The following is a 56,877-nucleotide window of genomic DNA, read 5'->3' as shown; positions in this document are numbered from 1 at the left end:
TGGCAAGCGCGCCTGCCGCTGACCGACACCACGCTGCTGACCCAGCGCAACGTCTATATCCTGCCCACCGGCCCGGGCTGGATGCTGGCGCTGACGCTGCTGGTGCTGCTGATTGCGTCCATCAACTTCCAGCTCAACCTGGGCTACCTGCTCACGTTTTTGCTGGCTGGCAGCGCCGTGGTGGGCATGCACATCTGCCATGCCACGCTACGCGGCCTGACGCTGCACCTGGCGCCGCCCGAGCCCCAGTTTCTGGGCCACAGCACGCTGCTGCAAGTGCAACTGGCCAGCGAGCGGCGCAGCCCGCGCTTTGGCATTGCGCTGGCCGTGCATGGCAGCGGCCACTGGGCCTGGACGGACGTGCCCGCCCAGGGCAACGCGCAGGTGGAAGTGGCTTTCACGCCCACGCGCCGGGGGTTGCACCGCGTGCCCACGCTCACGGCGGAGACGCGCTTTCCGCTGGGCACCTTCCGCGTCTGGACGGTGTGGCGCCCGGCCGCGCAGGTGCTGGTGTACCCCGCCCCCGAGGCTGGTGCCCCGCCGCTGCCGCCGGGCACACCGCACCCCGGTGGCGCAGGCAGCGCCTCCAGCCAGGGCGCGGGCGAGTTTGAAGGCGTGCGCGCCTACCGCCGGGGCGACCCGCTGCAACTGGTGGTCTGGAAAAAAGCCGCGCAGGCCCTGGCCAGCGGCAGCGACGCGCTGGTCAGCCGCGACGCCCAGCACACCCAGCGCCACGCCCTGTGGCTCTCGCCCGAGCGCACCGGCCTGTCCGACCCCGAAGCGCGCATCTCGCGCCTGACCGCCTGGGTGCTGCAAGCCGACCGGCTGGGCCTGGACTACGGCCTGCGCCTGCCCGGCACCGAGATCGCCCAGGGCAGTGGCGCCGCCCAGCGCCAGCGCTGCCTCGAAGCGCTGGCACTGTGCTGAACAGCCCCATCCCCAGATGAAGCATGAAAATGGCCTCTAGCCCCCGTCAGATAAGCGCAAGAAGATATTTATTTAATAGCAAATCGCAGGGCGCATGCTGCCAGCAACGCCCTCGCCTGCCCCGCCCCGCCGCCAGCGCTGGCGGCCCCCGCCTGCACCGCCTGCCATGAGCCTGCGCCAGACCCTTGCCAGCCTGCCGCGTGATGCGCGCGACACGCTGTTCCTGCTCGCCGTGATTGCCTGGGTGATTGCGCCGCAGGCGGGCCACCTGCCACTGTGGACCAGCGCGCTGGCCGCTGGCCTGCTGCTGTGGCGCGGCTGGCTGGCCTGGACGGCCCGGCCCCTGCCCCACCGCTGGGTGCTGCTGGCCCTGCTGGCCCTGGCCGTGGGCGCCACGCTGGTCACCCACCGCACCATCCTGGGCCGCGAAGCGGGGGTGGCGCTGGTCGTGGTGCTGCTGGCCCTGAAAACGCTGGAGGCCCGCGCCCGGCGCGATGCCCTGGTGATTTTCTTTCTGGGCTTTTTCACCATGCTCAGCAACTTCTTCTTCTCGCAATCGCTGCCCACTGCCGTGGCCATGCTGATCGCGCTGCTGGGGCTGCTGACGGCGCTGGTCAACGCGCACATGCCGGTGGGGCGCCCGCCGCTGGCGCAATCGCTGCGCACGGCGGGCACCATGGCGCTGCTGGGCGCACCCATCATGCTGGCGCTGTTTGTGCTGTTTCCGCGCATGGCGCCGCTGTGGGGCATGCCGGGCGACACCCTGAGCGCTCGCAGCGGCCTCTCGGGCAGCATGCAGGTGGGCAGCATTGCGCAACTGGCGCTGGACGACAGCGTGGCCCTGCGCGTGCGGTTCGAAGGCCCGGGCAATGCCGCGCCGCCGCAGTCGCAGCTGTACTTTCGCGGGCCGGTGCTGTCGCAATTTGACGGGCGCGAGTGGCAGGCCACCACGCTGCCCGGCGCCCTCAACTGGTCAGGCCGCATGGCACCACCCGCTGATTTGCAGGTGCAGGGCGAACCCGTGCGCTACGCCGTCACCCTGGAGCCGCAAAAACGCCCCTGGCTGATGGTGCTGGACGCCACGCCCGACAAGCCCACCCTCACCGGCATGGGCGCCTTCATGACACCCGAGCTGCAATGGCTCAGCACCCGCCCGCTCACCGACGTGGTGCGCTACAGCGCCGTGAGCTACCCGCAGTTTCGCCACGGCCCACAGCGCTCCACGGCGCAGCTGCGCGCCCTGACCGATTTGCCGCCTGGCTTCAACCCCCGTACCCTGGCGCTGGCACAAGAGCTGCGCGCCAGCCCCGCCGTGGCCAGCGGCGGCACGCTGGCGCTGATTGACGCAGCATTGCAGCGCCTGCGCACCGGCGGCTACCAGTACACGCTGGAGCCCGGCGTGTACGGCGAACACACCGCCGACGAGTTCTGGTTCGACCGCAAAGCAGGCTTTTGCGAGCACATCGCCTCGGCCTTTGTGGTGCTGATGCGTGCGGCGGGTGCGCCGGCGCGCATCGTCACCGGCTACCAGGGCGGCGAGCGCAACCCGGTCGATGGCTACTGGACGGTGCGCCAAAGCGATGCCCACGCCTGGGCCGAGGTCTGGGCTCCTGAGCGCGGCTGGGTGCGGGTAGACCCCACGGGCGCCGTGTCGCCGGGCCGCATCGGGCAGTTTCAGCGCTTGCAGGCGCCGCGCGGCGTGCTGGGCGAGGCCATGGGCGCCATGATCAGCCCCGGCATGGCCCAGCGCCTGCGCGCCACCTGGGAAGCCCTGAACAACCACTGGAACCAGTGGGTGCTGAACTACACGCAAAGCCGCCAGCTCGATTTGCTTAAAGCATTGGGGTTTGAATCGCCCAGCTGGCAAGACCTGGTGCGCGCCCTGGCGGGCCTGGTGGGCGCAGCCGCCCTCATCGGTGCGCTCTGGACGCTGTGGGAGCGCCGCCAGCACGACCCCTGGCTGCGCCTGCTGGCCCAGGTGCGCCAGCGCCTGGCCCGCGCCGGGCTCACGCTGCCCGACAGCACCCCGCCGCGCACCCTGGCCGCCCAGGCCCGCGCCCACTTTGGCCCCAGCGCCGACGCCCTGTGCGCCTGGCTGCTGCAATGGGAACAATCGCGCTATGCCCCCGGCAGCGCCAGCACCACCCACCTTGCCGCACTGCGGCGCCAGCTGCGCACCCTGCGCTGGCCCTAGTGCCGTGTCAATGCCCAACTGTCGGTTTGCACTCGTCCTCGCCACGCAGCGCGGCGTTGCAGTCCTTGTCCATGCCCCAGCATGGGCTGCGGCCTGCGCCTTGCGCTGCGCGCCGATGACTTTGTGCAATCCCGCCAGTTGGGCATTGACACGACACTAGCTCCGCCCCCCCCTGATGATGAAAGCCATGCTCAAACCCCTCTCTCTCGCTCTTTTTTTGATAGCTGGTAGCGCCCTGTCCACGGGCGCTATGGCCCAAAAGGCTTCTAAAAACCCACCCCCCAGCGCCGCCAGCCGCACCGTGCAAGGCAGCACGCCCTACGCCCAGCGCCCCGACGCCATGCAGTTTGCCGACGACCTGGCCGTGCGGCGCGACCTCGACCCCGAATGGGTGCGCGCCACGCTGGGCCAGGCGCGCTTTCTGGCGCAAGTGCCCAAGCTGGTGCTGCCGCCCACGCAGGGCACGGCCAAGAACTGGGCCGCTTACAAAAGCCGCTTTGTCGAGCCGATCCGCATCCGCGCGGGCGTGCGCTTCTGGCAAAAAAACAGCGCCGCCCTGGCCCGGGCCGAGCGCGAGTACGGCGTGCCCGCCGACATCATCGTCGGCATCATTGGCGTGGAAACCATCTACGGCCAGCAGATGGGCAACTTCCGCGTGATCGATGCGCTGGCCACGCTGGCCTTTGACTTTCCTGATGCGCACCCGCGCGCGCAGGCCCGCAGCGAATTCTTCCGGCGCGAGCTGGAGCAGTTCTTGAGCCTGGTCCAGCGCAACGGCACCGACCCCTTTGCGCCGCGCGGCAGCTACGCCGGGGCCATGGGCCTGGGCCAATTCATGCCGTCGAGCTGGGCGCGCTACGCCGTCGATGGCAATGGCGATGGCCAGATCGACCTGTTTGGCAGCGCTGAAGACGCCATCGCCTCGGTGGCCAACTACTTCATCGCCCACGGCTGGACGTCGGGCATGCCCACGCACTACGCCGTCAGTTTTGACCCGGCAGGCGCCGACATGGACACCCTGCTGGCGCCCGACATCCTGCCCACCTTCAGCGCCGCCAGCATGGCCGCCAAAGGCGCCATCGTGCAAGGCACAGGCGCCCAGCACAGCGGCCCGCTGGCCCTGGTAGAGCTGCAAAACGGCGATGGCGCCCCCAGCTACGTGGCCGGCACCGAGAACTTCTACGCCATCACGCGCTACAACTGGTCAAGCTACTACGCCCTGGCGGTGATCGAGCTGGGCCAGGCCGTGGCGCAGGCCAGGGCGGGCGCCCGTTAGCGGGTGGCGGGCGCATTCATCGCAACGACACAGGGGCTGCGGATAATGGACGCCATCTGACCGCAAGATCGTCTTGCCCGCCAGCACCTACACACCGCTTTTCATGCACACAACGTCCCCGCTACAGGTTTCTGCCACCCCCACCGGCCCCACGCGGATCCAGACCGAGATCAACGACGCCATAGGCACCATCACCCTCGACCACCCCAGCAAGCGCAACGCTTTGTCCGAGCAGATGGTGCAAGAGATCATCCAGGCGCTGCACCAGTTCAAGGCCCAGGGCGTGCGCGTCACCGTGATCCGCGCGGCGCCCGGCGCCAGGGTGTGGTCGGCGGGCCACGATGTGAGCGAGCTGCCTGAAGGCGGCCAAGACCCGCTGAGCTGGCAAGACTCGCTGCGCACCGTGATCCGCGAGGTGGAGCTGTTTCCGGGCCCCGTGGTGGCGCTGATTGAAGGCGGCGTCTGGGGCGGCGCCTGCGAGCTGGTGTTTGCCTGCGACATGGTGATTGCCACACCCGAAGCCACCTTTGCCGCCACACCGGCCAAACTGGGCGTGCCCTACAACGTCACCGGCCTGCTCACTTTTCTGAACGTGGCGCCGCCGCACATCGCCAAAGAAATGCTCTTCACCGGCAGCCCCATGAGCGCCGCCCGGCTGGAGCGCCAGGGCGTGATCAACGCGGTGGTGCCGTCAGAACACATCACGGCCCATGTGTTTGACATGGCCCGCACCATCGCCCACAACGCCCCGCTGGCCGTGGGCGTGATGAAAGAGCAGCTGCGCATTCTGTCCAGCGCCAACGCCGTCTCGGCCAACGACTTTGAGCGCATCCAGAGCCTGCGCCGCGTGGTCTACAACAGCCACGACTACGCCGAGGGCATTCAGGCGTTCAAACAAAAGCGCCCGCCGCATTACCAGGGCGACTGAGCGCCCGGCTGCGGCACGGCGCACCTCCGGCCCTCTGGCCTTGATGCAAGCCAAATAAGCCGCCAACCCTTGCACAGCAAGCGCCAACAGCTATCAAACCAGGAGCAAAATCAGCGACCCAGCCTCAAAATCGCTGCATGTTGCAGCTGTGCGGCTGCTGGGTTTTGGCCGCTGGAATATCGCGCACCACCCGGAAACCGTAGCCCGAGCCTTCGACGTCAAACCTCACGCCCGGCTGGCCCTGCTTGTCCATCACGCCCACCACCAGCGGCTGCTGGAACTGGTGGTCGGCGGCGCGCATGGCACCGCTGCGCCCGGCCAGCTGCACGCTGGCTTGCTCCATCTGGCGGGCCACGGCCACGGTGTCCAGGCTGCCCGCGCGGGTGATGGACTGCGCCAGCGTCTCTACCATCAGCTGCATGCGCATGTGGACGTAATCGTCCTGCGGCTTGGGAAAGCGCTCACGGAACGACTGGTAGAACGCCTCGCTTTGCGCGCCCGGCACGTTGGGCAGCCAGTCGGCCACGGCCACCACCTTGCCCACGCCCGCATCGCCAATGGCCGCCGGGGCCCCCAGGGCGTTGCCGTAGAAGGTGTAGAAGCTGCCATCAAAACCCACCTCGCGCGCGGCCTTGACCAGCAGCGTCAAATCATTGCCCCAGTTGCCCGTGACCACGGCCTGCGCGCCACTGGCCTTGATCTTGACGGCGTAGGGCGCAAAGTCTTTGACGCGGCCCACGGGGTGCAGCTCGTCGCCCACCACGGCCACATCGGGGCGCTGGGCGGCCAGCTGTTTTTTGGCCTCGCGCAGCACGGCCTGGCCAAAGCTGTAGTCCTGGCCAATCAGGTACACGCTTTTCAGGGCCTTGTCCTCGCGCACCACTTCCATCAGGGCGGCCATGCGCATGTCGGCGTGGGCGTCAAAGCGAAAGTGCCAGAAGCTGCACTTTTCGTTGGTCAGGATGGGATCGACGGCGGAGTAGTTCAAAAACAGCACGCGCTTGCCCGGCTCGCGCTCGTTGTGTTTGTTGATGGCGTCCAGCAGCGCCGCCGCCGTGGCCGATGAGTTGCCCTGCATGACCACGCGGGCGCCGTCATCAATGGCCGCGCGCAGGGCCGACAGGGCCTCTTCGTTCTGGCCCTTGCTGTCGTAGCGCTGCACGGCCAGTGGCCGCGCGCCGCCCGCAGCGGCAGGCAAGGCCACGCCGCCGCGTGCATTCACCCGCTCGGTGGCCCAGAAGATGTTGCGAAACACCGCCTCGCCCGTGTTGGCAAACGGCCCCGAAAGGCTCTCGATCAGCGCCAGCTTGATGGGTGCGCCAGCGCTGGCCGCAGCGCCGGGGCGGGCCGCAGGCGCTTGCGCACTGGCCAGCGTGGGCACAGCGGCCAGGCTCAGGGCTGACAGCACAGCGGCCACGCTGGCGCGCAGCGGCGTGGCAAAGGGCCACAAGGAGACACGAAGGGAGTAGTTCATAAAAAAGACTTTCTTGGCCATCGCAGCCAAACAACCCCAGGGCGCGGGGCGATACAACACAACACGGCCCACCTGCCGCCAATGCAGCAGGCGGGCACCCGGCGATGGTAGCCACGCACGCAGTGTCGTTTCGGGCCAATCGGGTGACGATTTGTGGCGCCGTGCGCAGCGCCAGGGCCTCAGGCCTGCGCTAACATGGCTTTTCCGACCGCTCACCACTGGGGCAGACCGTGCCAACGCCCCGGGCCTTGGCACGGCTCTGGCCCCACCTTGCCATGGATTCAATGGACACCCTCTCTGCCGCACACGCCACCTTGCTGGTCAGCGCTCTGCTGGAGTGCTTTGTGGCCTCGGGCTGGCTACTGGCTGCGGCCATGCTGCCGCGCTTTCGCGTTGCCACCCTGCACTGGGCGGCCTTCTCGTTGCTGGTGGGCCTGGCCTTCTTCGGCTACCTGAGCAGCAGCCACTGGCCTGGGGTGCCGGTGTATGCCATCGGCAACATGCTGATGGTAGGGGCGCTTGCGCTGCAAGCGCGGGGGCTGCAACTGGAGGCAGGACAAACGCCCGCTGACCGGGTGTTCATCACCGTGCTGGCCCTGGCCGCGCTGGTGCAGGGTGCCTGGCTGGGGCCAGAGCAATCGGTCTGGCGCATTGTCGCCACCTCTTTGTTGCTCAGCGGCCTGTGCGCCTGGAACTGCGTGACCGTGCTGCGCTGCATCCACCAGAAAAACGCCCAGGCGCCCCAGGCACCCCGGGCGCTGGGGGTGGTGTTGAGTGCGCCCTTTGCCCTGGCCAGCATGGTGTTTGCCCTGCGCGCCAGCACCGTGCTGCTGGCGCCTGAGCGCTTGATGGGCAACGCGCGACCCGACCAGTCCATCAGCATGCCGGGCGCGCTGGTGTGGTTGTTCATTTCGCTGTGCATGGCCCTGGCGCTGCTGGGCCTGGTGGTCTACCAGCTCCAGCGCCAGCTCAGCCAGGCGGCCACGCACGACACCCTGACCGGCCTGCCCAACCGCCGCGCCGCCGACGAGTTTCTGACCCAGGCAGCGCTGCACGCCCAGCGCCACCGCACGCCCCTGTCGGTGCTGATGATCGACATCGACTTCTTCAAGAAAGTGAACGACCAGCACGGCCACGCGGGCGGCGACCAGGTGCTGCGCACCCTGGCCCGGTTGCTGAAAAACCGCGCCCGTGCTTCTGACCTGGTCACTCGCTGGGGCGGTGAAGAATTTCTGATGCTGCTGCCCGACACCCCACTGGACGGTGCCCGCGACATGGCCGAGCAACTGCGCCTGGCCGTGCAAAACAGCCCGTTTCACTGGCAGCAGCACAACGTGCCCATCACCATCAGCGTGGGCGCCGCCACCTGGAACAGCGGCCCCTTTCTGGCCAACGTGCTGATTGCCGATGCCGACAGCGCCCTCTACCGCGCCAAAAACACGGGCCGCAACCGGGTCTGCGTGGCCAGCGAGGTGGCGGCGGCGCCGGGCAAATAGGTTGCACCAGAAAAAAGCTATTTTTTTGATAGCTGCTTGCGCCCACTCCTATTGGGCTAGAGCCACTTTTGACTCAAAAATCACTCATGGCGCAGGGCATCGATGGGATCCATGCGCGCAGCGCGCCGGGCGGGAAAGTAGCCAAACACCACGCCGATGCCCGCCGAGAATACAAACGACAGCACATTCACGCCGGGGCTGAACAAATAGGGCACGTCCATCACCCCGGCCAGCACCACCGAAGCGCCGGTGGCCAGCACGATGCCGATCAGCCCACCCAGCGCCGCCAGCACCACGGCCTCTATCAAAAATTGCAGCAGCACCTCGCGCTCCAGGGCACCGATGGCCAGGCGCAGGCCAATCTCGCGGGTGCGCTCGGTCACGCTGACCAGCATGATGTTCATGATGCCGATGCCGCCCACCAGCAGGCTGACGGCGGCCACGGCGCCCAGCAGCATGGTCATGACCTTGGTGGTGCCCGAGAGGGTGTCGGCCAGCTGCTTGGTATCGAGCACGCTGAAGTTGTTCTCATCGGCCTGCGCCAGCTTGCGCCGCTCACGCAGCAGCTCGGTCAGGCTGGCCTTGACGCGCTCGGGATCGCTGCCGTCCTGCATGGACACCAGCAGCGTGTTGACGCGGGTGTTGCCGGTCACGCGCCGGTGCAGCGTGTTCAGCGGGATCAGCACGGTGTCATCCTGGTCGTTGCCAAACGCACCCTGGCCTTTGGCGCCCAGCACGCCCACCACTTCGCACGAAAAAGCCCGCACGCGCATCTGGGCGCCCACCGGGTCTTGCGTGCCGAACAGCTCGCGCCGCACCGTCTCGCCAATCAGGCACACGGCGGCGCCTGCGCGCAGTTCGTCGGTGGTGAACTCGCGCCCAGTGCGCACCGTCCAGTTGCCCGTTTGCAGCCAGGTGTTGGTGCTGCCGATGATGCTGGTGCTCCAGTTGCGGCCACCGGCCACCACGGTGCCGCTGGAGCGGGCCTCGGGGGCCACGGCCAGCACGCCGCCAATTTGCTGGGCAATGGCCTGCGCATCCGATTCTTTGAAGGCCGGTGCGCCGCCACCGCCGCCCGGCCCCATGCGCTGGCCCGGGCGCACTTGCAGCAAGTTGGTGCCCAAACCAGAAATCTGGTTCTGCACCGCCATGGTGGCGCCGTTGCCCAACGTGACCATGGTGATGACGGCGCTGACGCCAATGACGATGCCCAAAATGGTCAAAAACGAGCGCATCAGGTTGCGCCGGATAGAGCGCAGCGCCAGCAGCAAGGTGTTAAGCCACATCAGGAGACCTCCACGGGGTGGGGGTTGGGCGCGTCGCTATCGACCACGCCATCGACAAAGCGCACGATGCGCCGGGCATACGCGGCCATGTCGGCCTCGTGCGTGACCATGAGCACGGTGATGCCCTGGTCGCGGTTGAGCCGCCAGAGCAGCTCCATGATTTCATGGCTGCGCTGGGTGTCGAGGTTGCCGGTGGGCTCATCGGCCAGTAGCACGGCGGGCTGGGTGACGATGGCGCGCGCAATGGCCACGCGCTGCTGCTGGCCCCCCGACAGCTCGGCGGGCGTGTGGTGCTCCCAGCCCTTGAGGCCGACAGCGTCGAGCGCGCGCGCGGCGGCGCCGTGGCGCTTGCTGGCGCTCTCGCCCCGGTACAGCAGCGGCAGCTCGACGTTTTCTTGCGCCGACGTGCGCGCCAGCAGGTTGAAGCCCTGAAACACAAAGCCGAAGTAGCGCCGTCGCAAGAGCGCGCGCTGGTCGCGCGTGAGCGACTCGACATGCTCGCCCAGGAACAAATACTCGCCTGTGGTGGGGCGATCGAGGCAACCGAGCATGTTCATGGCCGTGGACTTGCCCGAGCCGCTGGGGCCCATGATGGCCACGAAGTCGCTGCGCGCAATGTCCAGGTTCACGCCTTTGAGCGCCTGAAAGGCCAGCGCGCCCTCGCCATAGACCTTGGTCACACCGCGCAGGCGGATCAGCGGCTGCTCGGGGGTGGCGCTGGTGGGGCTGCGGGCGGCGTTGGTTGCAGCACTGAGGGCAGCGCTGGCGGCGGTGCTGTGGCTGGTGCTCATGGTGCAGCGCCAGCGGCGCGCTGGTCGGTGATGACGGCCATGCCGGGCTGCAACTGCTCGCCGCTGACCTCGGTCATGCGGCCATCGCTGATGCCCACCGTGACGGTGATGGGCTGCGCCGCCCCATCCTGGAGCACCCAGAGCTGGCGGGTTTTGCCCTGGGCGGCGCCCTTGTCGGCGTTGCCGGCGCCACGGCGCGCGCCCGTGCGGGGCATGCGCGGCATGAGCTGCGACATGATGCCGCCGCCCGATGCCGCCGCAGCCGGGCCCGCACCCGCTGGCGTGGCAGGCGTAAAGCGCAGCGCCGTGTTGGGCACCAGCAGCACGTCGTTTCTCTCGGTGGAGGTGATGGTGGCCGCCGCCGTCATGCCCGGGCGCAGGCTAAGGTCGGTGTTGTCCACCTGCAGCCAGGAGATGTAGGTGACCACGTTGTCGGTCTTGGTCGAGCCGTAGGCCACGCGGGTGATCTTGGCTGGGTACTGGCGCGAGGGGTAGGCGCTGACCGTGAAACTGGCCTTTTGCCCCACCTGCACCACGCCCACATCGGCCTCATCCACATTCACCTGCAACTGCAGTTGGGTCAGGTCTTCGGCCACGGTGAACAAGGTCACGGCTTGCAGCGATGCGGCCACGGCGTTGCCCGGGTCCACGGTGCGCGACAGCACCACACCGTCGATGGGCGAGCGGATGGATGCCTTGGACAAGTTGGTCTCGTCGGTGGACAGCGCGGCTTTGGCGTCTTCGACGCTGGCGCGGGCGCTGGCCTCATCGGCCAAGGCGCGCTCCAGGGCGGCGCGGCCCGCATCCAGTTCGGCTGCCGAGGGCACTTTGCCGCCCGACAGGCGCGCCACTTCCTCCAGCCGCCCCAGACCGGCGCGGGCTTCTTTGGTGGTGGCGTTGGCCTGCGCCAGGCGGGCGTGGGCGGCGGCCAGCGAAGCGCGCGAGCGCAGCACCTGCGCCGACAGCTTGGCCGTGTCCAGCTCCACCAGCACCTGGCCTTTTTTGACCTGGTCGTTCACGTCCACGCGCACGCTGCGCACCGTGCCCGAGAGTTCGCTGCCAATGTTGACCGAGCGCGTGGGCTGCAACGTGCCATTGGCCGACACCGTGAGCGTGAGATTGCCCCGGCGCACCTCTTCGGTCACATAGCGCGGCGCGGCGTTGGCGCGCTGCTGCGCCTGCCAGTAATAGCCCCCGCCTGCGGCCAACAACACGCCCGCCACACCCACCCAGAGCACCGGGCGCTGCCACCAGCGGCGTGTGGCCTGCGCGCCCAGCAGGGCGTCCAGGCCAGCGCCCGGCGGGCTGGAGGCCTTGCTGGGTGCAGGGTTGGCGGCAGGGGCAGCAGGGGTATTTTTGTCAGGTTCGGTCATGGCAAGCGTTCCAGGGGCACGAAAGGGGGAGGCTGCGCGGTGCAAGCCCGCACAGCGGTGGCATCACAAAGGCGACCAGCCGCCGCCCAGTGCCTTGTACAGGCGCACATGGTCGGCAGCGACACTGGCGGCGGTGCTGGCCACGCCGTCTTGGGTGGAGAGCAGCGTGCGCTGGGTTTCCAGCAGCGACTGGAAGTCGATCAGGCCGCTGCGGTAGCGGTGCTGCGCCAGCAGTGCGGCGTTGCCAGCGGCCTGCGCAGCCTCTTGCAGGCGCAGCAGCCGTTCGCGGTCGCCGCGCAGGGCGACCAGGGCATCTTCCACCTCTTGCAGCGCAGTGAGCACAGTGGCTTCGTAGTGGGTGCGCGCCTGCTCCAGGGTGGCTTCTTGCACGCGCACCTGGGCACGGGCCGCGCCGCCATCGAGCAGCGGCACCGAGACGCTGCCCAGCAGCGCCGCCGCCACCGAGGCGCCGTTGGTCAGCGCGCCCAGCGTGAGCGCACTCAGCCCCACCGAGCCACCCAGCCGAAAACTGGGGTAGCGCGCCGCATCGGCCTGCGCCAGCCGCGACAGGGCGGCAGCAATGCGCTCTTCGGCCACGCGCACATCGGGGCGCTGGCGCAGGGTTTCAGCGGGAATGGCCAGCGCCAAATCCGGCGGCGGCTGGGGCACGGGGCGCTCGCTGGCCAGCAGTGCGTCCAGCGCGCCGGGCGCCTGGCCCGTCAGCACCGCCAGGCTGTGGCGCGACTGGGCCAGCGCGGCTTGCAGCTGCGGAATTTGCGCCGCTGTTTGTTGCGTGTTGGCACGCGCCTGCTCCAGCACCAGCGAGGTGGCCAGTCCGGCTTGCACGCGCCAGTCGGTCAGTTGCAGCGTTTCTTGCTGGCTGGCCAGGTTGCGCTGGGCAATGGCCAGGCGCTCTTGCTGGCTGCGCAGGGTGATGTAGTTGAGCGCCACTTCAGCGGCCAGCGACACCTGCGCCCCAGCCAGCGATGCAGCAGCAGCGCGGGCATCGGCCACGCTGGCGTCCACACCGCTTTGCAGGCGACCGAACAGATCGGGCTCCCAGCTGGCGTCCAGCCCCGCCTGAAAACTGTTGCCCGTGCTGCCGCTGGCGCGTCGGCGCTGGGCCGAACCCGAGGCATCCAGGCTGGGCTGCAACGCGGCGCCCTGCACATCGGCCTGCGCCCGTGCCTGGCGCAGCGCGGCCTGGGCCTGGCGCACATCGGTATTGGCCTGCAAAGCCTGTGTGACCAGATCGGCCAGCACCGGGTCGCCCAGGCGCAGCCACCACTGGGCCAGCGGTGTGGGCTGGGGTGCGGTAGCCACCGAGGCGCTGTGCGCTGTGGATGGGGCCACTGCGGCGGCGCCGGGTTGCGCTGCGGGTACGGAATTGGACGCGCTGGCCAGGGCCAGATCAGCCGCCTGCGTCCAGGCTGCGGGCACATCCACACCAGGCGCTACTGCCTGCGGTGCGGGCGCCAGCGCGGCGCAGCCCGACAGCGCGGTCAACACCGCCATGGCCAATGCGCTGCGGCCTGCCAGAAAGCCCGCACGGGTTGGAGAAAAAGAAAAAGTCATGGATTGCGCTGCCCACCATTGCGATGCATTTGATTGTGCAGGCTGTGTGCAGCGCGCCCATGCCGCCTTGGTGAATGCACGGTAAAGCCACAGGGGATGTGGCCCGGCACCCGGTCAGCGCGGCGCCTGTTGCGCCTCCAGCGCATCCAGTGGCCAGCGCGGCTTGACATCAAAGGCATAGTCGCAGCGCGCCTGCTGCTGGCCCGACTGCAAGCGCATGGCGGCGGCCATGGCAATCATGGCGCCGTTGTCGGTACACAAATGCAGCTCGGGGTAATGCACACGCACGCGCTGCTTGGCACAGGCGGCATTGAGCTGCTCGCGCAGCAGGCGGTTGGCGCCCACACCCCCGGCCACCACGATGCGCTGCAAGCCTGTTTCTCTCAAAGCGGTGAGGGATTTTTTCACCAGCACATCGACGATGGCGGCCTGCGTGCTGGCGGCCAGATCGGCCTTGCGCGCCTCCAGGTCGTCGCCCAGTTTTTTGGCCTGTGTCATGACGGCGGTTTTCAGGCCGGCAAAAGAAAAATCGAGGTTGCCGCTGTGCAACAGTGGGCGCGGCAGCTTGAAGGCCAGCGGGTCGCCCTGTTCGGCCAGGCGCGACAGGGCTGGCCCGCCGGGGTAGCTCAGGCCCATGAGCTTGGCGGATTTGTCGAACGCCTCGCCGGCAGCGTCATCAATGGTTTCGCCCAGAATTTCGTAGCGGCCTACGCCATCCACACGCATGAGTTGGGTGTGCCCGCCCGACACCAGCAGCGCCACAAACGGAAACTCCGGCGGGTCAGCACTCAAAAAGGGCGAGAGCAAATGCCCTTCCAGGTGGTGTACGCCCAGCACCGGTTTGCCCAGCGCCGCACCCAGCGCACAGGCCACGCCCGCCCCCACCAGCAGCGCCCCGGCCAGGCCGGGGCCGCGCGTGTAGGCCACCACATCCACCTCGGCCAGGGTGTGGCCCGACTCGGCCATCACGGCCTGGGTCAGTGGCAGCACGCGGCGGATGTGGTCGCGGCTGGCCAGCTCGGGCACCACACCGCCATAGGCCTGGTGCATGTCGATCTGGCTGTGCAGCGCGTGCGCCAGCAGCGTGGGCACGTCAGCGCCCGTGCTGCGCACCAAAGCGACGCCGGTCTCGTCGCACGAAGATTCAATTCCGAGGATCAGCAAACTCATGGCGCGCAGTGTAGGGCTGTGCGCCCTAACCGCGCTGGCCGGTGATGTAGTGCTCCAGCTGCTCGATGATGAATTTTTGCTCCGAGATGATGTCTTTGACCAGATCGCCAATCGACACCAGGCCCAGCAACTGGCCCGCATCGTCCACCACGGGCAGGTGGCGCAGGCGGTTTTCGGTCATCAGGGCCATGCACTCCTGGCAAGAGTGCGTGGGCTGCACATACATGACGGCACGGGTCATCACATCGCGCACCCGCGTGTCGGCAGAGGTACGCCCCAGCAGGGCGATTTTTCGGGCGTAATCGCGCTCGGTGATGATGCCCACGATGGCGCCCGCCTCCATCACCAGCAAGGCACCGATGTGCTTGTCGGCCATCTGCTTGAGCGCGTCAAAAACCGACTCCGTGGGAGCAATCGAATGAACGGCTGCATCGGCCTTGGTCTTGAGAATTTCAGCAACGGTGGTCATGGACTTATCTCCCCCGAAAAACATGCACATGCACCGCCACAGTGTGTGCCAAGTTGCCCAGACCACGCAAGCCACTGCACATGCACGTTTGCCCCAAGCCGGGGACACCAGAGTGTCGATACTGAAACACTTGGCTTACCAGTGCGGGGTGTCGCCAAGCCCGCGCCAGGCCTACAGTGAAAAGCACTGGCAGCGCCTTTTGGCAGGGTGGCCGCCAGCGACCGCTTCACCACAGCGCCGGAAACACCGGCGCTGTGGTCGGGGGGCGGAAATGTCTTGTCGCACACCATCCATAAAGGAAGCTGCCATGAATACCGCACACACCCTCTGCGCCGCGCTGGCCGTCTGTGCCAGCGTAGGCGTCCAAGCCCAGACCCCCGCCGCAGGCGATGTTTACGGCCTGAACTTCGATGCCAATGCGGTCTCGACGCGCAGCCGGACCGAAGTACAGGCAGAAGCCGTTCAGGCGCTGCCGCATTTCAAAGACTTCGCCCCCGACGAGGCCCAGACAGCCGCATCGGTCTTGAGCCGTGAAGCCGTACAGGCCGAAGCCGAAACCGCCCTGCGCACACACACCCTGGACACCAGCCCGTAAACCACGGCCAGCGCCCACCAAAGGCGCTGCCTGGAACGGCTGGCCCGCATATAGCCGCGCGTTATGAAGATTGGCCGACAATCGCAGCCCGATTGCACAACCTCTTCACGCTTCACACCCATGGGCATCAGCCAGTACATCAAGGAAATCGGGCGCGGCCCGCGCGGGGCGCGCCCCCTCACCCGCGCCCAGGCGGCAGATTTGCTGGGCCAGGTGCTCGACGGCGGTGTGACCGATCTGGAAATCGGCGCCTTCTGCCTGGCCATGCGCATCAAGGGCGAGACGGCCCCCGAGATGGCGGGCTTTCTCGACGCCACCCACCAGCGCCTGGCCCGACTGCCCGCTAGCGACCGCCCGCTGGTCGTGCTGCCCAGCTACAACGGCGCGCGCAAGCTGCCGGTGCTGACGCCGCTGCTGGCGCTGTTGCTGGCGCGAGAAGGGTTGCCCGTGCTGCTGCACGGCATGCGCACCGAAGCACGGCGGGTTTTGGCATCCGATGTGCTTGTAGCCCTTGGTACACCTGCGCTAAAAGCTCCTGAAAAGATAGCAAGTGGCTGTGTCGCGCACATCACCACGGCCACGCTGCACCCCGGCCTGGCACGGCTGCTGGCCGCGCGCGAGGTGATTGGCCTGCGCAACCCCGGCCACAGCCTGGTCAAGCTGATCAATCCCTGCGCAGGCGCCGCCGTGGTGGTCAGCAGCTACACCCACCCCGAATACTTCGACATGCTGCACGCCACCTTCGGCCTGCTGGGCACCACGGCACTGCTCTCACGCGGGCTGGAGGGCGAAAGCGCTGCCGACCCGCGCCGCTCGCCGCGCTACGACGCTTTTGTGGCGGGCACGCACCAGCTGCTGGACGAACAGCAGCCCGGCACCGCCAGCGAGGTGCCCGGCCTGCCCAGCGCCATTGACGTGGACAGCACCGCCCGCTACACCCGCGATGTGCTGGAAGGCCGCCTGCCCGTGCCCGCCGCGCTGGCGCAGCAAATGCAACACATCGTGCGGCTGGCCCAGCGGGCCGCACCGGGCCAGCCAGGTGCCGCCGCCTGACCGCAAAACCGCACCAAGGCCACCTACGCACCCACACACCACTACGCCACCACGCACGCGCCCAGCCGCCCCCCCGGCGCGGCACGCACCTTGAACCACCCCGCACCACCTTGTCTGCCCCACCATGACGACGACCCAGCCCCCCTCCTCCACCGCGACCACCGCCGCCGCCAGCACACCAGGCACCTGCACCTTGGTCGGTGCCGGCCCGGGCGACCCCGAGCTGCTGACGATCAAGGCGCTCAAAGCCATCCAGAGCGCCACCGTGCTGCTGGTGGACGATCTGGTGAGCGATGCCATCGTCGCCCATGCCGCACCCAGCGCGCGCGTGGTGTACGTGGGCAAACGCGGCGGCTGCAAAAGCACGCCCCAGGCGTTCATTGAAAAACTCATGCTCACCGCCGTGCGCGAGGGCGAACAGGTGGTGCGCCTCAAGGGCGGCGACCCGTTCATTTTTGGCCGTGGCGGCGAGGAGGTGGAGCACCTGCGCGCCCAGGGCGTGCAAGTGCGCGTCATCAACGGCATCACCGCCGGGCTGGCAGGCATGACAGCGCTGGGCGTGCCGCTGACGCACCGCGCCCACGCCCACGGCGTGGTCTTCGTCACCGGCCACGCCAAACCCGGGGCAGCGGGCACCGACTGGCGCCAGCTGGCCGCCACCGCCCGCGACGCGCGGCTCACGCTGGTGATTTACATGGGCGTCAGCGGCGCCGCGCACATCCAGCAGGAATTGCTCTCGGGTCTGGACGCCAGCGTGCCCGTGGCCATCATCCAGAACGCCAGCCTGCCCACGCAGCGCCATGCCGTCACTACGCTGGGCGCGCTGCACACCACCATAGAGCGTGAACAGCTGGCCAGCCCCAGCGTGATCGTGGTGGGCGATGTGTTGCAAGGACTGGCAGCGGCGGCGCAGGAGGCACCGGCCCAGGCGCGCACGGCCTGAAACCATCGCGCCCCCCCCGCTTCGCCCGCCAGCCAAGTGCGTCAGGCGGGCTCCCATGGGGGGTTCATCGCCGCAGCGCCGGTAGCGCCACCCCTTGGCACGCCAGGCAGGCACGGCCTCGGGCAGCGCCCCCGCGCACGTCAGGCAGGCACTGCCTCGACCATCGCCGCCATGGACGCTGTGCGCACCTGCTCAAAACGCTGGGCCAGTTCCTTGCGCAATGCCTTGCGCAGCAGGGCGGCATCCCAGCGGCGCTTTTCGTCGGCGGTAGTGGGGTGCAACCGGGGCACGGCCACCGGCTTGCGGTCTTCGTCCACCGCCACCATCGTGAAAAAACAGCTGTTGACATGGCGCACCACCTGGGAGCGGATGTCCTCGGCCACCACCTTCACGCCCACTTCCATGGACGAGGTGCCGGTGTAGTTCACGCTGGCCAGAAACGTCACCAGTTCGCCCACATGGATGGGCTGCAAAAACATCACCTGGTCCACGCTCAGCGTGACCACGTAGCAGGTAGAAAAACGGCTGGCGCAGGAGTACGCCACCTGGTCCAGCAGCTTGAGGATGGCCCCGCCATGCACGTTGCCGGAGAAATTGGCCATATCGGGGGACATCAGCACGGTCATGCTGAGTTGGTGCGAAGGAATATTCATGCGCGCCATTGTAGAAATCGCCCCCGCTGCGCCAGCGCAGGCCGCCCCAGGCCCAGCGCCTACACTGGCGCGCATGTTTTCCTTCGATACCGTCATCATCGGGGCCGGCGCTGCCGGTCTTTTTTGCGCCGCCCAGGCGGGCCAGCGCGGCCTGAAAGTGCTGCTCATCGACCACGCCGACAAAGTGGCCGAAAAAATCCGCATCTCCGGCGGCGGGCGCTGCAACTTCACCAACCGCGATCTGGACGCCAGCGCGCCGCACAAGCACTTTGTCAGCCAGAACCCGCAGTTTTGTCGCTCGGCGCTGTCGCGCTACACGCCGCAGGACTTCATTGCGCTGGTGCAAAAGCACGGCATTGCCTTCCACGAAAAGCACAAAGGCCAGCTGTTTGCCGACCGCTCTGCCGAAGACATCATCGCCATGCTGCTGGCCGAATGCGCGCTGGGCCAGGTCGAGCGCTGGCAGCCTTGCAGCGTCAAAAATATAGCGTTTTTGGCCTCTGGGGCAGACGGGATGAGCGCAAGCAGCTATCAAATTGATACCGATCGGGGCCCCGTGCAGGCGCGCAGCGTGGTGGTGGCCACGGGTGGCCTGTCCATCCCCAAGATCGGCGCCAGCGATTTGGGCTATCGGCTGGCCCAGCAGTTCGGCATCCCGCTGGTCGAGCGCCGCCCCGGGCTGGTGCCGCTCACGTTTGACGGCGCGGCCTGGGCGCCCTACGCGCAGCTGGCCGGGCTGGCGCTGCCGGTGCAGATCAGCACGGGGGCCAAAAAAACCCGCATGGCGTTTGACGAAGACCTGCTGTTCACGCACCGGGGCCTGTCGGGCCCGGCGGTGCTGCAAATTTCCAGCTACTGGCAAGACGGCGCACCGCTCAGCATCCACCTGGCGCCGGGCGTGGATTGGCCCGCCGTGCTGGCACAGGCCAAGGCACGCTCGCGCAAACTGATTGCCAACGAGCTGGCCCAGTGGGTGCCCAGCCGCCTGGCCGATGCCTGGGCCGGGCAAGACGCCGACTGGCAGCGCCCCATCGCCGAAGCCTCCGACAAAGCCCTGGCGCGGCTGGCCGAACGCCTGGCCCGCTGGGAGATCACGCCCACCGGCACCGAGGGCTACAAAAAGGCCGAAGTCACGCTGGGCGGCATCGACACGCGCGCGCTGTCCTCGCAAACCATGGAGGCGCGGCAGCAGCCGGGGCTGTACTTCATTGGCGAGGTGGTCGATGTGACCGGCTGGCTGGGCGGCTACAACTTCCAGTGGGCCTGGGCCAGCGCTGCAGCCTGTGCGCAAGCGCTGGCGGCGCCTGCGGCTTGATGGCGGCGGCACAAACGCTATAATGCTCGGCTTTGCTGGCATCGCCCCGTCGGCCAAATACTAGTTACAGACGGGGACAACCGCCGCGCAAGGTCTTGAGGCCCGATCTCCCCAAGACCCTCTGCGGGCAATATTTTGGAAAACATTAGCTAATGACCACTATCCGCGTAAAAGAAAACGAACCCTTTGACGTTGCTCTGCGCCGCTTCAAGCGCACCATCGAAAAGCTGGGCCTGCTGACCGACCTGCGTGCCCGCGAGTTCTACGAAAAGCCCACCGCCGAGCGCAAGCGCAAGAAGGCTGCTGCCGTCAAGCGCCACTACAAGCGCGTGCGCAGCATGCAGCTGCCCAAGAAGATGTACTGATCACCGGATTCCAGGCCCGCTTGGAACCCCAACCCGCGCTAGGGACGCCAAGCGCGGGTTTTCTGTTTTTCGGGTTTGCAAAAAGCCTTTCTGGCGTCGTTGCATCGCCTTGCCGCAGTTGAACTACTGTCTGCGGCGCTGCGCCTGGCCAGAAAGACTTTGTGCAAACCCTTTGCCTCTCTTATCGAAAAGGAAGCCGCCATGAGCCTCAAAGATCAGATCACCGAAGACATGAAAACCGCCATGCGCGCCAAAGACAGCGAGCGCCTGGGCACCATCCGCCTGCTGCTGGCTGCCATGAAGCAAAAAGAAGTCGATGAGCGCGTGGTGCTGGACGATGCCGCCGTGGTTGCCATCGTGGACAAGCTGGTCAAGCAGCGCAAAGACAGCATTGCCGCCTTTGAACAAGCCGCGCGCCACGACCTGGCCGACAAGGAAAAGAGCGAAATGGCCGTGCTGCAAACCTACCTGCCCCAGCGCATGTCAGCCGAAGAAACCCAGGCCGCCGTGCAGGCCATCGTGGCCGAGCTGGGCGCCAAAGGCCCCGGCGACATGGGCAAAGTAATGGGTGTGGTCAAGACGCGCCTGGCGGGCAAGGCCGACATGGGCCAGGTGTCTGCCGCCGTGAAGGCTGCGCTGGCAGGCTGAGAAATAGCTATCAAAAAAATAGCTGCTCGCGCTTGCTTGGCAAGCGCTGGCAGCTATTTTTGTATGTAAAACCAATTACAGATATTGCCGGGAAATCAGGCCTTTGGAGGCATCCGGCATGGCCGTGACGTGCAGCATGCCATCGGGGCGCCAGCACATCTCACCCGGCACAGCAGGCGTGCCATTCGACAAGAAAACCGCAGCGCGCTCCTTGAACTGGCCTTGCCCGTCGTAAATCTGCACCAGGTGCTGCCCCCGATCGGACACGTACACATAGCCGCTGCGGTCAATGGCAATGCCCTCTGGGTTGAGCATCTGCCCCGGTTGGCTGCCCAGCGCACCATAGGTGCGAACGACCTCGCCCTGGCGCGTGAAAACCACCACCCGGCCATTGCCGCTGTCCACCACATGCAAAAGGCCCTCGGCATCGAAAGCCATGCTCTCGGGGTAATTGAGGCCCTCGCCCTCGGTGCCAAATTGGCCCATGCTGCGCTGCCACTGGCCATTGCCATCGAATACCTGCACCCGATGGTGAAGCGGATCGCAAAAATACAGCAACTGGTCTGGCCCCACCACAGGCTCGTGGACGAATGAGAAATCGTCACGGTCTGGCCCGGCTTCACCAAATTGGGTCAGCAAAGCGCCCTGGCGATCGAGCACGATGATGCGGCTGTTGCCAAAGTCAGCCACGTAAATGCGCTCGCCCAAAGTCACCGCACCCGAGGGCCAGTTCAGCGTGCCCACCGAGGTGCCTGCGCCGTCAAAAGTCCACTTCAGTTGGTTGGAGCTGTCGTAAAAACGCACCCAGTTGTTTTCTGGCGACCATTCGATGGCATTGCCAGCGTCGTCGTAGTGCAGATTGCGCACATCCGCGCGCAAATGGGCTGTCTGGGCACCGTCACTGCCGCCACAGCCGGTCACGACTGCACTGGCCAAAACGGAGATGGCGCCCCCCAACCTGAGTAGTGCTCTGCGTTGCATAAATAAATCCTCTTTGTGAGCCGGAGCGACGACTTGGCATGCACCCATATTTTTCAGCACACGCTGCAATCAACCCGCCACTGAATTTCATATGGCCTGCAGCCATTTATGCCAGTGATTTCTTGAATATGGGATCGGATTGAAATAGAAATGCCCAAAGCGCCGGTCAATGGTTTTATTAATCTTCGCGGCTTGGGAAAATTCCAGAAACGCAAATGTAGTAATGCCCCCCAGGTTGGGTGCCATCCACAGGGCTTTTGCCACGCAAGTCGGGAAGGGCAAAAGTGGTGCGACCATCACCACCATAGTTGGGCCCCAGCAGGGCGAACAGTGCCTGATAGCGGTTGATAGGCAGCAACCTGCCATCGCACAGCATAAAACCACGGGGTGTGAAATTAAAAGCGAAGCAACACACTTCACCCAAGTAGTATTCCATGATGTTATTCCTGTGAATTTCAATACAGCGCCACAAAACGTGGCAAAACCAAAGTCACGGGAGCCCCAATACTTCTTGCGTCGATTTTGTGTAAAAGCCGCCCGTGCTAAAGCTTTTTACTTGGGGCCAGCAAGGATCGTCAAGCAAAATTTGTCGGGCAGAAAAAAGGCCCCTGTTCTTCAGGGGCCCAGGTCTATTTGGCGTAAAGCATCAACTGCCTGCCACCTTCATCCGGTTAATGAGCAGCGAGCCCACGGTTTTGGCGCCGTGGTTGTAGGCATCGGCACCCACGGCTTCAATGCCTTTGAGCATGTCGCGCAGGTTGCCGGCGATGGTGATTTCATGCACCGGAAAGGCGATCTCGCCGTTCTCTACCCAAAAGCCGCTGGCGCCGCGCGAATAGTCGCCGGTGACGTAGTTCACGCCCTGGCCCATCAGCTCGATCACGAACAGGCCCGTGCCCAGCTTCTTCAGCATGGCCGTGAGGTCGTCCCCGGCCTTGGTGCGCCGCGAGGTCAGCACCAGGTTGTGCGAGCCGCCTGCGTTGCCCGTGGTGCGCATGCCCAGCTTGCGCGCCGAGTAGCTGCTGAGGAAATAGCCCTCGACGCGGCCCGCATCCACCACCTTGCGCGCGGCCACGCGCACGCCTTCTTCGTCAAACGGCGAGCTGCCCTTGCCGCGCAGGATGAACGGGTCTTCCAGGATGTCGATGTGCTTGGGAAAAACCTGCTTGCCCAGCGAGTCGAGCAAGAACGTGCTCTTGCGGTAGAGCGCACCGCCACTGACGGCCTGCACAAAACCGCCCAGCAGCCCGGCGGCCAGATTGGACTCAAACAGCACCGGGCATTCGGTGGTGGCGATTTTGCGTGCGCCCAGGCGGCTCAGGGCGCGCTGGGCAGCGTAGCGGCCCACGGCGGCGGGCGATGCCAGCTCCGTGGCACTGCGCTGCGAGCTGTACCAGGCATCGCGCTGCATGTCGGCGTTGCGGCCTGGCAAGGCGGCAATGGGCGCCACCGACAGGCTGTGCCGCGAGGTGGCATAGCCACCGCGAAAGCCGTGCGTGTGCGCGCTGAAAAAATGGCTTTGCTGCGCCGACACGCCCGCGCCTTCGCTGTTGGTGATGCGTTTGTGCGTGGCAAAGGCGGCGGCCTCGCACTCGATGGCGATGCGCGCGGCCTCTTCGCTGGTCAAGGCCCAGGGGTGGAACAAATCCAGATCGCGGTGGGACTCGGGCGGGGCGATGTCGGCCTCGGCGGGCAAACCGGCCACCGGGTCTTCGGCGGTGAAGCGGGCGATGTCGTAGGCCGCCTGCACGGTGCGCTCAATGGCGGCGGGCGAGAAGTCTGACGTGCTGGCATTGCCGCGCCGGTGGCCCAGGTACACGGTGATGCCCAGGGACTTGTCGCGGTTGCGCTCCACAGTTTCGAGCTCGCCCTTGCGCACGTTCACCGACAGGCCGCAGCCCTCGGAGGCTTCGGCACCGGCATCGGTGGCGCCCACTTTTTTGGCGTGGGCCAGGGCGCTATCGACGAGGTCTTCAAAGAACGCGCGGCTGTAGCTGAAACCGCTGTCAGCGGCACTCACGCGCTCGGGATGCTGGGGGGAAGGTGCGGTCGCTGGAGCGGCGCGGCGGGTGCGGAGTGCGGCAGGGCGTGTTGATTTCATGGCGCGGCTATGATACTTGCGCGCGCCCCCAGCTCTGTACGAGCGGGGGCGCTGGCGTTGGGCCCTGCCCCCGTGGCCGCCACACGCCTCCCAAACGCCCTCACCTCCCGGATTTCACCATGTCACGCAAACCCAAAAAAGGCTACTTTGTGCGCGGCCAGTTTGTTGCCGAAGGCAGCGAAATGGACATCGCGCTCAAAGCCGAACTCAAAGGCACGCCCGATGCGAGCCGCACCGACCTCAAGCGCGAAAGCGACGAACTGCAAGACCTGGGCAAAGAGCTTTTGAGCCTGCGCGCTGACCTGTTCGCCCGCATCGGCCTGCCCGACAAACTGGTCGAGGCGCTGGCCGAGGCGCGGCGCATCACCAACTTTGAAGGCAAGCGCCGCCAGATGCAGTACGTGGGCAAGCTCATGCGCAAGCTCGATGACGACACCGTGGCCGCCGTGCGCACCGCCCTGCAAGAGCAGCGCAGCGGCTCGGCCGCCGACAAGCTGGCGCTGCACCTGGCCGAGCAGTGGCGCGACCGCCTCATCGCCGAGGACAGCGCCCAGGCCGAATGGATTGCCCACCACCCCGGCACCGACATCCAGCAGCTGCGCGCGCTGATCCGCCAGGCGCGCAAAGACGCCCCCGGCGCACACGATGCCACCGTGGCCCAGTCGCAAGGGCTGGCACCGCGCAAGGGCCGCGCCTACCGTGAGCTGTTTGTGCTGGTGCGCACCCAGTTGGGTGGCCCTGACGATGCCGATGGCAACGAGGCGCCGCAGGAGGATGGCGATGTTTGAGGCCGTCAAGATCGGCATCGTCTCGGTCAGCGACCGCGCCAGCAGCGGTATTTATGCCGACCAGGGCCTGCCCGCGCTGCAAGACTGGCTCACACGCGCGCTGCACAACCCCATCACCTTCGAGGCGCGGCTGATTGCCGACGAGCAAGCCACCATCAGCGCCACGCTGCTCGAACTGGTGGCTGCCGGTTGCAGCCTGGTGCTGACCACAGGCGGCACCGGCCCGGCCCTGCGCGACGTGACGCCCGAAGCCACGCTGGCCGTGGCACACAAAGAGATGCCTGGTTTTGGCGAACAGATGCGCCAGATCAGCCTGAAGTTTGTGCCCACGGCCATCCTCTCGCGCCAGGTGGCCGTCATCCGCGACCAGTGCCTGATCGTCAACCTGCCCGGCCAGCCCAAGGCGATTGCCGAGACGCTGGAGGGCCTCAAAAGCGCCGACGGCGCGCAGCTGGTGCCGGGCATTTTTGCCGCCGTGCCCTACTGCATCGACCTGATTGGCGGGCCGTACCTGGAAACGCACGAGGCCGTGTGCAAGGCCTTCCGGCCCAAGCAGGCGCAGCGCCCGGCGCGCACCTGAGCCTTGGCGTGCAGTTCCCAGAAAAATAACAGCCAAATCAGGCCTCAGCGCCCACAGAATAAGCGCTAGCAGCTACCAAATCAGGAGTAAAAAAGAGGGCTACTGCAAAGTAGCCCTCTTTTTTTGTGGGTGCGCGCAGGCGATCAGAAACCGCGCAGTTCGGCCCATTCTTCAAAGGGCGCGCGGCTGGCCTGCAAGGTGTTGATGGGCGCTTGCGTGTCCTCAAAGCCCAGCGCCACACCCACGGCCACGCTGTAGTTGGCGGGCAGGCCCAGGTGGGCGGCCAGGGCGCCGTCGTAGCGGCGCCAGAAGCCCTGGGCGCAGGTGGCCAGGCCGTTTTCCACGGCCAGCAGCATCAGCGATTGCAGGTAAATGCCCAAATCCATCCACTGCGGCAGGCCCATGCGCTGGTCGACGCAAATGAACAAGCCCACGGGGGCGCCAAAGAACTCGGCGTTTTTGCCCAGCTGTTCCAGCCGCGCGGCTTTGTCATCGCGCGGAATGCCGATGCTGCGGTAGAGGTCTTCGCCATTGGCAAAGCGGCGCGTGCGGTAGGGCTCCCACAGATCGGGCGGGTACGACAGGCTGTTGGCATACGCCTCGGGCTGCGCCTGGGCAACGGCTTGCAGCGTCTGCGCCAGGGGTTCGCCAGTCAAAGCCAGCACGCGCCAGGGTTGCAGGTTGCCGCCCGAGGCAGCGCGCGCAGCGCCCTCCATGAGCGCGCGCACGGTATCGGCGCTGGGGGCCTGGGGCAAAAAGGCGCGCACAGAGCGGCGCTGCTGCAAGGCGTGGAACACATCCATCGGTACGGTCTCCAGAAGGTTTGACGGGGCTGGAAATGGTAGGGGCAGCAGCGGCACGGGCCTGTCGCGGGCGCTACCGCTGGCCGCTCTACTTGTCGATCAGGGCGTTGAACTTGTCGGCGGCAAAGTTTTCGTGGCGGGCGGCGTCGCCGGGCACACAGTTGCCAGGCTGGGGCGTGGAGGAGAGCTTTTCAATGGCCTGCCACAAGAGCGCAATCTGGTGCTCCTGCGCCCCCGCGCTGTCAATCAGGCCGCGCAGGGCCTGCGAGAGCGGGTCGTCGTTTTGCGTCACGCCGTAGGCAGAGAAGCCCATTTTGGAGGCTGCCTCCTCGCGCCGCGCGTCGGACTCGGCCTGGATGATGCGCGCCGGGTTGCCCACGGCGGTGGCGCCCGCCGGCACGGGTTTGGTGACGACGGCGTTGCTGCCCACCTTGGCGCCATCGCCCACCGTGAAGCCGCCCAGCACCTTGGCGCCCGCGCCCACGATGACGTTGCTGCCCAGCGTGGGGTGGCGCTTGGCGCCCTTGTACAGCGAGGTGCCACCCAACGTAACGCCGTGGTAGATGGTGCAGCCGGGGCCGATTTCGGCGGTTTCGCCAATCACCACGCCCATGCCGTGGTCGATGAACACGCAGGGGGCAATTTTGGCGCCGGGGTGTATTTCAATGCCGGTGAGCCAGCGCGAGGTGTGCGAGATAAAGCGCCCCAGCCATTTGAAGCCGTGCGTCCAGCACCAGTGGGCGCGCCGGTGCAGCACCAGGGCGTGCAGGCCGGGATAGCAGGTGAGCACCTCCCAGCTGCTGCGGGCGGCGGGGTCGCGCTCAAGGATGCACTGGATGTCGGAGCGCAGGCGGGTGAACATGGGGCGAAACAGCAGTGCAAAAGGAAAAGCAGTTTAGTGCTTTGCCTGCGCCGCCTCGATCATGGCTTTGGCAACACCGCGCAGGATGTGGATTTCTTCGGTCTGCAATTGCGCGCGGTTGAACAGCTGGTTCAGGCGTGGCATGAGTTTTTTCGGCGCCGCCGGGTCGAGAAAACCAATCTGCACCAGCGCCTGCTCCCAATGCGCCAGCATGCCCGCGACCTGGGCGGCATCGGCGCGCACCACGGCGGGCGCGGGGGCCACCGGGGCCGCATCCGGCAGTGCAAAACCGCCCAGCGCCTGGCGCCATTCGTAGGCAATCACCTGGATGGCCGCTGCCAGGTTGAGCGAGCCAAAACCGGGGTTGGTAGGAATTTGCAGCGCCACGTGGCAGCGGTACACGTCTTCATTGGCCATGCCGAAACGCTCGCAGCCAAACAGGAAAGCCACGCCGGTTTCTGCGGAGGTGGCAGCGCCATCGCCCAGCGCAGAATTTTCAGTGTTTTTGGCCTCCAGCCCTTGCGCAGTGGGCGCGAGCAGCTCTCTTTTCAGGAGCGATTCAAAATGCGCGCGTGGTGCCGAGGTGGGTGGCCCAAAGTCGCGCGGGGTCATGGCGGTGGCGCACAGGTGGCTCATGCCGTCGAGCGCTTCGTCCAGCGTGGCGACGATGCGCGCGTTGTGCAGCACGTCCAGCGCACCGCTGGCGCGCTGTATGGTTTCTTCACGCCGCAGCACATTGGGCCAGCGCGGCGCCACCAGCACCAGGTCATCAAAGCCCATGGTTTTCAGGGCGCGGGCGGCAGCGCCAACGTTGCCAGCGTGGCTGGTCTGGATCAGGATGAAGCGGGTTTTCATGGCGGCAGGAAGAAGCAGGAAAAGCGCGGACGCGGCGGCATGGGTAAAATTGCGGCCCCATTGTCGCAGCCCGCATCGCCAGGCTGCGACTTCCCTCGTTCCTGGTCCGCGTGCCTGCCTGCTACCGTGCGGGCGCGCTCACATCACAATTTATGTCGTCCAATCTGCACCCCATGCTCAACGTGGCCATCAAGGCTGCCCGCGCCGCCGGCGCTCTCATCAACCGCGCGGCCCTGGACGTGGAGGCAGTGCGTATCTCGCAAAAGCAGATCAACGACTTTGTCACCGAAGTCGATCACGCCAGCGAAAAAGCCATCATCGAGACGCTGCTGACGGCCTACCCCGGCCACGGCATCCTGGCCGAAGAATCGGGCAGCGAGTATGGCGCCAAGGATTCCGAGTTTGTCTGGGTCATCGATCCGCTGGACGGCACCACCAACTTCATCCACGGCTTTCCGGTCTATTGCGTCAGCATTGCGCTGGCCGTGCGCGGCAAGGTCGAGCAGGCGGTGGTCTATGACCCCTCGCGCAACGACCTGTTCACCGCTACCAAGGGGCGCGGCGCCTACCTGAACGAGCGCCGCATCCGCGTGAGCAAGCGCACGCAGCTCAAGGACAGCCTGATTTCTACCGGCTTTCCGTTCCGCCCCGGCGACAACTTCCAGAATTACCTGCGCATGATGGCCGACGTCATGCCCCGCACGGCGGGCCTGCGCCGCCCCGGCGCTGCGGCGCTCGACCTGGCTTACGTGGCAGCAGGCTTTACCGAAGGCTTTTTTGAAACCGGCCTGTCGATCTGGGACGTGGCAGCGGGCTCGCTGCTGGTGACCGAGGCCGGTGGCCTGGTGGGCAACTTCACGGGCGAATCGGATTTTTTGGAGCAGCAAGAGTGCCTGGCTGGCTGCCCACGCATTTACGGCCAGCTGGTGCCGATTCTGGGCAAATACAGCAAGTTTGCCGGTGCCGGCGAGAAGGCCGCGCTGCGCCAAGCCGCCCCGTTGCAGGGCAGCGATGCCCCCGCAGCCCCCACAGAAACAGCGCCCGCTGCCGACGCAGCCAGCGCCAGCCCTGTGGCACCAGCACAAGACGCACCGTTCTGAACCGCGCGGCACAAGTCGCAGCGCGGCGGCCCTAACGCAGCTTGTGCTGCGTTTGCAGCAGTTCGCCGCTTTCTTCGGCCCAGACGTCGGTGCGCGGGCGCAGGGCCGGAAACGCCTGGTAATGGTCTTCAGCCAGCGCATCCAGAGCAAAAAACACGTCGACCGGAAAGCCCTTGCGAGCGCCGTCGCGTGTATCGCGCAGCAGCGTGTTCATGTAGTGGCCAAACTCCGGGTTGCCCCACAGTGTTTGCAGCTTGTCTCCAATGCGCGGAAAAGCGCTGTGAATGATTTTGAAATGGGTGTTTTCAGTGAGCATGCCCAGAACTGTACCCATGAAGCCGCTGCACAGGCCAGCCCTGATTGCGCAGTACCCCTACGGCAGCACGGTTACACCGGGTCGGGGTAATTGCGGGCAATGCGGCGAAAGTCTTCGGCAATGTCGATGAAAGCATCGACGATGTCGGGGTCAAACTGGCTGCCCCGGCCCTTGACGAGGGTGGTGCAGGCCTGCTCATGGGTCAGTACCGCAGGCCGGTACACACGCGGGTGGATGAGGGCGTCGTACACGTCGGCCAGTGCCATGAGGCGCGCGGCCACAGGGATAGCGTCACCGGCCAGGTTCTCCGGGTAGCCTGTGCCGTCCCAGCGCTCGTGGTGGCTGTAGGCAATGTCTTTGGCCACACTCAAAAAACGCACCCGCATGCCCAGGCGCCGCTCAGCCCCTTCGATGGCTTTGCGGCCCAGGGCGGCATGCTCTTTCATGCGCTCAAACTCCTCCAGCTCCAGCGGCCCGGGCTTGAGCAGGATGCGGTCAGGAATGCCGATCTTGCCGATGTCGTGCAATGGCACCGACTTGTAGAGCAATTCAATCATGCGTTCGTTGAGCACGCTTTCAAAGCGCGGGTGCGCGCGCAAACGCTCGGCCAGGGCTTTGACGTAGAGCTGGGTGCGGCGGATGTGGTTGCCGGTTTCGTCATCGCGCGTCTCGGCCAGCGAGGCCATGGCCATGATGGTGACATCCTGGATGGCCTGCACCTCCAGGGTGCGCAGCGCCACCTCGCGCTCCAGGTAGGCGCTTTTGTCGCGCAAGAAATCGGTGGTGGCTTTCAGGGCCAGGTGGGTCTGCACCCGCGCCAGCACGATGGGCGGGCTCACGGGCTTGGTGATGTAGTCCACCGCACCCAGTGCCAATCCGAAGCGCTCGTCTTCCATATCGGAGCGCGCCGTCAGAAAAATAACAGGGATGCCTTGCGTGGCCTCGCGCGCCTTGAGCTGGCGACAGACTTCGTAGCCGTCCATGCCGGGCATCATGATGTCCAGCAGCACCAGGTCGGGGGCGGGTTCAGTCTGTGCAATTTTCAATGCGCGTTCGCCATTGGGCGCTACCTTGACACGGTAGCGCCCCTTGAGCAGCTCAGCCATCAGCACAAGGTTATCGGGCGTATCGTCCACTACCAGAACAGTGGGCAACGCCAACTCCCGCTGCCCAGCGGGCGTACAGGTGACAGATTCATGTTCCATGGTGTGGCTCCCTGTCCTTGGATTTTTTGCTGCCCCGCAGCCTGACTCAGTGTTGCGGTTCCGCGCTGGTTTCAGTGCCTGCTTCAGCGGCAGGTTCCACCCCCTGTTCGGCGCCTTGTACTGCCGCACTCGCCCTGTCCGGCGCCGTGCCATCGAGCAAGCCCAGGGCGGTACCGAAATCAAAGTGCTCCGTGGCCACCTGCAATGCCGCCAGCGCTGTGCCCAGCGCAGGGCGCAGCAGGGCGGTGTTCTGGCGCAGGTGTTCCAGTGCTTCGGGGTCGTCCTGTTGCAGCAGGCTGCGCAAGTGCTGCAAGGCTGCGCGCGCATCGCCTGGTGCGGCTGCATCGGCGGCGGCGCTGGTGGCGGTGGTTGCGGGCGGATCTGCGGCCACGGCGGTGCGGGCATGCCAGGCGGCCAGTGGCTGCACCAAGGCATCGCTGCGTTCTTGCAGCTGTGCCAGCAAGGGGGCGATATCTGCTGCGGAGGCACCGCTGTCCGCTGCCGCGCGCAGGGCATCTTCTAGCTGGGCAGCGCTTTCTTGCAGCGCTGCTGCGCCTATGGTGGCGGCCAGACCGCGCAAGGTGTGCGCCTGGCGCAAGGCCAACGCCATGTCGCTCCCCGCCCAGGCCTGCGCGATGGTGGCGGCGGTGTGCGCCTGGTTTTGCACAAACCGGTGCAGCATGTCGGCATACAGCGCGGGGCGCCCCATGGCGTGGCGCAGGCCTTGGGCCATGTCCAGCCCAGGGATAGGCGGCGGCAGCGCGCTGTCCACGGAGGCAACCGCCAGGGCGCTGGGCAGATCAGCCCCTTGCCCGTGGGTGTAGCCTGGGCGCGGTGCAATCCAGTGCTGTAGCGCCTGCCACAACCGGGCAGGCTCTATGGGCTTGGCCAGGTGCTCGTTCATGCCGGCGTCCAGGCAACGCTGGCGGTCGGCCTCCAGCGCATTGGCGGTCATGGCGACGATGGGCAAGGTGGCAAAGCGGGGATCGGCGCGCAGCTGGCGCGTGGCCTCCAGCCCGTCCATGACCGGCATCTGCATGTCCATCAGCACCAGGTCGTAAGACTGGCGCTGCACCTGCTGCACGGCCATGTGGCCGTCACTGGCCAAATCCACCTGCACGCCCGCTGCCTGCAACAGCTCCTGGGCCACCTGCTGGTTGAGCGCGTTGTCCTCTACCAACAACACACGCGCACCATGCAATGCCGGCGCAGCCACCACCTGCGCACGGGCGGGCGCACTGGGCAGGGCCAAGGCGGCATCGCTGGCCAGCGCCTGCACCAGGGTATCGAACAGGACAGAGGCGCCCACCGGTTTGATCAGCACATCGGCAATGCCCTGCACCTGGGCAGAGCGCATCACGTCCTCACGGCCAAAGGCAGTCACCAGAACCAGGCGCGGCAGTTCGGCCAGGCCCAGGCCGCCCATGCGACGCGCCAGCTCCAGCCCGTCCATTTCGGGCATTTGCCAGTCCAGCAAGACCAGGGAAAACGGCTGCCCGGCGGCACTGGCACGGCGCAGCACGGCCAGCGCCAATGCACCCGAATGCGCTTGCTCCACCACAAAGCCCATGGACTGCAGCATCTCAGCCAGTACCGTAGCCGCGTTGGGGTTGTCGTCCACCACCAGCACACGGCGTCCGCGCAGATCAGGCGGTGGCAGCAGCACACGCGCCGGTGCACCCCGTGCCAGCGGCACCGTCAACCAGAAGGTCGAGCCCTTCCCCACCTGGCTGGATACGCCCACGCTGCCCCCCATGAGTTCGGCCAGGCTCTTGCTGATGGCCAGGCCCAGCCCCGTGCCACCGTATTTGCGGGTGGTGGAGGCATCGGCCTGCTGAAAGCTCTGGAACAACTGCGCCATCTGTGCGGGCGTCAGGCCGATGCCGGTATCGCGCACCTCAAAGCGCAGCACCACCTGCGCTACGTCTTGTTCTTGCACCCGCACGGCGATGCCGATCTCGCCACGCTCGGTGAACTTGATGGCGTTGTTGGCATAGTTGATCAAAATCTGCCCCAGGCGCAGCGCATCACCCACCAGATTGGTGGGCACGTCCGGGGCCACATCGCAAATCAGCTCCAACCCCTGAACCGATGCCTTGTGGCCCACCACATCCACCACCCCCGCCAGCACCTGGTCTAGCACAAACGGTTGCAAATCGACGCGCAGCTTGCCCGCCTCAATGCGAGAGACGTCGAGGATGTCGTTGATCACACCCATCAGGTGGCGACCAGCCTGGTCGATCTTGCTGACGTAGTCGTGCTGGCGCTGCGTCAGCCCTGACTGCAGCGCCAGATGGGACATGCCGATGATGGCGTTCATCGGCGTGCGAATCTCGTGGCTCATGTTGGCCAGGAAGTTGGACTTGAGCACGGTGGTTTCTTCTGCCAGCTCTTTGGCGCGGCGCAAAGCCTGCTCGGCGCGCTGGCGCTCGGTGATGTCCACCAGCACACCAATCACGCCCCCCAGGCTGCCATCAGGGCGGCCAAAGCCCTGCAACCAATACAGCGTGTGGTGTATCTGCCCGTCGGCATACGGCATGGCCACTTCACGGTGTATGGGCGCGCCCCCACTGTGCAGGGCGGCCTCCACGTCGGCCTGGAACTGCACACGTTCGACTTCAGGCAGTTGGGGGCGCTCCAGCACGGTCTGGCCCAGCAAGTCCCCGGGCTGCAATCCGAACACCTGGGCATAGGCCCGGTTGAAGCCCAGGTAGCGACCCTGCGCATCTTTGTAAAACACCGGCATGGGAATGGTGTCGATCAGCACCTGCTGGAACAGCACCTGGGCGGCCACACGCTCTTGCAGCTCTTTTTGCTCCTGGATGTCCACGTTCACGCCCACCATGCGCTCGGCCACGCCATCGGCATTGCGGAAAATACGGGCCGCACACAAAAACCAGCGCAGCCCGCCTTGCGTGCGCTCCATGCGCCAGGTGTCGCGGAAATCGGTTTGCTGGCCCGCCAGTGCAGCGTCCATGCGTGCCAGTGCGCCCACGCTGTCTTCGGGAGCAAGGCGGCGCAACCAGGTGGCGCGCCAGTCGTCAAACACGCGTTCACTGATGCCGTCTTTGTCGGCCAGCTTTTGCGTCCAGAGGGCGCGCGCGCTGCGCAGGTCAATATCGAAGACACCGATCTTGCCCGCCTCCTGGGCCAGTTCCAGGCGTTCACGGGCCTGGCGCATGGCCACCTCAACGCATCGGGCTTCGGTGACATCGTCAATCACCCAGATCGCTGCGCGGCTACAGCCCTGGATGTGGACACGGCGTCCGGACAGGCGCGCCTCAAAACTGCTGCCGTTCAGGCGTTGCAGCGTCCAGTCCAGGCGCACCGGCTGGCCACTGTCGAACAACGGCTCCACCTGTGCAGAGAACGCAGCGTGCTGCTCCAGACTGCCAAAGAGCACGCTGGTGCGCTGGCCCGCTGCCTGCGCTGATCCCAGACCCACCAGAGCAGCAAAAGCCGGATTGAACTTGCGCATGGCGCCATCACAGACCAACAGCACAGGGGGAGCGTTGTCAAAAATAGCGTTTTGCTCTTCAAGCAGCTCCTGAAGACGGGACTCGCTGGCGCGCAGCTCTTGCTGCTCGCGCAAGCGCTCGGTCACATCCTGGTGCAAGCCAACCAGGGCAATACACACCCCCTGGCGGTTCAGCACGGGCAGGATGGTGGACTCATCGTGGTATTGCGTGCCATCGCGGCGGCAGTTGGTGAAATGCCCTTTCCAGGGCCTCCCCGCCACCAGGGTGGCCCACATGTCGTGGTACGTGTGCGCTGGCGTCTGCCCGCTGGACAGCATCGAGGGCTTGCACCCACGCACTTCTTGCAAGCTATAGCCGGTATTGCGCTCAAACTCGGGGTTCACCCAGTCGATCACGCCCCGGGCATCGGTCACCACGACGGCCAGCGGGCTGTTTTCCAGGGCAGCGCCCAGCACACCCAGGCGCTCCAGTGTGGCGGCCATGCGCTGGCGACCCGAAAGCAGCGCCAACAGCAAAAATCCCGGAACAACCAGCAGTGCAAAGGCCGCAGCGCCATAACGCAGGCTGTCCGCAGGCGCCAGCACCTGGCTGATGTTGTCGAGCATCACCAAAGTCCAGGCACCGGCGGGATCACCCCAATCCAGATCACGCTGTTGCACGGTGTGTGCCAGGCCGTCGAGCAGCACTTCGGTGGCCGTGGGCGAAAACGGCAGCGCTGAAGCCACGCCGTTGTCAAACGAGCGGCCAAACTGGGCCAGCGCACCAATGGCATCGATGCGACTTTGCGTCAGGGGCGGCGCCACGGCATAAAGCCACTCCGGGCGCGTGGCAGCCACCGCCACGCCCTGGGGCGACAGCAGCAACAAAGGACTGCCGACCTGGGCGATCAGCGCATCCAGCGGCGCCAGGGACAGTCGCAGCACCACGGTTCCCAGCATCGGTGCGGCCAGCGCATGGTCGGCGCGCACCGGCGCAGCCACATACAAACCGCGCTCGTGGCTGTGTGTACCCACAGCGGCCTGCACCGTCAGGTGCGTGCGCGCCGCCAACTCCAGGCGCCGCAAAAAAGGCGCACTGCCATCAAACACCTGGGCACCTTCCGCATCCTGCGCCAGGATGCGGCCTTGCGCATCCAGCACATGGATGCTTTCAGCGGCAAAACGTGCCCGTGCCGCAGACAGCATCACTGCCACGGCGGGCTCATCGACAGACAGCAACCCCTGCACCAGCAGTTTGAGCACGGGCTCGTCGGCAGCCATGTTGAGCAACTTGTCTTTGACCAACCCCTGGGGGGTCTGCACAGCTAGCGCATGGACCGCCAGTTCCAGCACCTGTGCGCGTGCGGTATGGCGCTCGTGCAGACGCTGGTCGCGCGCCAGGTACACCGCCAGCACTGCGCCCAAAAGCGACACCAGCAGCACCATGGCGACGCCCCGCACACTGAGGTCGCGCGGCTCTGAGTCCTTGCGCATCAGCACGCCAAAACACCCATTGGCACAGCCACCTGCACAGGCGAGCACTCAGGCGTGCAGCAGAACATCCATGTCCTCCGCAGAACCAGGCCGACCAAACAGGTAACCCTGAAACTGCTCACAGCCGTGCAAACGCAAAAATCCGAGCTGGCCGGTGGTCTCCACCCCCTCGGCCACCACCGCCAAATCCAGGCTTTGCGCCAGCGCCAAGATGGTGCGCACGATAGCGGCGTCATTGGGGTCGGTGAGCACATCGCGCACAAAGCTCTGGTCAATCTTCACCTGGTCCAGCGGCAGGCGCTTGAGGTAGCTCAGGCTGGAATAGCCGGTGCCAAAGTCGTCCAGGGCAAAGCCCACGCCATGGCGTTTGAGCTGCCCCATGCGCTCAATCGTGCATTCCAGGTCGCCCAGCAGCATGCTTTCGGTCAGCTCTATTTTGAGTCGGCGCGGGTTGGCACCGCTGGCTTGCAGGGTTTGCAACACCTCGGCGACAAAGCCGGGCTGGCGAAACTGGCGCGCACTCACATTCACGGCCAGGCTCAGGTGGGCGGCCTGTGGGTCGCGTGCCCAGCGCACCAGCTGCGCGCAGGCCACTTGGAGGATGTGCCGCCCCAGCGGCAGGATCAGGCCGGTCTGCTCGGCCAGCGGAATGAATTCGGCAGGGCTGATAAACCCCCGCACGGGATGGCGCCAACGCGCCAATGCTTCGGCCCCCTGCACGCGGCCACGGGCATCCACCACCGGCTGGTAGTGAACAAACAGCTCGTTGCCTGCCAGGCCCTGGCGCAAATCGGCCTCCAGACTGGCGCGCGCCAGCAAGGCGGCCTGCATGGCCGGATCAAAAAACCGCTGCGTATTGCGCCCCGCTGCCTTGGCCTGGTACATGGCCAGGTCAGCGCGCTTGAGCAGTTCATCAACGCTGTGGCGCTCCTGCCCAAACAGCGCAATACCGATGCTGGGGGTGCTGTAGTGGGGCTGACCAGCCAGCGCATAGGGAATGTTGAGGGCCGCCAGCAGTTTGTCTGCCACGAACTCGGCCTCTACCACGGCCTGGGCCAGCCCGCTGGACAGACCGTCCAGCATGACGACGAACTCGTCACCACCAAAGCGCGCCACCGTATCCACCTCGCGCACCGTCTGCACCAGGCGCGCGGCCACCTGGGTCAGCAGCAGGTCGCCCACGTCGTGACCCAAGGTGTCATTGAGGTCTTTGAAGTTGTCCAGGTCAATGAACAGCAGGGCACCGTGGCGTTGGTGGCGCAAACACACCGACATGGCATGTTGCAGGCGCTCCAGCAGCAAACGGCGGTTGGGCAGGCCAGTCAGTGCATCGTAAAAAGCGAGTCGCTCAATTTCCTGTTCGGTCTGCTTGCGCTTGGTGATGTCGATGGTGTAACCATGCAGCAGCAAACCACCATCGGCCTCCGCCTGCGGCACCGCGCTGGTCATGTGCCAGCGCACACTGCCATCGTCGGACAGTACGCGGTATTCGCGCTGCCAGGGGTGCAAATCGCAGGCCGATTGATCAATGGCACTGCGCAACATGTCCATATCCTGGGGGTGAACCTGCTGCTGCAATGCACTCAGCTCATTCTTGATGTCAGGGCGCAGGCCCATCAGGTCGTGCACCGCATCGCTGACGTAAGGAAGGCTGGCAGTGCCATCGGGGTGGATGCGGTACTGGTAGATGAACCCCGGAATGCGGCTGGCAATGCGCTGGATAAAACCCAGCTGCTCGCGCAGTTGGCTGGTGGCCAGGTGCTCGTCGGTCACGTCCAGCACCACGCCCAACTCCACGGGGTTTCCATCCACCCCGCCCAAACTGCGCACCTGCATGCGCAACCAGCGCACCTGGCCATCGGGGCGGCGCCAGCGGCATTCCAGTTCGGTGCCGTCCATGCGCTCACGCGCAGCCAGAAAAGCGGGCAAGTCCTCCGGCAAGATGCCACAGCCATCCTGCCCAAAACTCAGCGACTCCTGTACGGGCAGGCCGGCAATGTGGCACAGGCCTGGCGAACACTGCGCTGCCATGGCCTGCGCACCAGCGTGGCGCCACCAGTACCCGGCGCACGCCAGCCCTTCCATGGCCTGAAAAATCTGCGCCTGCTCACACAACTGGCGCTGCGCGGCAGCCAGCGCGTGCTGCGTCTGCGCCAACGCCTCGCGCAGCTCCTGCACGCTGAGTCCATCGCCGTTCAACACAGACGCCGGACGTGCCATATCCGCAGCGGACAACGCACGATCACCGAAGGGGAAAGGGCCTGCATTCAGGTCAGACGGAGTCACGATGGCTTTGAAACCTCTTGCAAAAATGGACGCTGCAACGCGGGCAATGCAACCATAGTATGTCAAGAAGTAACAAAAAAATAGAGATTTCCCCCGCAAAAAAAGCCCACTGCTACAGTCCACGCCTCATTTCAGCCGACCCGCGTATGCCTGACACGCTCTCCCCCCACACTCCCATGATGCAGCAGTACCTGGCCCTGAAGGCGGGGTACCCCGACACGCTACTGCTCTACCGCATGGGCGATTTTTACGAGCTGTTCTGGCAAGACGCCGAAAAAGCCGCGCGCCTTCTGGACATCACGCTGACCCAGCGCGGCCAGTCGGCGGGCCAGCCGGTGGTGATGGCGGGCGTGCCGTTTCATGCACTGGAGACGTACCTGGCCCGGCTGATCAAGCTGGGCGAATCGGTGGCCATTGCCGAGCAGGTGGGCGAGGTCGGCGCCAACAAAGGCCCGGTCGAGCGCCAGGTGGTGCGCGTGGTCACGCCCGGCACCCTGACCGATGCCGAGCTGCTGCACGACAAAACCGAATCGCTGCTGCTGGCCGTCCACCAAGGCCCGCGTGCGCGCTGCGGCCTGGCCTGGATGAGCGTGACCCAGGGTGTGGTCTATCTGGCCGAATGCGCTGCCGACGAGTTGAGCGCCTGGCTGGCGCGCACCACGCCCAGCGAGCTGCTCTACAGCGCTGGCAGCACCGAACGCTTTGAGCAGCAGCTGCTGGGCCTGCGCCACAACGCCACCCTGGCCTGCCCCTTGAGCCCCCGGCCCGACTGGCAGTTTGATGCTGCCCTGGGCGAGCGCAAGCTGCTCGAACACCTGGGCGCCGCCAGCCTGCACGCCTGGCAGGCACACGACCTGCCCCAGGCCCACGCCGCCGCCGCCGCACTGCTGGAATACGCCCAGCACACGCAAGGCCGTCCGCTCACCCACATCCACAGCGTGCAGGTGCAGCGCGCCGATGAACTCATCCACCTGCCTGCCAGCACCCGGCGCAACCTGGAGCTGGTGAAAACCCTGCGCGGCGAGGATGCGCCCACGCTCTTGTCGCTGCTGGACACCTGCATGACCGGTATGGGCAGCCGCCTGCTCAAAACCTGGCTGCTCACGCCCCGGCGCGAGCGCACCGAGGCGCGCCAGCGGCTGGCCGCCACCGCTGCACTGCGTGGCCAGGGCAGTGGCGGGCCGTGGCAGGCGCTGCGCGCAGCGCTCAAGGGCGTGGCCGACGTGGAGCGCATCACCGCCCGCATCGCCCTGCGCCAGGTGCGCCCGCGCGAGCTGGTGGCGCTGTGCAAAACGCTACAAAAATCAGAGCTACTAGCGCACGACACGCAAGGGTTTGAGCCCTATTTGGCACAAATATTGACCGATTTGCAGCCACCTGCCGCAGCCACTGCTCTGCTGCAACGCGCCATCACCGAAGAGCCCGCAGCGCTGGTGCGCGACGGCGGTGTCATCGCCACCGGCTTTGATGCCGAGCTCGATGAGCTGCGCGCCATCCAGACCGACTGCGACGCCTTTTTGCTCGACCTCGAAACCCGCGAAAAAGCGCGCACCGGCATCACCAACCTGCGCGTGCAATTCAACAAGGTGCATGGCTTTTACATCGAAGTCACACAAGGTCAGGCCAGCAAAGTACCCGACGACTACCGCCGCCGCCAGACCCTGAAAAACGCCGAGCGCTTCATCACTCCCGAACTCAAGGCGTTTGAGGACAAAGCCTTGTCGGCCAACGAGCGCGCACTGGCGCGCGAAAAGTGGCTGTACGAACAAGTGCTCGATCAGTTGCAAACCCATGTGCCCGCGCTGACCCGATTGGCCAGCGCGCTGGCCACGCTGGACGTGCTGTGCTGCCTGGCCGAGCGCGCCTTGACTTTGGGCTGGTGCGCGCCGCAGTTTGTGCCCGAGCCGTGCATCGACATCGAGGCCGGTCGCCACCCGGTGGTGGAGGCGCGGCTGGCCGAGACGTCCAGCGGCGCCTTCATCGCCAACCACACGCGATTGAGCCTGAACACGCGCATGCAGATCATCACTGGCCCCAACATGGGCGGCAAATCGACCTACATGCGCCAGGTGGCGCTGATCGTGCTGCTGGCCAGCATGGGCAGCCATGTGCCCGCCAGCAGCTGCCGCCTGGGGCCGATTGACGCCATCCACACCCGCATCGGTGCGGCCGATGACCTGGCCAACGCGCAATCGACCTTCATGCTGGAGATGACCGAGGCGGCACAAATCCTGCACGCTGCCACGCCGCACAGCCTGGTACTGATGGACGAGATTGGCCGCGGCACCTCTACCTTTGATGGTCTGGCGCTGGCCAGCGGTATTGCCACGCACCTGCACGACAAGACCCGCGCCTTCACGCTGTTTGCCACGCATTACTTTGAACTGACCGAGCTGCCCGCCACCGCGCGCCACGCCGTCAACATGCACGTCAGCGCCGCAGAAACCACGCAACACGGCGGCGACATTGTGTTTCTGCACGAAATCCAGAGCGGCCCGGCCAGCCGCAGCTACGGCATTCAGGTGGCCAAACTGGCAGGCGTGCCCACAGCAGTGTTGCACCACGCCCGCCAGGCCCTGGCGGCACTGGAGGCGCGTGCCAGCGCCGACCAGGCCCAGGTGGACTTGTTTGCCGCCCCCCCTGAACCCGAGCAGGGCACCAGCCCCAGCGCACTGGAGGCGGCACTGGCAACCCTCCAGCCCGACCAGATGAGCCCACGCGAGGCGCTGGACGCGCTCTACCAGCTCAAAGCGTTGCACGCGCGCACCAACGCACCGCCGTGATGTGGCCGCTGCGGGGGTGGTGGCGGCACACGCCAGTAAGATGTAACAAGCAACAACAACTAAGACACCCCGATGACTTCCCCCATCGCTCACGCAGAACAGCGCGCCGACAACAGCGGCTTTTTTGAATACCACGGCATCTGGGCGCCCGGCGTGCGGGCCTTTCGCAACCTGCGCTTCAACACCAAGGCGGCCATCATCTCGCTGGCTTTCATGCTGCCCATGCTGACGCTGGTGGGCTGGCTGCTGAAAACCGAACTGGACAGCGCCATGCAGTCGCACATGGACGCCACGCGCCAGCATGTCGAAATCGGCCACGGCATACTCGCTTGGGCACACGCCCAGGAAACCAGCGGCAAGCTGCCCCGCGAGCAGGCGCAGCAACTGGCGCGCGAGGCCATCTCCCAGCTGCGTTACGACAAGCAAGAGTATTTCTGGATCAACGACATGCAGCCGCGCGTGGTCATGCACCCCACGCGCCCGGAGCTCAATGGCAAAGATGTCAGCGACCTCAAAGACCCCAACGGCCTGGCCTTGTTCAAGGCGTTCACCAACACCGTGCGCCAACAGGGCAAGGGTTTTGTCAACTACCAGTGGCCCAAGCCCGGCAGCAGCGCCCCCGTGGACAAAATCTCTTACGTACAGGGCTTTGAGCCCTGGGGCTGGGTGATTGGCACGGGCATCTACATCGATGAAGTGCACAACGACTTCATGCACCAGCTGCGCATCGCGGGCGTGGGTGTGCTGTTCACCCTGCTGGTGGGCGGCTACCTGTTTTTGAGCTTTTACCGCGTGATGGACGGCGGCCTGAAAGAAACGCGCCGCCACCTGCGCGCCATGACCTCGGGCGACCTGACCACATCGCCCTCGCCCTGGGGCCATGACGAAGCGGCCCAGCTCATGAGCGAACTGCGCGCCATGCAGGACGCGCTGCGCACCATGGTGCTGCGGGTGCGCCACTCCAGCGATGAGATCGTGCACTCGGCCAGCGAAATCGCCAGCGGCGCACTGGATTTGTCACGGCGCACCGAGCACACGGCCAGCAACCTGGAAGAGTCGGCAGCCTCGATGGAGGAAATCACCGCCACCGTCCACAGCGGCGCAGAAAACACCCAGGAAGCTTCGCAGATGGCCCGCCACAACGCGGAAGTGGCCAGCGACGGCGGGCGTGTCATGCGCGAAGTGGTGGAAACCATGGAGGGCATCCGCGCCTCCTCGGCCCAGATCGGGGACATCATCGCCACCATTGACGGCATTGCTTTCCAGACCAACATCCTGGCGCTCAACGCGGCCGTCGAGGCTGCCCGCGCGGGCGAACAGGGCCGGGGTTTTGCCGTGGTGGCCTCCGAGGTGCGCAGCCTGGCTGGACGCAGCGCCGCAGCCGCCAAAGAAATCAAAACACTGATCGACAGCAGTGTGCGGCAGGTGGAAACGGGCACGGGCATCGTGCGCAAAGCGGGCACGACCATCGAAGACATCGTGGCCTCGTCGCAACGCGTGAACGAACTGCTCAGCGAAGTAGCCACCGGTGCGCGCGAGCAAAACCAGGGCATCAGCCAGATTGGCGAGGCCGTGCAAGAACTCGACCGCATGACGCAGCAAAACGCCGCGCTGGTCGAAGAAACCGCCGCCGCCGCATCGGCCATGCAAAACCAGGCCAACCACCTGGCCGAAGAAGTGGCGCGCTTCAAGCTGCCCGCGGGCTCACGCCTGGCCCTGCAAGACAGTGCAGCACAAAGCGCTCCCGGTGCCGACTTTGACTTCGACAAAGCCATCGAAGCGCACCGCCAGTGGAAAGTGAAGCTGCGCTCGGCCATCGCCCAGCACGAAAAGCTCGATGCCGACACCATTTGCCGCGACGACCGCTGCCCGCTGGGCCAGTGGCTGCACGGCAGCGGCGGCCAGCGCTGGGGCACGCGCCCGTTGTTCACACAGCTGCTGGCCAAGCACGCGGATTTCCACCAATCGGCCGGCTCGGTGGCGCGCAAAATCAACGCAGGCCAATACGCCGATGCAGAAAAACTGATCGGCTCGGGTTCGCACTTCTCCGATATTTCTCTGGAAGTGACCACGCTGCTGAGCACCGCCAAGCGCGGGCTGTAACACCCGAGAGTTTCGACCCCCGCCACGGCGCTGCCCACCCAGGGCAGCGCTTTGTGACTTCCTGAGGACTGTCCCATGACCACCACCCCTTCCCCCGCTTTCAGCACCTGTGATTTTTGCGACACGTTCAAGAACGATGCCAGCGGCGCCTTCCGCGTATTGCCCCCGGTATGGCGGGACTTTGGCGGCATCAGCGCCTTCAGCGGCCCGGTCAGCACCGTGCAGTGCTTTGAAGACAACTCGCTGGTCAAGGCCGCCGTCGATTCGCCCGGCCTGGGACGCGTACTGGTGGTCGATGGCGGCGGCTCGCTGCGCCGGGCACTGGTAGGCGGCAACCTGGCCGCAGCGGCCGCGCGCAATGGCTGGGCCGGGCTGGTGGTGGACGGCTGCGTGCGTGACGTGGCCGAGCTGGCCGCCAGCGCTGTCGGCATCCGCGCCCTGGCGGCCATGCCCCTGCCCACCGAAAAACGCGGCCAGGGCCAGCGTGACAGCGCTGTGCAAATCCAGGGCGTGTGGGTACGCCCGGGCGACTGGCTGTATGCCGACGCCGACGGCATCGTCGTCAGCAGCACGGCTCTGCGCTGAAACACGCACAGGCATCGCACCATGACCACCACGCTGGTTTTTTCGCACGGCAACAGCTTTCCGGCGGGCACCTACCGGCTGCTGCTGGAGCAACTGCGCACGCGCGGTTTTGACGTCTGCGCTGTAGACCGCTTTGGCCACGACCCGCGCTACCCGGTCAGCAACAACTGGCCGCACCTGGTGCAGCAACTGGCCGACTTTGCGGCACAGCAGGTGCAGCGCACAGGTGCGCCGGTGTACCTGGTGGGGCACTCGCTGGGCGGTTTTTTGAGCCTGATGGCTGCGGCCCAGCACCCGGCGCTGGCGCGCGGCGTGCTGATGCTGGATTCACCCCTCATCAGCGGCTGGCGCGCCACCACGGTGGACATGGCCAAGCGCACGCGCGTGGTGGGCGCCGTCTCACCGGGGCGCATCAGCCGCCAGCGGCGCACCAGCTGGGCCAACCCCGCCGAAGCACTGGCGCACTTTGCCCAGAAAAAAGCCTTTGCCCGCTGGCACCCCGACATGCTGCAAGACTACGTCACCCACGGCCTGCACGATGACGGCACGGGCCGCTACACCCTGGCGTTTGACCGGGACGTGGAAACCGCCATCTACAACACCCTGCCGCACAACCTGGGCCCGCTGCTGCGCAAACACCCGTTGCGCTGCCCGGCGGCGTTCATCGGCGGGCGTGCATCGGTAGAAATGCGCCATGTGGGCATGGCCCTGACGCAGCGGGTGACGGCGGGACGCATCATGATGCTCGACGGCGGCCATCTGTTTCCGATGGAGCAACCCGTGGCCACGGCAGCGGCCATGGAGGCATCGCTGCTCAACCTGGCCACGCTGGGTTAAGGCACGCCCAGGGCCTGCCAGACGCGCATGCTGCGCCAGTTTGCGCTGCGTGTGCGCTTACAGCACGCCGCTCACCCGCAGGGCCGTAATGTGCGCAGCGTCCAGCCCCAGTTCGCGCAGCACCTCATCGGTGTGCTGGCCCAAAGCGGGTGGCGCGTAGCGCAGCACCGGTGGCGTCGCCGACAGGCGCAGCGGGCTGGCCACGCCCGCAATGCGGGCCACACCATCGCCTACCTCGCCTGCGGGCCAGCGCGGCTGCTCCACGCGCAGGCCGCGCGCCTTGACTTGGGCGTCATCAAACGCTTGGGCGATGTCGTTGATCGGGCCGCAGGGCACGGCCTTGTCTTCCAGCAGGGCAATCCAGTCGGCGGTGGTGCGCGTGCGCGTGATGGCTTCCATCGCCGGAATCAGCACGGCGCGGTGCTTGACACGCAGGGTATTGGTGGCAAAGCGCTCGTCCTGCGCCCATTGCGGCTGGCCCGCTGCCGCACAAAAACGCTGGAACTGGCCGTCGTTGCCAATGGCCAGCAGCATGGCGCCATCCAGCGTGGGAAAGTCTTGGTAGGGCGCCAGACTCGGGTGGCTATTGCCCTGGCGTGTGGGCGCCTGGCCCGTCGCCAGAAAACCCGCCGCCTGGTTGGCCAGAATGGCCATGCCCACGTCCAGCAGCGCCATGTCGATATGCTGGCCCTGACCAGTGCTGTGGCGCACATTCAGCGCCGCCAGAATGGCGCTGCTGGCATAGACACCCGTGAACAGATCAATCAGCGCCACGCCCACGCGCAGCCCGCCGCCGCCGGGTTCACTGTCGGGGCGGCCCGTGATGCTCATCATGCCGGTCATGGCCTGCACCATCAGGTCGTAGCCCGCGCGCTCGGCGTAGGGGCCGTCCTGGCCAAAGCCGGTGACTGAGCAATAAATCAGGCGCGGGTTGAGCGCGCGCAGGCTCTCGTGGTCCAGGCCGTACTGGGCCAGGCCGCCGACCTTGAAGTTCTCCACCACCACGTCTGCTTGCAGCGCCATCTGGCGGATGAGCTGCTGGCCGTCTTCCGTGGCCATGTCGATGGTGACGGAGCGCTTGTTGCGGTTGCACGCGGTGAAGTAGCTGGCCTGGGTGGTGTCGTTGCCGTTCTCGTCTTTCAAGAAGGGCGGGCCCCAGTGGCGCGTGTCATCGCCTGCGCCGGGGCGCTCGATCTTGACCACATCAGCGCCCAGGTCAGCCAGGATTTGCGTACACCAAGGGCCCGCCAGCACGCGCGACAGGTCCAGCACCTTCAGCCCCGCCAGTGCACCGGGGGTGGTTTCAGGGAATGGCGTCATAGTCAAAATCTTCCTCGGGAATGGCGTTGGCGGGCAGATTGAGCAGCGCGCTGCCCGTGCAGGTGCGTTGGCTGATCAGCTTGCCGCCCTGGCGCACGACCAGGCCCGTGCTGGACTGGGGCGCGTTGCCTTTGCCATCAAAGCGGGTGCGCACGGTGCGTTCGTACAGGATGTAGTCGGTGTTGCCGTTGCGAAAACGCAGGCGCGATTCGCCGCCGCCAGAAAAACCGGTGGCGCTGGCAAAGAAATGGCCCGCAACCGCACTGGGGCGGCTGGGGTATTGCAGCTCCACCTGGGCGGGGCTGCCAAAGCGGTATTGCAGTGTGCCTTTGCCCGGCGCCAGGTCGGGCGAAGCACAGACCGAGGCCGTTTTACCCCGGCTGTGGCAGTTGAACACGGCCACTTCCGGGGCGCTGCACAGCGTGGCTGGCGCCTGGGCGTGGGCGGCAGTGGCCGCCAGCGCGCCCAGGGCACAGGCCCAACCGGCGCGCAGCAGGGTGCGGATCGGGGGCATGGGCCGGGCCTGCGGGTCAGTTGGCGAAAGCGGCCATGCCCGTTTGCGCACGGCCCAGGATGAGCGCGTGTACGTCGTGCGTGCCTTCGTAGGTGTTGACCACCTCCAGGTTCACCAGGTGGCGGGCCACGCCGAACTCGTCGGAGATGCCGTTGCCTCCCATCATGTCGCGCGCCATGCGGGCGATGTCCAGCGATTTGCCACAGCTGTTGCGCTTGATGAGCGAGGTGATCTCGACCACGTTCTGGTGCTCATCCTTGAGGCGGCCCACGCGCAGGCAGCTTTGCAGGCCCAGGGCGATTTCGGTTTGCATGTCGGCCAGCTTTTTCTGGATGAGCTGGTTGGCGGCCAGGGGGCGGCCAAACTGCTTGCGGTCCATGGTGTATTGGCGTGCGGTGTGCCAGCAGAACTCGGCGGCGCCCAGGGCGCCCCAGGCGATGCCGTAGCGCGCGCTGTTCAGGCAGGTGAAGGGGCCTTTCAGGCCCTGCACTTCAGGGAAGGCGTTTTCTTCGGGCACGAACACGCTGTCCATCACGATCTCGCCGGTGATGCTGGCGCGCAGGCCCACCTTGCCGTGTATGGCCGGGGCAGACAGACCCTTCATGCCCTTTTCCAGCACAAAACCCCGGATAGGGCCGACAGCGCCGCCCTCGGACACTTCTTTGGCCCAGACCACGAACACATCGGCCACGGGGCTGTTGGTGATCCACATCTTGGCGCCCGAGAGCTGGTAGCCGCCCGCCACTTTCTGCGCGCGCGTGACCATGCTGCCGGGGTCAGAGCCGTGGTCGGGCTCGGTCAGGCCAAAGCAGCCGATCCACTCACCGCTGGCCAGCTTGGGCAGGTATTTTTGCTTTTGTGCTTCAGAGCCGAATTCAAAAATCGGCACCATCACCAGCGAACTTTGGACGCTGGCCATAGAGCGGTAGCCCGAATCGACGCGCTCGATCTCGCGGGCAATCAGGCCGTAGCTGACGTAGTTCAGGCCGGGGCCGCCGTACTGCTCAGGGATGGTCGGGCCCAGCAGGCCCAGCTCTCCCATCTCACGGAAGATGGTGGTGTCCATCTTCTCGTGGCGGAAAGCCTCCAGCACGCGCGGGGCCAGCTTGTCCTGGCAGTAAGCAGCGGCGGCCTCGCGCACCATGCGCTCTTCGTCGGTCAGTTGCTGGTCGAGCAAAAAGGGGTCGTCCCATTGGAAAGCAGAGCGGGCCATGGTGTGGTCTCCTGAAGAAAGTTGCAATGTAATGTGCCTAAAACGCATGAATATCAGGCTGGCCGCGATAGTAGCGCGCGTATTCATTGCCTTGCAAGCGATGATGCTGCATTCAGATATGAATATTTGTCATTTATGAAGAAATTTGCTGCCACAATGCAGCTTGACCGTCTGTTGTTGCCACCACGCCATGCGCCGCACCCTGCCCTCCACCCAAGCCCTGGCCTGCTTTGAAGCCGCCGCCCGCCACGAGAGCTACACGCGCGCCGCGCAAGAGCTGTCGCTGACGCAAAGCGCGGTGTCGCGGCAAATTCTGGCGCTGGAGGATTTTTTGGGCGTGGCGCTGTTCCGGCGCACCCGCCACGGCGTGGCGCTCACGCCCGCTGGCGCACACTACGCCCGCCAGGTAGGCCAGCGCTTGCAGGCCCTGGAGCGCGATACGCTGGACGTGATGGCCCACCAGGGCCACGGCGGCGCGCTGGCGCTGGCGGCGGTGCCCACCTTTGCCACGCGCTGGCTCATCCCCCGCCTGCCGCAGCTGGCCCAGCAGCACCCGGACATCGTGGTGCATATCGAAACGCGCACCCGGCCCTTTTTGTTTGCCGATACCGGTTTTGACGCCGCCCTGTACGCAGGCACCCCCGAGCAGGTGGCGCAGTGGCCCGGCACCCAGGCACAGTGGCTGATGCACGAAGACGTGGTGCCCGTGTGCAGCCCGCGCCTGCTCGAAGCCGCTGTGCAGCGCGGCCTGGGGCGCGCCTACCAGCCGGTGGCTGCGCAGGTGCTGGCCCAATTGCCGCTGCTACAGCAAAGCACCCGCCCCTACGGCTGGCGCCAGTGGTTCGATGCCATGGGCGTACACGCGCCCCACGCCCTGGACGGCCCGCGCTACGAGCTGTTCTCCATGATTGCCGTGGCCGCCACACACGGTCTGGGCGTGGCGCTGATGCCGCCCTTGCTGATCGAGGCCGAGCTGGCCCGGGGCGATCTGGTGGTGGCCTGCACCCAGCCCCTGCGCGGCGAACGCGGCTACTACCTCATCACTCCAGCGCAGACGCCGTCACCCGTTCTGGCCGCATTCAGTGCGTGGCTGGTCAGCGTGGCAGCGCCCGCACAGTCGTGAGAGGCACTGGTGCGGCCGCATGAGGGGTCGGCCCCTTGCGCTGCGCTGCAATTGCAGCACACTGGAGTGGCGAGATGCCCCCTTTTCAGGAGACTGCCATGAGCCAATACCACGCCCCCCAGTTCGATCCCACCGTGGATGAACTCGAAACCCTCAAGCAACTGGAGATGGGCCAGACCATCACCACACCCGATGCCCTCAAAGAGCACCTGTCGGGCCGCCTCTACGAGCGCGGCTTCATTGCCAAAGACGCTGCGGGCCACCTCACCATCACCCCCAGTGGCCGCGCGCTGATCAAAAGGCAATAAAGACCTGCGCCCTGGAGTCGGAATCGAATTTCCCTCTGTAGAAGTGCTGTTTTTGCGAAAAGTACCAACAAAAATACCAACAAAAAGAAAAGTGACCCCCTTGTGGGCGTAGTGCGACATATTCCGGGCGGCTGGCGCTGGTCGAAGTGGTGGGCTCCATGCCGTATGCGTTCGCGGTGAAGTCCAAGGGGGTGTCGTTTTGCCGCACGTACCCCGTCAACCTCGCCAAGGGGTCAGACTTGAAATCCAGCCCCTTGCCATCGAGGGCTGAAAATTCAGCCGTGGTGCCAGCATTTGCCAGCAGCACGGTGAATGGGCAGTGGTCGGTATCGATGGCTCAGTTTTGAGCCGTCGTCCGAAACCCGTGGGCAGGCGCACCCACTCGGATTTCAAATCTGGCTGGGCCTCGCGCGCACGCGCGTACTGTTCCGAAAACCCGGGGTGCGCAGTGGGCAGCAATGCTCGCTTGAACCATGACTTTTGATAACAGGCGGTGGCAACCATTGGCAACTTCATGCAGCCCTCGCGCGCACGCGCGTATTGGTTCCGAAAACTCGGGGCAGCCTTGTGCGGCTGGGGCTCTACGAAATTTCCGTAAGGCTGGCCGGTGGGGTGGTGTTTCTGCACCCCATAGCAAGGTGGCGGTGGTTCGGCGGTGGGGCCACCAAAAGCAGGCAAATCCCGGTTTGCCCCCCTGCGGACGAAAAGGTGCAGCCACCAGCGTGGCCCACCAAAATCAACCGGCTCAGTTTTCAGTCGGTCGGCTGCGCGGACTGCTCCATGTGGGACTCACCCCCCCCATCGTCCGGGCCGATGTTGCTTTTGCTCCCCCTGTTTTGGATTTGAATCTTAGCCCTCGTGGGCATACTCGCCATGATGAGCAGAGAAGAACGAGGCAGACAGGCGAAGTTGCTACCGTGCATCACATGGCTCCTAACATGGACATCACATTACCCTGATGGAGCTTGAACACCTCGGTCATTTTTTCCAATACGGCACGTTCGGCATCGCTGGGCTTGTTCTGCTTGTCGATGCGCGCGCGTACCTTGTCCCAAGCCGGGATAAAGTCCTCAGCCATGGCTCGCAATTCCATCAGCGTCTCTTTGAGGGCAAAGCCGCAGTCTTGGCAAAAGGCTTCCCAGGAGTGCAAGCCCACGGCGTCGAACGTCTCTTCGTCGCCAATAAAAAGCGCCAGTCCTGTGTCACCATAGGCGCGCACGCAGACCAGATCGTAGAAGGGTGCCAGCCGGTAGCCAGGCCGCCCGCCGTCGATCAGCACCGAGATATTTTTTGCGTGGGCGTCGGCATTGCCGATAAGGTAGTTGAACATCACCCAGCGCTGAAAGGCCAGCATGTCCTTGCCGCGCACTCCCAGCGCGCGCAGTGCGTTTGCCAGCTTGGCCAGACTGACAAGCGCGCCGGTGCGCTCATACTTCCAGCCTGAACCATGCCCCAGCAACTGGCAGCCATCGATCTGGTGCAAGCTCACGATGTCGCCATGCGCAGGCACTTCGCGGTCATAGCGCTCAATTACATACGCGGCTTCGGGCACGCGCAGCAGCCATATCTTGGGCACCGGTAGCTTGAGGGCACGCGCCAGCTCCATGCAGGCAAACTCGTTGATGGCGCTCGGCGCATAGCGTGCCTGGCGGATGTCGGGCTTGAGGATGTGGGTGGTGGGTGATTGCCCCACGCTGTCCCAGAACCTTCTGGTCCGGCTGTCAAAGCGCAGGCCGACCTTGTCTTGTGCCCCGGCCAGCGACATGGTGGCCTGCGCATTCGCCATCAGCAGCGGTACCTGTTCGCGCTGCGTGATGCGCTGGCTGAGTGCCTCGTGCGTGAGCAGCTCATAGGCTTGCTGCTGCGCGCGCACCTGGTTCTCGGGCAACAGGCTGAGCACGCCTGGAAGTTCCTTGCCCAAAGTGCCCAGCACATCGAAGGGCGAAGCATCGCGCAGATGAATGGCGGCCAGCACATCCTCCAGCACCTGGCCCTCGGGCAGCAGGTTCTCGAAGAAGTTCCGCACCAGCACGCCCTTGAATCGTTGCGACTCCAGTGCAAACTGCGGCGCCAGCACATAGCCGCCGGGCTGCTCCAGCCATTGCCGGTCGTACTCGAAGAAGAATTCGCCCGCCTCATGGCCGAACCAGCCCATTGGCCGCGCATTGGCCCACACGCGCAGGCGGATCATGCGGGGCCTGACCCTTCAGCGGCAGCCGCCTGGGTCGCCTGTGGCTCGTCGGACCAGCCTTCAGCTTGCAGGCTCAGGCCCAGGCCACGCATCAGCAGGAGTAGTTTGCCTAACGAGCAACGTGCGGGGTTGCTTTCCGCATCACGGATGAACGAGGTGCTGACATTGCACACCGCCGCAGCCTGCTCGCGCGAGAGCTTCTGACGCTTGCGCTCAGTCATCAGTTGACTGGCCAAAGTGGCAAGTGATTCGCTAGTGATGTTCATAAAGGTGTTCTTTTAGGAACATTTTTGGAGGTTTCCGTGTGATTATCCAGAAGGATTGTTCTTATGGGAACAGATTTTGCGCGATGCTATCGAGCACATGTTCAGTTTGGCTCCTTGGTTAAAATTAACGCCCTTACCGGGTCAATTCAATCAGAAATTGTTCAAAAACCCCAATTTTTGATCTTATGAGAACACATAAGTTTGATGCCAATTGGGAGGTTTCCTCATGCTGTCCCATTGCATTGCAAATGCTTGGGGCTGTGGGTGGTGAATCTCCCCCTCATAGGCAGGTTGGGTATCTATGCGGTAGGTCATGGATCAAAAGCTACCCATCTTCATCATGGATATGGTTGTCGTGCGCGGTGCACTGATCGGCCTGCCAGGCACAACCGCCAGCGCGGTCCAGCTCCCGCAAACGCCCGATTTCTTGTTTACCCCGCTGTTTACCAGTACCTTGTTTACGCGCTAACCACGGCGCTAACCTGCCAGCACAAACCTGCGCCAGCGCCCCCGATTCCGTGCGTACCAGCTTGCGTACCACCTCTTTGCGTACCGCCCAAGATGTAAAGTTTTGACAGGTTCACACGCCGCTTTCCGTGCGCACCAGACCGCGTACCGCATCCTTGCGCACCGTCCCGAAGGTAAGGTTTTGACAGGTTCCCGTGGAAACCCGCTTGGAAACCTGCGGCTGGAAACACCTGCGGAAAAGTGCGCTTTCGCTGTTAAGCAGGCTGTTAAGTGCTCTCCAGAAAAGTGCGGTTTCGTTGGTAACCGGCCTATTAACCATGCGCTGGTAACCATCCAGCAAATGCCTGATTCCTTGGATACCAGCGTGGATACCGCCACTGGAATGTAGAGTTTTGTCGGGGGAAATTCCCGCCACAAAGCAAAACCGACGCGGGGTCGGTCTGTGTTACGTCTTTTTGTGGTTTTGTTACGGACTCGGGAAACTACTTCCCCGCACCAAAGGCCAGAACCACCCCGGCCAGCAGCTTGGACAGCGCCAGCGTTTCCCGTTGCGTCAGGGTGGTCACGCTGGTGGCGCGGTTTGGTGCGATGTTTTCGACAGAATTTGCACCCTTTTCGAATTCGTCGCTCTGGCGGAAAGAAAAAGGGTAAGCCGCGCAACCATGCGCTTTCTCGTTGCGCGACAATCAATTGCCCGTTTCTGGTTCTAGTTCACTGCCGAATAGGCAGCTCAGAAAACTTCAAACCGTCGCTGCTCCTGCTGCGACCGGTTCACTGCCGAATAGGCAGCTCAGAAAATATCTGGTGGCGCCGTGCGCTGCGCAAAAAAGGTTCACTGCCGAATAGGCAGCTCAGAAATTGCGTGTGAACGGCACCCTGCGAACACCCGCGTTCACTGCCGAATAGGCAGCTCAGAAATGCGCTGGATAGAAGGCCGGGGCCTGTTTGCCGTTCACTGCCGAATAGGCAGCTCAGAAATGCGCAGGCAACACAGGCGGTTCAGGCCAGATGTTCACTGCCGAATAGGCAGCTCAGAAATTCCGCAGCGGCAGCTTGGATTTTTTCCTCATGTTCACTGCCGAATAGGCAGCTCAGAAATGACAGGCTTGGGAGCCAGACGAGAACCATTGATTCACTGCCGAATAGGCAGCTCAGAAAACTCGGCGATGGTTTCCATCAGCTTTTCCTCCGTTCACTGCCGAATAGGCAGCTCAGAAAAACGAACGTTGCGGACCACTTCGGCCTCAACGGTTCACTGCCGAATAGGCAGCTCAGAAAGCACCAGGAGCACCACCATGCACCTCACTGCCGTTCACTGCCGAATAGGCAGCTCAGAAAACCGCAGCCGCACTGCGCGACAACGCTGCCACGTTCACTGCCGAATAGGCAGCTCAGAAAATCTACGCCCACGGCATCCCTGACCTCAAGATGTTCACTGCCGAATAGGCAGCTCAGAAACTGGCTGGTGAAGTTGGAACGGGGCGAGTGCATGTTCACTGCCGAATAGGCAGCTCAGAAATGCAGCAGGGCCACTTTTTTGGCGTTGTCGATGTTCACTGCCGAATAGGCAGCTCAGAAAGATTGCAGCGATGCCACGCGGATCAACTGCTCCGTTCACTGCCGAATAGGCAGCTCAGAAATGTCAGCGTGGCAGAGTCGGTGCCGTGGCCGGGTTCACTGCCGAATAGGCAGCTCAGAAACTTTCCCACGCCTCTGCCCGTGCAGCCGCCCAGTTCACTGCCGAATAGGCAGCTCAGAAATCGCTGGCATGCAAGATGGCATTGCGGTGCATGTTCACTGCCGAATAGGCAGCTCAGAAAAGCATGCAGGCCATCTCGGCAGCCGCCACGGCGTTCACTGCCGAATAGGCAGCTCAGAAAGTTTCGCGCCCATTCCTTGCGATCCACGTCAAGTTCACTGCCGAATAGGCAGCTCAGAAAATTGCGAGGGAGATTTGCCCCACGAGCTCGGCGTTCACTGCCGAATAGGCAGCTCAGAAAACGAGGATGCGCCAATCCCGCCAGCCTGCCCAGTTCACTGCCGAATAGGCAGCTCAGAAAATACTCGCAACAAGTGGGCCTTGACCTGCGTTGTTCACTGCCGAATAGGCAGCTCAGAAAAGTTCCGTGCCGTCTTCGGCTTCAACTTCGGTGTTCACTGCCGAATAGGCAGCTCAGAAAATTTGCAAGCCTGTTTCTCTGTGTGAAAACTCGTTCACTGCCGCATAGGCAGCTCAGCAAGGAGCGCCCCCCACGGGCGCTGCTCTGGTGGTGCCCCCTGCAACCGGGGGTTGCACTGTGGCGTGACGGTGGAGCACCAGGGCATGGCCTGGTTCAGCGTCGCCCACCCATAGGCACCTGCTCCACAGCCCCGGTTGCCTTGTTGAAGCGGATCACGCTACCCATGCTGGTGCTGCCATCGAAGTTCTTGGTTGTGGGCGTGACCTGCACCCCCCATTCCGATGGCTGTGTCTGCCCCTGCATTTCCCGCAGCCGCTGCACGATGGCCTGCCGCTTGGCCGGGTCTTTCTCCTGCGCAATTTGCGCCTGCATGGCGCTGATGAGTGATGCGCCTTGGTTCTTGATCCCCTGCGTTTCTTGCTCCAAGCCGAACTTGTCGCGCGCCAGGCCCTGTGTCTGGCCAAAGCGGTTGTTCTGCCCCACCTCCTGCATCTGCGCCCGGGCCGTGGAGCCAGCCTGCTGCATGCCCTCGCGCTGGGTGGCCGCGTTCTCGCGCATGGCGGCTTGATCCATGCCCGGCTGCGCACCACGCGCTGCAAAGTCTGCGTTCTCCATCGCAGCGGCATAGGCCCGCTCAGGCGACACGCCCTTGTGCTGATCCCAGCGCCCACCATTGTTCATGATGGAGCTGGCCGACACCTGGGCATTGCGCAGCGCGTTCTGCGCTGACCAGCTGTTACCACTGTGGGCCACCTGGGGCGCGGCCATGCCGGGATGAAACCCAAGTCCTGGCTGCTCGGGAGCAGAAGCGCCTGCTGAACGGGGCTTGAAGCCAAGAGCCAAGTTCTCCGCTGCCGCCATGTTCTGTGCGCTGGGCAAACCACCCGGCTGCGCGCCAGCCAACGCCGCCCCGGCGCTGTCCCCATAGCTGTTGCCGTTGCGGTAAACACCAGGCATCACCTCGGTGCCAGACGGCGCATTGGCTGGCCCGGGCTGCTGCAAAGGCTTCGATGGCTCGGCCATGGACGGGTTAACCACGCCCCGCCCAGCGCCTGCGCCCGCTTGCGCACCGGGCGCTGTGGTGCTGGTAGGCGCTGGAGCTTGCGCAGGAGACTCGATGCCAAACAAACCACGGCCCACCCCCTTGGCACCCTCAAAGGCACTCGCAGCGCCGTCAATCAGCGGGTTCGTGAACATGCCCACCGTGCCCGCCACCGTTTTACCGACGGCCTCACCGTAATTGCCCTTGTTCCACGAATCCTTGATGCCCCGCCCAACCGACTCGTTGTTGTCCATGTACGAGAGCCCGGCAGACTGGGCGGCAGGGGGTGGGCTGGCTGCGGCCTGCGCTGGCGCGGGTGCCGGTGGCTTGGGCGGCTGCGCGCCAATCACGCGCTCAGCCCCGGCAGCGAAAGTGCCACTGGAGCCCAGCTCCTTGCCGGCGCCGCCATACACATTGGCCCCAGCGCTGGGACTGGCCTGGGGAAAGGCGTTGGTAGGCGAAACAGGCTTGGGCGCGGTGGGCGCAGCCGCCTGCACCTGCGTGACGGATCGGTCTGCGGCGGCGGCCGCAGCATCGCCAAAGCTGTTGCTCCGTGGCTGATCCTCTGGCGCACCGCCATTGGCAAAGAACATCTGCGGATGAAATCCCCTGGGCACATCCGCATTGACCGGCGCTGGCGTGTGCGTTGCCTGCACCACTTGGTTCAGCGCCTCTTTACCGCCCATGGCATGCACGGTGTCAGGCGGCAAGATGAACTCGCCCGGTGCCACCATGGCCGGAATAGAGTCCGGTGCCTGACGGCGACCAGGGTGAAATCCAAGTCCTGGCCCTTGCCCTGGCTCTTTCGCAGCAGCATCCGATGCCTGCCGCATTGCCCGATACTGCTCGGGGTGGAACCCAAGCCCCTCCCCTTTCGCGGCAGTGCCTCTCCCATTGTCCTTCTCGCGTGGCTTGAAACCAAACATAGCAGCTACCCCTTCGTGAATTGTTCCCCGAAGTCTCCCCGCGCACAGCGCCGCAGTAAAACCCTACAAGGGGGCGCCCATGTTCGGCGCTGCAACCTGGGGTTTCACCGGCACCAGGGCCAATCCCACAGCCTGCGGGAACTTGACTCCCGCCACTGGCGGAAGTTGAGCTGCGCGCCCAAAGCAAAAACCCGGCACGGGGCCGGGTCGGTGATGATCAGGTTTGAAATACAGCCAAGATTGCTGGGCCACCTCGGTGGCGCTCGTTTACGGTGGTGTGGCCGACTGGAATCGACCCAAAGCGGACCGCCGATAAGTTCAGCCCTTGGTCTCGAATTGGCCAAGCGTGATGCCATAGCCGCACTGAGCCCCAGTATTGAGAAAGTACTCCTTGTACCGTGAGAACAGTCCGCTTAAGTGCTCATCGATCTCCGCTTGGGTGTAGTCAACAGCATTTATGGTCTGAATATCGGCCGCTTTTGCCCGCTGCAAAGCGTCGTCGGCATTTGCGACATTGAAAACGACATTGAGGATACCTTCACCCTGCTGGTCGAGGAAAGGTGTCAGAGCACAATTGCGCTCCCGTCCAGGAATCGGGGCACATAGCTCGATACCCGCATTCCAGCTGATCGCGACTTCGATTCCAAACGGCTCGCCAGTCCAGTTGGCCTCATAAAAATGCGCGCCAAGCAGACCGGAGTAATAAGACTTCGACCTCTCTAGGTCGCGCACTGCCACGATGATGCGATTTACGCCGTTGACTGCCATTGCTGTACTCCCGTTGTTTCCTAGATTTAGACAACAAGCCAACTGCAGTTGTCAGATGGATAACTTGGAAGCGTATGTAGATCAACGGGCGTGCCATCGTCCATCTTGACGATGAAGTGCATAACTAATGGCTGCTTGTGGCCGAAAGCCGCCCACTGACGCACCTCGTCTGCAACCCCGGGTTGCACCAACCTACCCCACCAGGTTCTCCAGCACGGCATCCGTCTCGTTGCGGTCGAACATCTCGTGCGCGGCCATGTAGCGCAGCACGGCCTTGGCCTCGTCGCGGGTCTTGGGCCGGATGCTGGCCAGGCAGTGGGCCTCGATGTAGTGGCGCCGGGCACTGACCTCGGGCAGGTCGTCCCCCGCGTTGTCCCAGCCGTTGCGCAGGCGGTAGAGCGCATCCCAGAATTCCAGCTCGTGCAGGCAGTCGGCCAGGGTGTGCGGCGCCATGTCCTGGTGCTGGGCAAACGCGGCATTGGCCTGGGCCTGGTCGTACTCGCGCCAGCCCTTGGTGGCCACCGGCACCAGCGCCAGCGCATCCATGCAAAACCGCTCGGGCACAGTCTCGGCAAACACCGCCTGCTCACTGCCAAACCGGGCCAGTGCCTCGCGCTTGCGGGCCTGCTTGTCCAGCACCCGCTCGGCCAGCCCCTTGAGGTCGGCAAAGCCCATGCTGCCAAACACGGCGCGCATGGTGTTGCCGCCACTCTGGCGCATGAGGAAGTCCCCGTAGCGCTTTTCCAGCTCTTTGGCCGGGGTCTTGATGCGCTCGGCGGCCTGCATGGCCTTGGCAATCAGGGCGCCATCCCCCGTCTGCACGACCTGGCGCAGCCACAACACAGCATCCAAGTCCTTGTTCCCCGTGACGGCCACGGGCTGGGGCGGTGC

General features: G+C 65.1%; 48 protein-coding genes, 1 pseudogene and 1 CRISPR repeat array (1 of these 50 only partly in view). Of the genes and pseudogenes, 21 read left to right on the top strand and 28 right to left on the bottom strand.

The features are described 5' to 3' along the window. The 4 genes from EV674_RS14505 to scpB all read left to right on the top strand — a co-directional run. Positions 1-927 carry the 3' portion of a DUF58 domain-containing protein gene (locus EV674_RS14505; RefSeq protein ID WP_119014183.1) on the top strand. The gene continues 117 nt to the left of window position 1, outside the view, so 927 of the gene's 1,044 nt are visible here — the last part of the coding sequence; the start codon falls outside the window, past its left edge; the stop codon is at positions 925-927. 166 nt (positions 928-1,093) lie between these two features. Beyond that, a complete protein-coding gene (locus EV674_RS14500; RefSeq protein WP_119014217.1) occupies positions 1,094-3,121 on the top strand; it encodes a transglutaminase TgpA family protein in 2,028 nt (675 codons plus the stop codon). A gap of 175 nt (positions 3,122-3,296) precedes the next feature. Continuing rightward, positions 3,297-4,397, top strand: a complete 1,101-nt coding sequence (gene mltB, locus EV674_RS14495; RefSeq protein WP_374761695.1) for a lytic murein transglycosylase B — start codon at positions 3,297-3,299, stop codon at positions 4,395-4,397. Between the two features lie 103 nt (positions 4,398-4,500). Further along, positions 4,501-5,325 (top strand): methylmalonyl-CoA decarboxylase, encoded by an 825-nt coding sequence (gene scpB / locus EV674_RS14490; RefSeq protein ID WP_119014184.1) that lies wholly within the window; start codon positions 4,501-4,503, stop codon positions 5,323-5,325. A gap of 124 nt (positions 5,326-5,449) precedes the next feature. On the opposite strand, the gene EV674_RS14485 is transcribed toward scpB, so the two are convergent. Continuing rightward, a complete protein-coding gene (locus tag EV674_RS14485) occupies positions 5,450-6,799 on the bottom strand; it encodes a branched-chain amino acid ABC transporter substrate-binding protein (RefSeq protein ID WP_132750466.1) in 1,350 nt (449 codons plus the stop codon). A gap of 275 nt (positions 6,800-7,074) precedes the next feature. Here EV674_RS14485 and EV674_RS14480 point away from each other — a divergent pair, with 275 nt between their 5' ends. Next, positions 7,075-8,295: a GGDEF domain-containing protein gene (locus EV674_RS14480; protein WP_119014185.1), complete on the top strand. Its 1,221-nt coding sequence runs from the start codon at positions 7,075-7,077 to the stop codon at positions 8,293-8,295. Positions 8,296-8,375: 80 nt separating this feature from the next. Here the strand turns inward: EV674_RS14480 and EV674_RS14475 are convergent, their stop codons facing one another. From EV674_RS14475 to EV674_RS14450, 6 genes are all read right to left on the bottom strand, one after another. After that, positions 8,376-9,581, bottom strand: a complete 1,206-nt coding sequence (locus tag EV674_RS14475; RefSeq protein WP_119014186.1) for an ABC transporter permease — start codon at positions 9,579-9,581, stop codon at positions 8,376-8,378. After that, positions 9,581-10,372, bottom strand: a complete 792-nt coding sequence (locus EV674_RS14470) for an ABC transporter ATP-binding protein (RefSeq protein ID WP_241524993.1) — start codon at positions 10,370-10,372, stop codon at positions 9,581-9,583. Before EV674_RS14470 ends, EV674_RS14475 begins: the two co-directional genes overlap by 1 nt. Continuing rightward, on the bottom strand, positions 10,369-11,745 hold the full coding sequence (locus tag EV674_RS14465; RefSeq protein WP_119014187.1) for an efflux RND transporter periplasmic adaptor subunit: 1,377 nt from the start codon (positions 11,743-11,745) through the stop codon (positions 10,369-10,371). The genes EV674_RS14470 and EV674_RS14465 overlap by 4 nt, the downstream gene beginning before the upstream one ends. Before the next feature lie 63 nt (positions 11,746-11,808). After that, positions 11,809-13,320, bottom strand: coding sequence for an efflux transporter outer membrane subunit (locus EV674_RS14460; RefSeq protein WP_241524994.1), 1,512 nt, complete (start codon positions 13,318-13,320; stop codon positions 11,809-11,811). A 114-nt stretch (positions 13,321-13,434) separates the two neighbouring features. Further along, positions 13,435-14,490 (bottom strand): tRNA (adenosine(37)-N6)-threonylcarbamoyltransferase complex transferase subunit TsaD, encoded by a 1,056-nt coding sequence (gene tsaD, locus EV674_RS14455; protein WP_119014188.1) that lies wholly within the window; start codon positions 14,488-14,490, stop codon positions 13,435-13,437. A 25-nt stretch (positions 14,491-14,515) separates the two neighbouring features. Then, positions 14,516-14,959: a CBS domain-containing protein gene (locus tag EV674_RS14450; RefSeq protein ID WP_119014189.1), complete on the bottom strand. Its 444-nt coding sequence runs from the start codon at positions 14,957-14,959 to the stop codon at positions 14,516-14,518. 307 nt (positions 14,960-15,266) lie between these two features. On the opposite strand from EV674_RS14450, the gene EV674_RS17450 reads away from it, so the two are divergent. The 3 genes from EV674_RS17450 to cobA all read left to right on the top strand — a co-directional run bounded on the left by EV674_RS17450 (position 15,267) and on the right by cobA (position 17,550). After that, complete coding sequence (locus tag EV674_RS17450) at positions 15,267-15,554, top strand: DUF4148 domain-containing protein (protein WP_157983703.1); 288 nt, start codon at positions 15,267-15,269, stop codon at positions 15,552-15,554. Positions 15,555-15,674: 120 nt separating this feature from the next. After that, entirely contained in the window at positions 15,675-16,607 is a 933-nt protein-coding gene (gene ybiB / locus EV674_RS14440) for a DNA-binding protein YbiB (RefSeq protein WP_119014191.1), read from the top strand. Positions 16,608-16,731: 124 nt separating this feature from the next. Further along, the gene (gene cobA / locus EV674_RS14435) at positions 16,732-17,550 is read left to right on the top strand and encodes a uroporphyrinogen-III C-methyltransferase (protein ID WP_119014192.1); all 819 of its coding nucleotides are present in this window, start codon (positions 16,732-16,734) and stop codon (positions 17,548-17,550) included. Positions 17,551-17,690: 140 nt separating this feature from the next. Here the strand turns inward: cobA and EV674_RS14430 are convergent, their stop codons facing one another. After that, on the bottom strand, positions 17,691-18,203 hold the full coding sequence (locus EV674_RS14430) for an acyl-CoA thioesterase (protein WP_119014222.1): 513 nt from the start codon (positions 18,201-18,203) through the stop codon (positions 17,691-17,693). A 73-nt stretch (positions 18,204-18,276) separates the two neighbouring features. On the opposite strand from EV674_RS14430, the gene EV674_RS14425 reads away from it, so the two are divergent. The 3 genes from EV674_RS14425 to EV674_RS14415 all read left to right on the top strand — a co-directional run bounded on the left by EV674_RS14425 (position 18,277) and on the right by EV674_RS14415 (position 20,531). Beyond that, positions 18,277-19,518 carry a BaiN/RdsA family NAD(P)/FAD-dependent oxidoreductase gene (locus EV674_RS14425; RefSeq protein ID WP_193552708.1) on the top strand — a complete coding sequence of 414 codons (1,242 nt, stop codon included), beginning with the start codon at positions 18,277-18,279 and terminating at the stop codon, positions 19,516-19,518. A 152-nt stretch (positions 19,519-19,670) separates the two neighbouring features. Continuing rightward, positions 19,671-19,883 (top strand): 30S ribosomal protein S21, encoded by a 213-nt coding sequence (gene rpsU, locus EV674_RS14420; RefSeq protein ID WP_005799779.1) that lies wholly within the window; start codon positions 19,671-19,673, stop codon positions 19,881-19,883. A 201-nt stretch (positions 19,884-20,084) separates the two neighbouring features. Beyond that, entirely contained in the window at positions 20,085-20,531 is a 447-nt protein-coding gene (locus EV674_RS14415) for a GatB/YqeY domain-containing protein (RefSeq protein ID WP_119014224.1), read from the top strand. Positions 20,532-20,606: 75 nt separating this feature from the next. Here the strand turns inward: EV674_RS14415 and EV674_RS14410 are convergent, their stop codons facing one another. The 3 genes from EV674_RS14410 to pmbA form a co-directional block, all read right to left on the bottom strand. After that, a complete protein-coding gene (locus EV674_RS14410) occupies positions 20,607-21,512 on the bottom strand; it encodes an NHL repeat-containing protein (RefSeq protein ID WP_157983704.1) in 906 nt (301 codons plus the stop codon). 178 nt (positions 21,513-21,690) lie between these two features. Then, positions 21,691-21,948, bottom strand: coding sequence for a phage tail protein (locus EV674_RS14405; protein ID WP_119014194.1), 258 nt, complete (start codon positions 21,946-21,948; stop codon positions 21,691-21,693). A 210-nt stretch (positions 21,949-22,158) separates the two neighbouring features. Then, the gene (gene pmbA / locus EV674_RS14400) at positions 22,159-23,613 is read right to left on the bottom strand and encodes a metalloprotease PmbA (protein WP_119014195.1); all 1,455 of its coding nucleotides are present in this window, start codon (positions 23,611-23,613) and stop codon (positions 22,159-22,161) included. A gap of 119 nt (positions 23,614-23,732) precedes the next feature. Between pmbA and yjgA the strand changes: the two genes are divergently transcribed. Both yjgA and mog read left to right on the top strand, forming a co-directional pair. Then, positions 23,733-24,401 (top strand): ribosome biogenesis factor YjgA, encoded by a 669-nt coding sequence (gene yjgA, locus EV674_RS14395; RefSeq protein WP_119014196.1) that lies wholly within the window; start codon positions 23,733-23,735, stop codon positions 24,399-24,401. Beyond that, complete coding sequence (mog, locus tag EV674_RS14390; RefSeq protein ID WP_119014197.1) at positions 24,388-24,981, top strand: molybdopterin adenylyltransferase; 594 nt, start codon at positions 24,388-24,390, stop codon at positions 24,979-24,981. Before yjgA ends, mog begins: the two co-directional genes overlap by 14 nt. 143 nt (positions 24,982-25,124) lie before the next feature. Here mog and EV674_RS14385 read toward each other — a convergent pair whose 3' ends face one another. The 3 genes from EV674_RS14385 to EV674_RS14375 all read right to left on the bottom strand — a co-directional run bounded on the left by EV674_RS14385 (position 25,125) and on the right by EV674_RS14375 (position 27,501). Beyond that, positions 25,125-25,784, bottom strand: coding sequence for a nitroreductase (locus EV674_RS14385; RefSeq protein ID WP_119014198.1), 660 nt, complete (start codon positions 25,782-25,784; stop codon positions 25,125-25,127). Between the two features lie 88 nt (positions 25,785-25,872). Continuing rightward, positions 25,873-26,646 carry a serine O-acetyltransferase gene (gene cysE, locus EV674_RS14380; protein WP_119014199.1) on the bottom strand — a complete coding sequence of 258 codons (774 nt, stop codon included), beginning with the start codon at positions 26,644-26,646 and terminating at the stop codon, positions 25,873-25,875. Positions 26,647-26,679: 33 nt separating this feature from the next. Next, positions 26,680-27,501 (bottom strand): RNA methyltransferase, encoded by an 822-nt coding sequence (locus EV674_RS14375; RefSeq protein WP_119014200.1) that lies wholly within the window; start codon positions 27,499-27,501, stop codon positions 26,680-26,682. Positions 27,502-27,653: 152 nt separating this feature from the next. Between EV674_RS14375 and EV674_RS14370 the strand changes: the two genes are divergently transcribed. Then, entirely contained in the window at positions 27,654-28,601 is a 948-nt protein-coding gene (locus tag EV674_RS14370; RefSeq protein WP_119014201.1) for an inositol monophosphatase family protein, read from the top strand. A 31-nt stretch (positions 28,602-28,632) separates the two neighbouring features. Here EV674_RS14370 and EV674_RS14365 read toward each other — a convergent pair whose 3' ends face one another. From EV674_RS14365 to EV674_RS14350, 4 genes are read right to left on the bottom strand one after another with little or no spacing between them, the layout of a single operon-like run. Then, on the bottom strand, positions 28,633-28,935 hold the full coding sequence (locus tag EV674_RS14365; RefSeq protein WP_132750464.1) for a hypothetical protein: 303 nt from the start codon (positions 28,933-28,935) through the stop codon (positions 28,633-28,635). 53 nt (positions 28,936-28,988) lie between these two features. Then, positions 28,989-30,122 (bottom strand): response regulator, encoded by a 1,134-nt coding sequence (locus EV674_RS14360; protein ID WP_119014203.1) that lies wholly within the window; start codon positions 30,120-30,122, stop codon positions 28,989-28,991. Positions 30,123-30,168: 46 nt separating this feature from the next. After that, entirely contained in the window at positions 30,169-35,073 is a 4,905-nt protein-coding gene (locus tag EV674_RS14355) for a response regulator (RefSeq protein ID WP_119014225.1), read from the bottom strand. A 48-nt stretch (positions 35,074-35,121) separates the two neighbouring features. Further along, a complete protein-coding gene (locus EV674_RS14350; RefSeq protein ID WP_243647385.1) occupies positions 35,122-37,308 on the bottom strand; it encodes a putative bifunctional diguanylate cyclase/phosphodiesterase in 2,187 nt (728 codons plus the stop codon). Between the two features lie 197 nt (positions 37,309-37,505). Between EV674_RS14350 and mutS the strand changes: the two genes are divergently transcribed. From mutS to EV674_RS14330, 4 genes are all read left to right on the top strand, one after another. Further along, positions 37,506-40,142 (top strand): DNA mismatch repair protein MutS, encoded by a 2,637-nt coding sequence (gene mutS, locus EV674_RS14345; RefSeq protein ID WP_119014205.1) that lies wholly within the window; start codon positions 37,506-37,508, stop codon positions 40,140-40,142. A gap of 72 nt (positions 40,143-40,214) precedes the next feature. Then, complete coding sequence (locus EV674_RS14340) at positions 40,215-42,245, top strand: methyl-accepting chemotaxis protein (RefSeq protein WP_119014206.1); 2,031 nt, start codon at positions 40,215-40,217, stop codon at positions 42,243-42,245. 75 nt (positions 42,246-42,320) lie between these two features. Next, a complete protein-coding gene (gene rraA / locus EV674_RS14335; RefSeq protein ID WP_119014207.1) occupies positions 42,321-42,830 on the top strand; it encodes a ribonuclease E activity regulator RraA in 510 nt (169 codons plus the stop codon). Positions 42,831-42,851: 21 nt separating this feature from the next. Continuing rightward, the gene (locus tag EV674_RS14330) at positions 42,852-43,667 is read left to right on the top strand and encodes an alpha/beta fold hydrolase (RefSeq protein WP_119014208.1); all 816 of its coding nucleotides are present in this window, start codon (positions 42,852-42,854) and stop codon (positions 43,665-43,667) included. A gap of 57 nt (positions 43,668-43,724) precedes the next feature. Here EV674_RS14330 and EV674_RS14325 read toward each other — a convergent pair whose 3' ends face one another. The 3 genes from EV674_RS14325 to EV674_RS14315 are packed head-to-tail and all read right to left on the bottom strand — an operon-like array spanning position 43,725 to position 46,714. Then, positions 43,725-44,987: a CaiB/BaiF CoA transferase family protein gene (locus EV674_RS14325; protein WP_119014209.1), complete on the bottom strand. Its 1,263-nt coding sequence runs from the start codon at positions 44,985-44,987 to the stop codon at positions 43,725-43,727. After that, a complete protein-coding gene (locus tag EV674_RS14320; RefSeq protein ID WP_119014210.1) occupies positions 44,971-45,501 on the bottom strand; it encodes a hypothetical protein in 531 nt (176 codons plus the stop codon). Before EV674_RS14320 ends, EV674_RS14325 begins: the two co-directional genes overlap by 17 nt. Positions 45,502-45,517: 16 nt before the next feature. Next, a complete protein-coding gene (locus tag EV674_RS14315; RefSeq protein ID WP_119014211.1) occupies positions 45,518-46,714 on the bottom strand; it encodes an acyl-CoA dehydrogenase in 1,197 nt (398 codons plus the stop codon). A gap of 190 nt (positions 46,715-46,904) precedes the next feature. Between EV674_RS14315 and EV674_RS14310 the strand changes: the two genes are divergently transcribed. After that, positions 46,905-47,837: a LysR family transcriptional regulator gene (locus EV674_RS14310; protein WP_119014212.1), complete on the top strand. Its 933-nt coding sequence runs from the start codon at positions 46,905-46,907 to the stop codon at positions 47,835-47,837. 98 nt (positions 47,838-47,935) lie between these two features. Next, positions 47,936-48,145, top strand: coding sequence for a hypothetical protein (locus tag EV674_RS14305; RefSeq protein WP_119014213.1), 210 nt, complete (start codon positions 47,936-47,938; stop codon positions 48,143-48,145). On the opposite strand, the gene EV674_RS14300 is transcribed toward EV674_RS14305, so the two are convergent. The 3 genes from EV674_RS14300 to EV674_RS14290 form a co-directional block, all read right to left on the bottom strand. Next, on the bottom strand, positions 48,132-48,452 hold the full coding sequence (locus tag EV674_RS14300) for a hypothetical protein (RefSeq protein WP_132750463.1): 321 nt from the start codon (positions 48,450-48,452) through the stop codon (positions 48,132-48,134). The genes EV674_RS14305 and EV674_RS14300 overlap by 14 nt on opposite strands. A gap of 615 nt (positions 48,453-49,067) precedes the next feature. Beyond that, positions 49,068-50,336 (bottom strand): HipA domain-containing protein, encoded by a 1,269-nt coding sequence (locus tag EV674_RS14295; protein WP_119014214.1) that lies wholly within the window; start codon positions 50,334-50,336, stop codon positions 49,068-49,070. Next, positions 50,333-50,602, bottom strand: coding sequence for a helix-turn-helix domain-containing protein (locus EV674_RS14290; RefSeq protein WP_119014215.1), 270 nt, complete (start codon positions 50,600-50,602; stop codon positions 50,333-50,335). The genes EV674_RS14295 and EV674_RS14290 overlap by 4 nt, the downstream gene beginning before the upstream one ends. Positions 50,603-50,915: 313 nt before the next feature. Between EV674_RS14290 and EV674_RS17445 the strand changes: the two genes are divergently transcribed. Next, the gene (locus EV674_RS17445; RefSeq protein ID WP_157983705.1) at positions 50,916-51,071 is read left to right on the top strand and encodes a hypothetical protein; all 156 of its coding nucleotides are present in this window, start codon (positions 50,916-50,918) and stop codon (positions 51,069-51,071) included. Between the two features lie 481 nt (positions 51,072-51,552). Here the strand turns inward: EV674_RS17445 and EV674_RS14285 are convergent, their stop codons facing one another. The 4 genes and pseudogenes from EV674_RS14285 to EV674_RS17440 all read right to left on the bottom strand — a co-directional run. Then, positions 51,553-51,756 carry a hypothetical protein gene (locus EV674_RS14285; protein ID WP_119014216.1) on the bottom strand — a complete coding sequence of 68 codons (204 nt, stop codon included), beginning with the start codon at positions 51,754-51,756 and terminating at the stop codon, positions 51,553-51,555. Positions 51,757-51,779: 23 nt separating this feature from the next. Then, a CRISPR array of direct repeats spans positions 51,780-53,310; the repeat unit is 28 nt; unit sequence GTTCACTGCCGAATAGGCAGCTCAGAAA. Positions 53,311-53,403: 93 nt separating this feature from the next. Next, entirely contained in the window at positions 53,404-55,026 is a 1,623-nt protein-coding gene (locus EV674_RS14280) for a hypothetical protein (RefSeq protein WP_132750462.1), read from the bottom strand. A 510-nt stretch (positions 55,027-55,536) separates the two neighbouring features. Next, positions 55,537-55,986, bottom strand: coding sequence for a VOC family protein (locus EV674_RS14275; protein ID WP_119014911.1), 450 nt, complete (start codon positions 55,984-55,986; stop codon positions 55,537-55,539). 192 nt (positions 55,987-56,178) lie between these two features. Then, positions 56,179-56,877: pseudogene (locus tag EV674_RS17440) on the bottom strand (hypothetical protein); the annotation flags it as partial.

Source organism: Simplicispira metamorpha, from assembly GCF_004341365.1.
Classification (GTDB): Bacteria; Pseudomonadota; Gammaproteobacteria; order Burkholderiales; family Burkholderiaceae_C; genus Simplicispira; species Simplicispira metamorpha.
The sequence above is the reverse complement of the archived record's forward strand: the minus strand, read 5'-3'. Positions and strand labels throughout refer to the sequence as shown.

Coding starts and splice junctions, on each gene's coding strand:
- EV674_RS14410 (WP_157983704.1), bottom strand. CDS start 21,512: ATGCAACGCAGAGCACTACTCAGGTTGGGGGGCGCCATCTCCGTTTTG.
- scpB (WP_119014184.1), top strand. CDS start 4,501: ATGCACACAACGTCCCCGCTACAGGTTTCTGCCACCCCCACCGGCCCC.
- EV674_RS14425 (WP_193552708.1), top strand. CDS start 18,277: ATGTTTTCCTTCGATACCGTCATCATCGGGGCCGGCGCTGCCGGTCTT.
- EV674_RS14310 (WP_119014212.1), top strand. CDS start 46,905: ATGCGCCGCACCCTGCCCTCCACCCAAGCCCTGGCCTGCTTTGAAGCC.
- cobA (WP_119014192.1), top strand. CDS start 16,732: ATGACGACGACCCAGCCCCCCTCCTCCACCGCGACCACCGCCGCCGCC.
- EV674_RS14470 (WP_241524993.1), bottom strand. CDS start 10,372: ATGAGCACCAGCCACAGCACCGCCGCCAGCGCTGCCCTCAGTGCTGCA.
- EV674_RS14360 (WP_119014203.1), bottom strand. CDS start 30,122: ATGGAACATGAATCTGTCACCTGTACGCCCGCTGGGCAGCGGGAGTTG.
- EV674_RS14340 (WP_119014206.1), top strand. CDS start 40,215: ATGACTTCCCCCATCGCTCACGCAGAACAGCGCGCCGACAACAGCGGC.
- yjgA (WP_119014196.1), top strand. CDS start 23,733: ATGTCACGCAAACCCAAAAAAGGCTACTTTGTGCGCGGCCAGTTTGTT.
- EV674_RS14330 (WP_119014208.1), top strand. CDS start 42,852: ATGACCACCACGCTGGTTTTTTCGCACGGCAACAGCTTTCCGGCGGGC.
- tsaD (WP_119014188.1), bottom strand. CDS start 14,490: ATGAGTTTGCTGATCCTCGGAATTGAATCTTCGTGCGACGAGACCGGC.
- EV674_RS14450 (WP_119014189.1), bottom strand. CDS start 14,959: ATGACCACCGTTGCTGAAATTCTCAAGACCAAGGCCGATGCAGCCGTT.
- EV674_RS14465 (WP_119014187.1), bottom strand. CDS start 11,745: ATGACCGAACCTGACAAAAATACCCCTGCTGCCCCTGCCGCCAACCCT.
- EV674_RS14460 (WP_241524994.1), bottom strand. CDS start 13,320: ATGACTTTTTCTTTTTCTCCAACCCGTGCGGGCTTTCTGGCAGGCCGC.
- EV674_RS14500 (WP_119014217.1), top strand. CDS start 1,094: ATGAGCCTGCGCCAGACCCTTGCCAGCCTGCCGCGTGATGCGCGCGAC.
- EV674_RS14375 (WP_119014200.1), bottom strand. CDS start 27,501: ATGAAAACCCGCTTCATCCTGATCCAGACCAGCCACGCTGGCAACGTT.
- EV674_RS14385 (WP_119014198.1), bottom strand. CDS start 25,784: ATGGATGTGTTCCACGCCTTGCAGCAGCGCCGCTCTGTGCGCGCCTTT.
- EV674_RS14295 (WP_119014214.1), bottom strand. CDS start 50,336: ATGATCCGCCTGCGCGTGTGGGCCAATGCGCGGCCAATGGGCTGGTTC.
- ybiB (WP_119014191.1), top strand. CDS start 15,675: ATGGGCATCAGCCAGTACATCAAGGAAATCGGGCGCGGCCCGCGCGGG.
- mltB (WP_374761695.1), top strand. CDS start 3,297: ATGATGAAAGCCATGCTCAAACCCCTCTCTCTCGCTCTTTTTTTGATA.
- EV674_RS14305 (WP_119014213.1), top strand. CDS start 47,936: ATGAGCCAATACCACGCCCCCCAGTTCGATCCCACCGTGGATGAACTC.
- EV674_RS14325 (WP_119014209.1), bottom strand. CDS start 44,987: ATGACGCCATTCCCTGAAACCACCCCCGGTGCACTGGCGGGGCTGAAG.
- rraA (WP_119014207.1), top strand. CDS start 42,321: ATGACCACCACCCCTTCCCCCGCTTTCAGCACCTGTGATTTTTGCGAC.
- EV674_RS14320 (WP_119014210.1), bottom strand. CDS start 45,501: ATGCCCCCGATCCGCACCCTGCTGCGCGCCGGTTGGGCCTGTGCCCTG.
- mog (WP_119014197.1), top strand. CDS start 24,388: ATGGCGATGTTTGAGGCCGTCAAGATCGGCATCGTCTCGGTCAGCGAC.
- EV674_RS14430 (WP_119014222.1), bottom strand. CDS start 18,203: ATGAATATTCCTTCGCACCAACTCAGCATGACCGTGCTGATGTCCCCC.
- rpsU (WP_005799779.1), top strand. CDS start 19,671: ATGACCACTATCCGCGTAAAAGAAAACGAACCCTTTGACGTTGCTCTG.
- EV674_RS14475 (WP_119014186.1), bottom strand. CDS start 9,581: ATGTGGCTTAACACCTTGCTGCTGGCGCTGCGCTCTATCCGGCGCAAC.
- pmbA (WP_119014195.1), bottom strand. CDS start 23,613: ATGAAATCAACACGCCCTGCCGCACTCCGCACCCGCCGCGCCGCTCCA.
- EV674_RS14315 (WP_119014211.1), bottom strand. CDS start 46,714: ATGGCCCGCTCTGCTTTCCAATGGGACGACCCCTTTTTGCTCGACCAG.
- EV674_RS14365 (WP_132750464.1), bottom strand. CDS start 28,935: ATGGGTACAGTTCTGGGCATGCTCACTGAAAACACCCATTTCAAAATC.
- EV674_RS14405 (WP_119014194.1), bottom strand. CDS start 21,948: ATGGAATACTACTTGGGTGAAGTGTGTTGCTTCGCTTTTAATTTCACA.
- EV674_RS14370 (WP_119014201.1), top strand. CDS start 27,654: ATGTCGTCCAATCTGCACCCCATGCTCAACGTGGCCATCAAGGCTGCC.
- EV674_RS14280 (WP_132750462.1), bottom strand. CDS start 55,026: ATGGTGGCACCGGGCGAGTTCATCTTGCCGCCTGACACCGTGCATGCC.
- mutS (WP_119014205.1), top strand. CDS start 37,506: ATGCCTGACACGCTCTCCCCCCACACTCCCATGATGCAGCAGTACCTG.
- EV674_RS14415 (WP_119014224.1), top strand. CDS start 20,085: ATGAGCCTCAAAGATCAGATCACCGAAGACATGAAAACCGCCATGCGC.
- EV674_RS14485 (WP_132750466.1), bottom strand. CDS start 6,799: ATGAACTACTCCCTTCGTGTCTCCTTGTGGCCCTTTGCCACGCCGCTG.
- EV674_RS14275 (WP_119014911.1), bottom strand. CDS start 55,986: ATGGCAGTCAACGGCGTAAATCGCATCATCGTGGCAGTGCGCGACCTA.
- EV674_RS14480 (WP_119014185.1), top strand. CDS start 7,075: ATGGATTCAATGGACACCCTCTCTGCCGCACACGCCACCTTGCTGGTC.
- EV674_RS14290 (WP_119014215.1), bottom strand. CDS start 50,602: ATGAACATCACTAGCGAATCACTTGCCACTTTGGCCAGTCAACTGATG.
- EV674_RS14355 (WP_119014225.1), bottom strand. CDS start 35,073: ATGCGCAAGGACTCAGAGCCGCGCGACCTCAGTGTGCGGGGCGTCGCC.
- EV674_RS17450 (WP_157983703.1), top strand. CDS start 15,267: ATGAATACCGCACACACCCTCTGCGCCGCGCTGGCCGTCTGTGCCAGC.
- EV674_RS17445 (WP_157983705.1), top strand. CDS start 50,916: ATGGATCAAAAGCTACCCATCTTCATCATGGATATGGTTGTCGTGCGC.
- cysE (WP_119014199.1), bottom strand. CDS start 26,646: ATGTTCACCCGCCTGCGCTCCGACATCCAGTGCATCCTTGAGCGCGAC.